Consider the following 57,671-nt stretch of genomic DNA (forward strand, 5'->3'; position numbering starts at 1 on the left):
AGTTCCACCGCCCGAACCAGGTACTCGAAGGTGTCCTCGTCGATAAAATAATTGAAATTCAAGCGTACCCAGCCCGGCCGTAACACCATATGACCTTGCACTAGCTGCGCTTCCAGTGCCTTGCTGTAGGCCATGTCCATGCGCAACAGATGGTGCCCGTAGGGACCCGCACAGGAGCAGCCGCCGCGGGCCTGGATACCAAAGAGGTCGTTGAGCAGCGCCGTCACAAATCCGTAGTGCAGGTCTTTGCCCCGATGCTTGAAACGCAGCGAGGCGATGGCGAGTCGGGGAGCGGTTGGATTACCCAGAATTTCGATATTGTCGCAGTGGGACCAGCGCGCCAGGGCGCGGCGGATAAAGTCTGTTTCGCGTTTTTCGATTTCGCCGGTGCCCACTTGCCGTTGCAGCTTGAAAACCAGCCCGGCGCGGATCGATTCGATAATGGCCGGGGTGCCGCCCTCCTCGCGGCGCTCGCTATCGTCCAGATAGCGGTGGTCCTGCGGCGTCACATAGAGCACTGTGCCGCCGCCGGGTAGCGCGGGAATAGTGTTTTTTAACAGTTTGTCGCGGACAATCAACAGGCCCGGCGTGCCCGGGCCGCCGATAAATTTATGCGGCGAAATAAATACCGCGTCCTTGCCGCTGTCGCCAGCGACATCCTGCTCACCGGTCATATCAATCGCCGTGTAGGGCGCCGCTGCGGCGTAGTCCCAGAAGGCGAGTGCGCCGTGGCGGTGCAGCAGCCGTGTTACCCTGTCCACATCCGTCTTTATGCCAGTGACATTGGAAGCGGCGGAGAAACTGCCGATCTTCAGCGGGCGGTCGGTGTGGGCGCGGAGCTCGGATTCCAGTGCGTCGAGATCGAGGGTGTCGTCCGGGTTCAGGGGGATGCGCACTACCTCGGCGATGCTCTCCCGCCACGGGAGCTCGTTTGAATGGTGTTCATAGGCGCCGACAAAGACCACAGGGCGCTCGCGGGGCGGTATTTGCTCGTGCAGTTTGTACTTCCGCATTAGGTCTGCCGGCAGGCGCAGGTTGAGTATATCGATCAGCTTGTGGACGGCGGCGGTAGCGCCGGCACCACAGAAGATTACCTTGTGTTCTGGTCCCGCATTGACCGCGCGCTTGATTTCCCTGCGCGCCTCTTCCCGAAGCCTTGTGGTATGTGCGCCGGTAAAGGAGGTCTCCGTGTGTGTATTGGCATAGAAGGGAAGCACCTGTGCGCGGATAAAATCCTCGATAAACCCCAGTGCGCGCCCGGAGGCGGTGTAGTCGGCATAGACAAGTGGTTTCAGGCCGAAAGGGGTCCGGATAGATGCCCGGCCGCCGATGATGGATTCACGGATGCGTTTTATCAGATGGTTCATGTTTCACTTTTCCGATTTGCCGTGCATGCGGACTCTACTCTGAAAAGGGAGGAACAATGTTTCCATCTGGTTTCATCAATGCCCTGTTTGCGATATTCCGTTTCATCTAAAATAAAAAAACGAAACGTTGGACCGATTTGTGGCCAACTTTGTGAACCTTAAGTGGAAATGGGCTATGGCGGGGCATAAATTGACCAGCTGCGATCGGCAGATTCTGGATTTGCTGCAGCGGAACGCGACGCTATCTGTCGGCGATATTGCCGAGCGGGTGGGGATTTCCAAATCCGCCTGCTGGCGGCGCATCCACAGGCTGGAAGAGGAGGGGGTGATCCGCGAGCGGGTGACGTTGCTGAACCAGGACAAAGTGAACCTGCCGTTGACGGTCTATATCGTAATCCGCACCAATCGGCACAACGATCAGTGGGCGGCGCAGTTCAATGAGGTGGTGCAGGGTATTGCGGAAATATTGGAAGTGCACCGTATGAGTGGCGATGTAGATTATCTGATTAAAGCGGTGGTGACAGACATGCCCGGTTACGACCGCCTTTATAAAGAATTGATCAAGGCGGATTTATTTGATGTGAGTTCCAGCTTTGTGATGGAAACCATGAAGCAGACCACCCGCTTGCCGCTGAACTATATCGCTTAGGGAACCTCTGATTAATTCGCGTGAACACTATGGTAGGTTCCGGGGCGCTCAGGCAATAGGCTGGCCATTTCGAAAATGCACGAGTACTTCCCTGTAGCTCCGACGGATACCTCCTTGTATCCGACGGTTTCGAAATGGCCAGCCTATCTCCTGAGCTTCTCATCTGGCTCCAAAGAGTTTATACGTCAGGAAGTGAATTAATCAGAGGTTCCTTAGGGGCTTCTTTTATGTGCGCTAGTGCGGCTTTGGAATCCATTACTTGTCAGTGATCGCGCTTGTTACGCAACCATTGGGCCAGTACCGCCTCGCCCAGTATGCGGTCGGATCCGGGTATCCGCAGACTGTTACGTATTTCGCTCCAGGCCCGGGAGTTTAGCCAGAGATTCAGTGCCAATACGATCAGCATGGCGATAATCGCTCCCATTCCCGCCAATAACATATCTTTCTGCGCGTCCCAGATATCCCCCTGGGAGCCGAGAAAAGCCAGGCCCAATTCTGGCGACACAGTATCGGCGGCCAGCCACTCAATAATTTCGTAGATGGAGGACAGCGCAAAGGTGACATCCACCGGGAAGAAATAGGCCCAGAAGCCCCGCAACCCGGCGAGGCGGATCAGTACTTCCCGCACCGGATAGGCGAGTAGAAGCCCGAAGCAGAAATGCACCAGGCGGTCGTACATATTGCGTTCCGCGCCGCTCCAGGCCCGCAGTGTCTCGCCAAAGGGCACTTCGGCATAGGTGTAGTGGGAGCCGATGACGTGCAGGCACATAAACAGCGTGATCAGGGTGTAGGAGACCTTGGACAGGCGGAAGGCGCGGGCGCTAATCAGAATTATCGGAACAAAAATAAAGACCAGATAATTTTCCAGCAGCCAGTCGTCCGGGTGTAAAGGCTCCCAGGCGGCCCAGCACCAAGTGAGCGCGAACAAACCCAAAAGAAACAGGTGGTAGCCGTTATAGCGGGGTTTTGTCATGGCCATCTCTCTTAGTGCAGTGCGGCGCGGTGTGGCAGAGCGGCGGTGATTTCCGCCTCGGCGTCGAGCAGTTGGTCGAGCCGTGAATCAACCTCGCTGCGCGGGAAATACTGCAGCGCCAGTTCTACAAACAATTCGTGATGACGGGCCTCACTCTCTGTAATGGTGCGGTAGAAAGTTTTCAATTGGCCCGAGGGGAGGGCATCCGCGACCAGACCGAAGCGTTCACATCCCCGGGCTTCGATAATACCGCCGGTCAAGAGCCGGTCCAGCAGGTAATGTTCGGGGCCGCGCCGGATGAGTTTGCGCAGGTTGTTGATATAGGGATCTTTTTCGTCCGGCGCCTGGTATATGCCGCGCTCGTGCATGATCTTGACCACCTGGCGGAAGTGGTTCATTTCCTCCAGGGCAAGATTGACCATCGACTCCACCAGCAGCGGCTTATCCGGGTAGTGGGAGAACATGGATACCGCCATGCCCGAGGCTTTTTTCTCGGCGGCGGCGTGATCCTGTAAAAAGCGGTCGAAGTCGGCCAGTACCGGCTCTGTCCAGGTGGTGGGCGTTGTGAACCTGAGTTGAAACATGGTTGGCGGCGGTTGCTTATAGAGAGATGATTATACCGCCGCCGCAATGAAGCCCAAGACATTATTATCCGAGCGCCCCGAAGCAACAGGAGCGCTTGTGCGGGGAATTCAGTGGGCGCTCAACTGGCCATCCGCTGTTCCCGCAGTTCCAGTTCGCGCTGTGTTGCCTGGTGTGCCTCTTCTAGTGTCATTCCCGCCTTCTTGTGTGGGGTGGGGTTTCCCTCTGCGTCCAGGGCTACGAAAACGATGCGTTCCACTTGCAGTATCAGGGCGCGGGTCTGTTTGTTGCGCACCTCGCAGCGTATGGTCAGAGAGGTGCGGCCTATATCCACCACTTCGAAGCCAAATTCCACCACGTCACCACAGAAGGCGGAGCTGACAAAGTCAATTTCCGACATCAGTTTGGTAACTACTATGGGGGTGCCCATCTGGCATCCGGCGAAGATGGCTGCCTCCTCATCTATCCACGCCAGTAACTGCCCGCCAAACAGTCTTTGTGCCGGGTTGAGATCACCGGGTTTTACGAAGTGACGTGAGTAGTATTTCATTGCGAACCTCGCTGTTGCCATTGGTTCCGGATTACGCCGCTTGTCCAAGCGGCCTCAACTTACAATTTGCATACAGCCAATCTGCATACAGCGTGCCAAGACGGAGTGGCCCGGCAGTGCCAATTTGGCGCCCATCGCTCCTTCCGTGCTGTACCGGGAGACCGCACTGGCCAAACCGCGCCCCCGAATAGGGCGGGGCGGAGGATCTGGCCGAGGAAATGGAGATTCTGGACAGCGCCGAGGGCCACCCGGGTGCTCGGCTATGGGACTCAACGCGCGATGCCATTAGAATGAGCGGCCAGTGTGACCGAACAACCACGATTCCCAGATCAGAGGGGGAACAGAAAGGCATGATCATTCAGCCGAAAGTACGCGGATTTATCTGTACCAACGCCCATCCGCAGGGCTGTGCCGCCAATGTGCGCGAGCAGATCGAGTATATTCAATCTCAACCGGCCATCTCCGGTGGCCCCAAGAATGTGCTGGTGGTGGGTGCCTCCACCGGTTACGGCCTGGCCTCCCGCATCACCGCGGCTTTCGGCTGCGGGGCCAAGACGCTAGGGGTTTTCTTCGAAAAACCGCCGACGGAAAAGCGCACGGCATCCGCGGGCTACTACAATGCCGCCGCTTTCGAGCAAGAGGCACACAAGGCGGGCCTCTACGCCAAGAGTATCAATGGCGACGCCTTCTCCGATGAGGTCAAGGCTCAGGCTATAGAGATGATTAAGGCCGATATGGGCCAGGTGGATCTGGTGATTTACAGTCTGGCTTCACCCCGCCGCAAGGACCCGAAAACCGGCGAGCTCTACAGCTCTGTGCTCAAGCCGATCGGCAAGCCCTACACGGCCAAGAACCTCAATACCGACAAGCTGGAAATCTCCGATATCACCTTGGAGCCCGCCAGTGAGGAAGAAACCGAGGCAACGGTTAAGGTCATGGGGGGCGAGGACTGGGAGTTGTGGATGAACGCTCTCAGCGAGGCCGGGGTGCTGGCGGATGGCTGCAAGACCGTCGCCTACACCTATATTGGCGAAAAGCTTACCTGGCCCATTTACGGTCACGCCACTATCGGCAAAGCAAAGGAAGATCTGGACCGCGCCGCCGGCGCCATTACCGCGAGCGGTGTTGCCGATGCCCATGTGGCCGTATTGAAGGCGCTGGTGACCCAATCCAGCTCCGCAATCCCCGTAATGCCCCTGTATATCTCTCTGGTATACAAGGTGATGAAGGAAGAGGGAACCCACGAGGGCTGTATTGAGCAGCTGTACCGCCTCTATACAGAAGGCCTCTACACCGACAGCCCGCGCCTGGATGAGGCAAATCGATACCGCATGGACGACAGGGAGTTGCGCCCGGAAATCCAGGCTGAGATCGAGAGGCTGTGGCCGGAGGTGACGGCGGAAAACCTGTTCGAGCTGACTGACTTCAAGGGCTACCAGGAAGACTTCCTGAAACTCTTTGGTTTCGGTATCGACGGTATTGATTACGACGCGGATATCAGCCCGATCGTCGAGGCGGATTTCCAGTAATTGAGCCGGTAAGTCCCGAGGCCCGGCGCGCAGGCCCCGCGGTTACAGGCCGCGGGGTGAAGCTGCGGGCGGGGCCGCTCAATGAGTATACTTTCCAGGAGCCTGCCAGCTTGCATGCGGTTCAGGGAGAGGGCCGCATTATCTATCCTTTGATATGCAGGAGCCTTCCATGAAGTACCGCCGGCTGGGCCAAACCGACCTCAAAGTCAGTCAGATTTGCCTGGGCACCATGACCTATGGTGAGCAGAACACCGAGGCCGAGGCATTTGAGCAACTGGATTACGCCCTGGATCAAGGGGTCAACTTTATAGACTGCGCCGAGATGTACCCGGTGCCTCCGCGCCCGGAGACCCAGGGGCGCACAGAGGAATACATCGGGAACTGGCTGGCGGCGCGGGGTAACCGCGACAAAGTCATACTGGCCACAAAAGTGGCCGGGCGGGGCGAAATCAATTCCGGTGTAAACCATATCCGGGGCGGTCCGCGTCTCAGCCGGGAACAGGTCCTCGAAGCTTGTGACGGCTCCCTAAAGCGCCTGCGCACCGATTACATCGACCTCTACCAGATACACTGGCCCGAGCGTCGCACAAATATTTTCGGCCGCCGCAGTTACGAGCACAGTTGTGACTATGGCATCGCCATTGCCGAAACCCTGGATGCCTTGGAAGCGCTGATCAAGGCGGGCAAGGTGCGCCATATCGGTATCTCCAATGAGACGCCCTGGGGCATGCATCACTATCTGTGGCTGGCAGCCCACGATGGCAAGCCGCGCATTGCCTCCATACAGAACCCGTATAATCTGCTCAACCGCATTTTTGAAATCGGCTGCGCGGAAATGGCAATACGCGAGCAGTGCGGCCTGCTCGCCTACTCACCCTTGGCGTTTGGTGTCCTCTCCGGTAAATACCTGGGCCGACGTTGGCCCGAGGGCGCGCGTTTGACGCTATTTCCGCGCTTCCAGCGCTATACCAACGAGCGCGCGCTGCAGGCTACCGAAACATATGTCAAGATAGCGCGGCAACACGGTCTGGACCCGGCCCAGATGGCTCTGGCTTTCGTTAATCAGCAGCCTTTTGTCACATCCAATATTATCGGCGCCACCACTATGGAGCAGCTGAAAAGCAACATCGCCAGTATTGACGTGCGGCTGAGTGATGATCTGCTGACGGCGATCGAGTCCGTCTATGCGATGAACCCCAACCCCGCGCCCTGACAGTGGTGACAGGTGGAGGGTATGGCTGTAATGATATTTATTGCCGCCCAAGGCGGCCCGTTCAAATCCAGGGAGTGAATATGGAAACCACTGGCTATCACAATCTAAAGGATCTTTTCGCTCAATTGGGCATGGACTCCGAGGACGCTGCCATTGAGGCTTTCCTGGAGCGCCACCGGTTGCGCGACCAGGAGCAGCTTTCCGATGCGCATTTCTGGTCGGAAGAGCAGCGACGCTTCCTGAAGGAGGCGATACTTGCTGATGCCGATTGGTGTGAGGCGGTGGACGAACTGGACACCCGCTTGCGCCGCTGAACGGCTGTTGACACCTACTCGTTGAGTCGCCCCGGTTCAAGCTTGCCTCAGATCCGGGGGTAGCGCTGCTCTGCCCGCCTATCCATAACAAGCCCCCTGCCGCTATAATGCGCCGCTTTCGACCTGCGGCGGACAGCCGCGCTCCAGAATAATCGTTCCGATGGAAAAACCCCGATTCCGCGCGGCGTTGCTGTATCCGCGCTACTGGCCCACTTGGCTATTGTTCGGCTTCTGGTTCCTCGTCGCCCAGTTACCCTACCGCTGGCAACTCGGGCTGGGGCGGGTGCTGGGGCGGCTGATGCTGCGCCTTGCCCCCGCACGCCGCACTATCGCCGAACGCAACCTGGCGCTCTGTTTGCCCGAATTGTCCGCCGCTGAGCGGGCGGACTTGTTGCGGCGCAACTTCGAGTCCAACGGTATTGCCCTGATGGAAACCGGTATGGCCTGGTTCCGCTCATCCAGGTGGCTGCGCAAGCGTTTCACTATCGAGGGATTGGAATATCTGCGCGAGCCCCAGTCCCGCGGCCAGGGAGTGGTGCTGATGGCGATGCATTTCACCACGCTGGAATTGGGTGCTGCGTTTATGGCCATGTGCCATAAAGTGGACGGTATGTACCGACCGCACAAGAACCCGGTCTACGATTATATGCAGCGCAAGGGGCGCGAGCGCCACGGAGAGGATTCCGAGGTCTATCAGCGCAAGGATGTACGCGGCATGCTGCGCGCGCTCAAACGCGGTCGCGCGGTATGGTACGCGCCGGATCAGGATTACGGTATTAAACAAGGCGTTTTCGCACCGCTGTTCGGGATTCCCGCAGCAACGGTGACGGGGACTTCGCGCTTTGCCCGTGTCGGCCGCGCCCTGGTGGTGCCCTATACGACCACACGGGTCGATGACGGCTGCGGGTACCGGGTCAAAATCTACCCGCCGATCGAGGAAATCCCCTCCGGCGACGAACTGAAGGATGCAATTCTGGTCAATCAGTTTGTCGAGGCGCGTATCCGGGAGAACCCGACGCAGTACATGTGGGTGCACCGGCGCTTCAAAACCCGCCCGGAGGGCGAGCCGAATGTTTATGAGGGTGTCCGCAAGAAGAAAAAAAAGCGCAGAAAGAATCGCCGCTGACAGGGGGCTTTACCCCATCGGCGACGCTGATCGCGGGGCGCGAATTGCCCCGCTCGAGCCAATTGAAGGGCGCTAGTGGCCGGGTGGCGAGGGCTGGTATCCACGGGGCGCCCTCAGTAACATACCGGTGTCATTTTTGGGCAGCCATCTCCCTAGGGGATGGGGATGTGAAATAAGGAGTTAGGATGTTTTCCGGCAGTATGGTGGCGTTGGCTACCCCAATGTATGCAGACGGCAGCCTGGACTGGGACAGCCTGCACAACTTGGTGGAATGGCATATTGAACAGGGCACCCGAGCCCTGGTTGCCGTGGGTACCACGGGAGAATCCGCGACCCTCGATGTGGGCGAGCACATAGAGGTGATCCGGCGCGTGGTGGATCAGGTGGCGGGACGCATCCCGGTAATTGCCGGCACCGGCGCCAACTCTACATCCGAAGCCATTGAACTCACGGAGGCGGCCGCCAAGTGCGGTGCCGATGCGTGCCTGCTGGTCACCCCCTACTACAACAAGCCCACGCAGGAGGGGCTTTTCCAACACTACAAAGCCATCGCCAAGGCGGTATCCATACCGCAAATTCTCTACAACGTGCCCGGACGCACCGCAGTGGATCTGCTGCCGGACACGGTCAGGCGCCTGGCGCCGATTGCCAATATCGTCGGCGTCAAGGAGGCGACCGGTGACCTCGAGCGGGCCCGCGAGCTACTGGATACACTGCCGATGAAATTTGCCGTCTATTCGGGGGACGATGCGACCGCGATGGAGCTGATGTTGATGGGCGGCCACGGCAATATCAGTGTTACCGCCAATGTTGCACCGGCGGCGGTGGCGCAGATGTGCGAGGCGGCAATGGCTGGCGACGCCGATACGGCCCGCGCCATCGATCAGCGTATCCGCATACTGCACGAAGTGCTGTTTTTGGAGTCCAACCCGATACCCGTGAAATGGGCGCTGCGGGAAATGGGACGAATCGATGGCGGTATCCGCCTGCCGCTTACCAGCCTCTCCCCGGAGCACCACGCGACAGTGCGCGAGGCGCTGCGCAGCGCGGGTGTTCTCTAGCCCGCGACACACAAAATCAGTTAGGAAACAGATAATGACAAGATTGACCGCCGGAGCCGTTCTCTGTATCGCCGGTTTCGCACTGACTGGCTGTGGCCTGTTCGGCAGCGAAGGGTATTTCCGCGACCGCAGTGACGACTATCAGCGCGCCGCCAGCCTGCCGCCGCTCCAACTGCCCGAGGGGGTCACAGCCAAACACCAGGAAGAGCTGTACGAGATACCACACATCGCCAGTGCCGAGCCCCTGCAGGGTGAATTCGAGGTGCCGCGTCCGCAACCCCTGTCATCCAATGTCGGCCTGGACCGGGTCAAGATACAGAAACTCGGTAACCGGCGCTGGGTACTGGTCTCGCTGCCACCTGCCGAGGTCTGGCCACAATTGCACTATTTCCTGCGCTCATCCGGCCTGCAACTTGAAGTGTCCGATGCCAGTGCCGGTATTCTGGAGACGGCCTGGCTGCAGTTCGAGAACAGTCCAGATACCAAGGACAAATACCGCTTGCAGGTGGAGTCCGGGGTACAGCCAGATACCACCGAGGTTCATGTACGCCACCTGTCGGTGCCTGCCGATGCTCCGGTTGGAGGCAGTGTCAACTGGCCTGAGCGCTCCACCAGTCCCGAGCGCGAAGGTTGGATGATCGATGAAATGTCTACCGCGCTGGCGACTGAGTCCACCGGTGCGGCCGCTTCCCTGGTGGCCCAGGCCATCGGTGGCACCACCGTCAAGGTTCAGCTCCAGGAGCCCGCCGGGCGCGAACCCTATATTTCCATGAACCTGGCCATGGACCGCGCCTGGGCGACTGTGGCCCACGCCCTCAGCTCCGGCGCCTACCGCTTGCACCAGGAGGACGCCGCCGTCGGTATCTTCTACGTTACCTACGACGAGGACCGCGAATTGTCCGATGAGGATGAAGGCGGCTGGTTTTCCTGGGGCAGCAAGGGCGAGGACAAACAGGCTGAAGCCGCAGAACAGGTGAGCCTGCAGCAGGTGCTGGCCAATATCGATCCGAACAGCGATGCCGAACCCGCACTGTTCGAGGGAATTGAAGGCCTCGGTGGCGCGCCGGCCGCCGAGTACCCCGGGTATCTTGTCGTGCTGCGGGGCGCTAATGAACAGATAGAAGTCCGGGTCCGCAATACCCGGGGGCAGCAGCTGTCCCGCGCCAAGGCGGCACAGCTGCTGATGGCCATCCGCCAGAACCTGATTTAATGAGCCTGCGTTTCGCTTCACTGGGAAGCGGCAGCAAGGGCAACGGCACCCTGGTCGCCAGTGGCGGCCACTGTCTGCTGGTGGACTGCGGCTTTACCATCAAGGAAACCGAGCGGCGCATGGCGCGGCTCGGGGTTTCTCCCGCGGACCTGTCCGCAATACTGGTGACCCACGAGCACAGCGATCATCTGTCCGGTGTGGCGCCGCTGGCGCGCAAGTATAAGTTACCCGTCTATTTGACCCCAGGAACCCTGCGTGCCCGCGATATCGGGGTGTTGCCCGAAGTACATTTGATTGAGGGCCACCAGCCGTTTGCCGTGGCAGATATCCAGGTCACTCCCGTGGCCGTTCCCCACGATGCCCGCGAGGCGGCGCAGTTTGTCTTCCGCTGCCGCGGCAGCAGTCTCGGGCTGTTGACGGACCTCGGCACTGTGACACCTCACGTCGAATCGCACTTTGGCGCCTGTGATGCCCTGGTGCTGGAAGCCAATCACGATCCCCGGATGTTGGCTCAAGGTCCCTATCCTCCATCTCTGAAGCGGCGTGTGGGCGGCGCCTATGGCCACCTGAGCAACCAACAGGCCGCCGGATTTCTTGAGCGCGTCGGCGCTGAGCAGCTGCAGTATCTGGTGGTGGCACATATCAGTGAAAAGAACAACACCTTGGAGCTGGCCCGAGAAGCCTTGGCCGAGGCTGCCGATAGCGTTGCCAACTGTCTCTTTGCTTGCCAGCAAAGGGGATTTGACTGGCTGCAGGTAGAACCGGACTGACCGGCGGCGTGGCCACCCCCTTTAATGCCCATCCGCTGCGCTTTATTACCGAAGGCCCGGTCTGGGCAACAGAAAGGAGCCCACAATGGAAACTCTATTGATCTACCTGATCGTTGGCGCCGTTGCCGGTACTATTGCCGGGCTTTTCGGCGTCGGCGGCGGTTTGATCATCGTGCCGGCACTGGTGCTCGTCTATACCGCCCTGGGAATCCCTGCTGAAATTCTCACTCATATGGCGGTGGCGACTTCACTGGCCACCATTGTTATCACCTCCCTCAGCTCCATTCGAACCCATCACCTCAAAGGCGCGGTGGACTGGCGTGTCTTTCTATCCATGACCCCGGGTATTCTCCTTGGCTCCTGGTTGGGCGGGGTGACTGCTCACTTGCTTCCAGGGGCTTGGCTTCAGCTGCTGATCGGCATTTTCGCGCTGGTGATTGCCGTCAGAATGTGGCGCGCTGGGCGGCGCCCCGCGACGCTGTTGGCAGATGGTGAAAAACTGCCGGGAGGCCCATTTCTGGCCGGTGTCGGCGGCGTGATCGGCTGGGCGTCCGCAATATTTGGTATTGGCGGCGGCTCCCTGACCGTGCCGTTCCTGACCCGCTGCCGTGTGCAGATGCAACGCGCTGTAGCCACTTCCGCCGCCTGTGGATTACCCATTGCTGTGGCCGGTGCCATCAGCTTTGCCGTACAGGGCTGGGGAGAGCCGCAACTGCCGGCCTGGAGCAGTGGCTATATCTACTGGCCCGCTTTTTTCGGCATAGTCGTTGCCAGCACTCCCTTTGCCCGCATTGGCGCTAATCTGGCGCACAGGATGTCGCCGCAACTGTTGAAGAACTGCTTCGCGGGGCTCTTGTGTGTGATTGGGGCTCGGTTTATTTGGTTGAATGCGGGCTTGGTACTCGGACATTGATCTTGTCGTCGATGGCGATGGAAAGAGGTGTGCCCGCGGTCAGGGATGGACTTGCCATTGGGGCAGGTCAGCGCCGATGAGGCCTTCTATTGCTCGTTTTCCATCATCGACTTCGGACCCGTCTTCAGCACCCTATATCGTTAGGGAACCTCTGATTAAGTCACTTTCTGGTGGCAGAGGCGCTTCGGGGGCGGATGTGAAGCTCAGGTGATAGGACGTACATTTCGAAACCGTCGGATACAGGGATGTATCCGTCGGAGCTACAGGGAAGTACTCGTGCGTTTTCGAAATGTACGTCCTATTGCCTGAGCGCCCCGGAAGCTACCAAAGTGTCCACGCGAATTAATCAGAGGTTCCTTAGTTTGATTCAAGTGTCTGCAAAGGGTAGCGCTAGAGATCAATTTCCACTTTTTTAGCCACACCGATAATACGGCAGTTATCGCTAATAGGAATTGGGGTATAGGCGGGATTCAAGGATTTTAAGTATTTGTTAGGGCCGTCGATGATCAGCTTCTTGAGCGTGGCTTCCACGGCATCGGCCAACTTGGCGACAACGATGGAGCCGTTACTATAGGAAGCGTCCGGGTCCACAATTACCACTGAGCCTTCAGGGATAGACAGGCCCGTCAGTGAGGTCATCGAGTCGCCCTGGACACACAACGCGAATGCGTGCGGGCCCACACGGGCGGTAGTGTCACGCCATTTCTCGGCATCGCCTAGCTGGAAGGTATCGGCGATCTCTTCCCATTCTCCCGCTTGGACCCAATTGATCACCGGCACTGAAGTCGAGAGGCGAGGCCTGGATTCCAGGCTGTTATTGAATTCTTCCATTACTTGCCAGGTGTGATGCGCCGAGGGATGGAATGGACGCATATTCCCTTTGCCGAGGCTGAGCCATTCAGGGTTCAAGTCAAGAGCTCGGCAAGCGCGAATCAGACTGGCATGCGAAAGCCCTTTTGATATGCCTAGTTCGACTTGGCTAATCGCAGACTTTGTCACCCCCATATGTTGGGCTAGTTGCTGCTGGGTCAGCTTCGCCTCTTTTCTCGCCAGTCTCAGGCGCTCACCAATCGTTTTCATGTTTAGGAATCTAAACTCTTTGGGGTAAACAATGCTTGATTTAAAGAGGTTTAGATTGCTAAACTCTCTGCATGGGGTTTTTAGCGAAACATCATTAAAAAAGAACTCTTGGATAGTCGTATGGAGCTCGCACCTCCTTTGTAAAGTCGCAAGAGAGCACTTTGCAGCCGCCTGACTTTGCTGTCGCCTGATAGTGGTTCGTAAAACTGCGTAGGCATGTTTTGTAATACCAGGCGTGCGCGAAATCCTTCCAGACAAGGGGGCCTGGGCTGTATGGAAAGGGGTACGCGGAGTCTGAGAAGGTTTTGGCAACAGGGGCTATGCCGGAAGAGTCATTTATCAATTCTAGTAGGGCGAGTTGGGATCGTCCGGGCCTATCCATGAATACACAATGCGGGTGCTAGATAAGCGGTACAAGCGCGTGCATTAGACACATATCTTCTCACAGGGTGATTAATGATGGCGCGCCAGTATGGGCGCCTCACTTTTTTAGGGAACCTCTGATTAATTCGCGTGAACGCTTTGGTTAGTTCCGTGGCGCTCAGGCAATAGGATGGCCATTTCGAAAACGCACGAGTACTTCCCTGTAGCTCCGACGGATACATCCCTATATCCGACGGTTTCGAAATGGCCATCCTATCACCTGAGCTTCTCATCTAGCTCCAAAGAATTTTTACCGTCAGGAAGCGAATTAATCAGAGGTTCCTTAGGCCTGGGAAACAGGTCACCATTTGGCAGAGGTGAGAGCGAAGGGTGCTGTCCGCGGCCGGGAACGGCCTGGGAATGGCGCCCCTGTTGAGCCCTAAACAAAAAGGCCGCTGTTTTCACAGCGGCCTTTGCGTTATGTGTTCGCTGTAATCAGCGGATACCGCACATGCCTTTTTTCAGCAGCGGTGACAGCAGGATCATCAGCGCGCCGACCCCAAGTCCCCACCACATCAGATACTCATACAGATTGGTGTAGGTGGCCAGAGTAGAGGCCAGGTCGCCGGTGCCATCCTGGTCGAGAGCCGCCATTTTGCCGATCCGGGTGGCCACGGTTTCCGACAGGGCGGTGGCCAGGAACCAGGTGCCCATGCTCACGCTGACCACCTTGCCGATTGACAGTTTGGTCACCGCGGACAGGCCCACCGGTGACAGACAAAGTTCCCCGGTAGTGTGCAGTAGATAGGCCAGCACCAGCCAGATCATGGCGACTTTGCCCGCCTCGGTGGGGAAGGCCGCACCGAGAACCAGAGCGCCGAAGCCCAGGCCCGCCTGGATAATACCTAGGCCGAACTTGACCGGTGTGCTGGGCTCCCAGCCGCGCTTGCCCAGCCATACCCACAAAGTGGCGAAGGGAATCGCCAGCAGCATGATAAAGCCCGCGTTGAGAGAACCGAACATGGATGCGCGGATTTCGCTATTGCCCACAGAGCGGTCCAGGACCCTGTCTGCATAAAGGGTCATGGAGCCGGCAGATTGTTCAAACAGCGCCCAGAAGACGATAGTGGAAGTAATCAGCACCATCAGCACCACAGTGCGGGAAAATTCTTCGCTGTAGTGGCGCCTGAAACCGTAGACGATAAAGGCCACCAGCCCCAGCAGCATGGCGCCCAGCCAGATGTCGACATCGGTAAACGCCCATACCAGTCCCAGCGCCGCCGTGAGTACCGCGAGGCCGATGGCGAGCATGTCTTTACCCTTGCTGTCGTTGTACAGCATGGAGTACAAGATCAGGCCAACGATCGCGACAATCAGCAGGCTGTTTTGCGCCAAGTGGACCACCGGCTCACTCTGCACCAGGAACCATACCAGTGCCAGGGAGGCAATACCGCCCAGGTAGACGGCCCACTCCTTGTTGATCGGCCCCAGGGCTTTTTGTTTCAGCACTTCCGGACGGCTCGGCTCCGCCAGGCCATTCAGATATTTCTGGCCCCAGATAAAAGTAATCAGCCCGAAAAGCATGCCGATACCCGCGAGCCCAAAGCCGTATCCCCAGCCGTAAGTCTCGCCCAGCCAACCACACAGCAGAGTAGCGACAAAGGAGCCGATATTAATGCCCATATAGAAAATGGTGAAACCCGCATCGCGGCGTGGGTCATTTTTCGCATAAAGCTGACCGACGATGGTGGAGATATTCGGCTTCAGGAAACCCACGCCTACGGTGATTAGCGCCAAAGCCATAAAGAACACTTTCAGCGCCACAACATCCTGTATGACCACATCGTTGGCAAGGGTGGTGCCAGCGGCGATTACGGTACCGTCATTTAGGGTTATGGCCTCACTGAGTACAGTCCCGGCTGCATAGGAGACCGCTTGGTGCCCCTCAACGGCCATCAGCAAATGTCCCAGGCACAGCAGTATGCCGCCGAAAAGCACCGCTTTGCGCATTCCCAAATAGCGGTCTGCCAACAGGCCACCTATGAGTGGCAGGGCGTAGACCAGGCCCGCGTAGGCACCGAGTACATCGTAGCCGGCACTGTCGGTGAACAGGTGGTACTTGGTGAGATAAAGGAGGAGCAGGTACTTCATACCGTAGAAGGAGAAGCGCTCCCACAGCTCGGTGGCAAAGCAGATATAGAGCCCTTTCGGGTGGCCGAGCAGCTCGCCCGAACCGGCAGTGGTGGCCGCCGAAGTGGCGTCCGCGACATTCGAAGACATTAGCAGACCCTCTGTCTGTAATTGTTATATGAACCTCTGGAGCAGAGTTTTCACCACAAAGCTAGCGAGTGTAACAGTTGGTCGCTAAACGTGCGAATGGTTACAGGTGAAACAGGGATAGGAGCGGGGGTGACTGCTTGCTTAACTCGGGTATCGAGAGGAGATGGCTCCGCTCGTATATTTCCTCCCTCGGTCTGCGGACGTCGCTTATTTGCGGGATGCTTTCGTATGCACGTTGTAATTGATCCCGGCGCGCTCGGCGACGGATACGGTTTACAGGACACAGCGATCGCGGTAAAAAAGTGCTTATAAAGTAAGCAGCAGGGGAGAATAATCATGAAAGCCCTGTCTTTGTTGGCGTTGGTACTACTTCTGGCCGCTTGCGCTGCCGCTCCCAGCCGTCAGCATGACCCAATCGACACCCGCGCGGCTCTGAGTGGCACAGCGATTCTCGGTGAGCCTGTGGACATCGCACAATTGCCCGAGCATGACCTATTGACGCTGGCCCCTGAGATACGCGAATACCTGGCCACCATAGCGCCCGGTGCCAGTCCGCGGCAGCGGCTCCTCGCACTGATCCAAGCCTTCGAATCTCGTGAATTTCGCGTGGAATACGATGCGGACAGTACGCTCAGTGCCACAGAGACCTATCGTCAGCAGCGCGGCAACTGCCTGGCTTTCACGCTTATGATGGTGGCCATGGCGCGGGAGCTGGGAGCAGAAGCCTACTTCAATCAGGTGGATGTGCCGCCAGTGTGGAGCCACGATGAGGCACAGACGTTCGTCGTATACCGCCATATCAATATGGTTTCGGAGAGTGCCCGCGGCCGAAGGGTGGTGGATTTCAATTTGGATGCCTACGACCCTCTCTACGACCAGCGCAAGCTGTCGGATACCGATGCCTTTGCTCAGTTTTACAGCAACCGCGGCATAGAATTGATGAAGCGGAATGAGCGCGAAGAGGCCTTCCGCTATTTGCGCAAGGCACTGCAGCTGCGCCCGGAGGACAGCAGCTTGTGGTCCAACCTGGGGGCTCTATACAGTCGTTATGGTTATTATGATGAAGCGGAACAGAGCTACCGCAAAGCGCTGGCGTTGCGCCCGAACAACCTGGTTGCCATCAGCAACCTAGAGCGCCTATACCGCCACAACGGCCGCAAGGAACTGGCTGACTATTATGCCCAGCGCGCTCGCTACCACCGTGAACACAATCCCTATTACCTTTTCTATCAGGCAAGAAATGCCTACGAACATGGAGAGTACCGCCGCGCCAAGCAACAGCTGCGTCGCGCCTTGTGGCAGTACGAAGACGACCACCGGTTTCATTTTTTGATGGGGTTGACGAACTACCGGCTGGGTGCACTTGAAGCGTCAAAAGAGAGCTTCAGGGAGGCTTTTTCTCTGGCAAATAACCCGGCAACCGTCAACGCATATGCGCGGAAGCTGGATTATCTGAGGCGTGTACAGCAGTGAAAATTGCTAATGCTTATATATGAAAAAGCAGGGGCGCTGAGGCGCCCCTGCTTATTAGTGACTTCTTACGAAGCGGCTGCTTAGAACTGGTAGCTGATACCAGCCCAGGCGTAGCGGCCCATGAAGTCGTAGGCACTGTTCCAGTAGGAAGTGCTTGTAGTTGTGGCCGGCTCGCGATCCGTCAGATTGTCCACGCCCGCGGTGAGGCTCACTGCATCGTTCAGATCCCAACCCGCCCGGAGGTTCAGGTATGTGTGAGAGGGGATCGGGCGGTAGGAGCTTTCACCTTTGCCCAGGTATTGCGCTTCGAGGCCCAGACTCCAGTCGGAACCATACCAAGTAGCGCTGGCGAGGCCCCGCCACTTGACGTACAACCCACTGTTTGTGCCGACGTAGCCAACCCAATCGCTGGTCTGTCCACTTTGCTCGTTGTACTCATCGTACTCGAGCAAGCGTGAAGCCTGCAGGCGCAGAGCCAGCTGGCCAGCATCGTAGTGCAGGTTGTTGATAATATCCAGATCGATGCCGCGGGTGCTGATTTCACCAATATTCATCTTGGCGCCTTCCAGGGCGATGATCTGGCCGCCGGCACCGCGGGTAATGGCGCTACAGGCACTGGTGATGCCCGAGCGGAAACACTCGTCCAGAATGAGTTGAAGGTCTGGAGACGTAATCGCGTTTTCAACCTGGATATCGTAGTAGTCCAAGGTAATGGACAGGTCTTCGATGAAGGCCGGAGTCCATACGATACCAAAGGTATAAGACTCGGCCTCTTCAGGTTCCAGTTCATCGTTGCCGCCAATATTCGTGGGAACTTGGCTACTGTCTTGAGTGAAACCAGGGGCAACGGTCAAGTCGCTACCGATAACGGCGGCATTTCTACAGAATTCGCCCTGCCCTTTCGTGTTTTTAGCGCTGGTGTCACAGGGGTCGATCAAATACTCCTGGCTCTGTGCGACGCCGCTAAAGAGTTCGTAGATACCTGGGGCGCGGAAAGAGGTGGAAGCACTGGCGCGGAAACGCAGATCTTCCACTGGCGCGTAAACAAAGCCGACCTTACCGGTGGTCTCACCGCCGAAGGTGTCGAAATCGGAGTAACGTACGGCTAAGTCTACGCTCAGTTCTTCTGCGTATTTGACACTAGACAAAATCGGCAGATTGAATTCGGCAAACAGTTCAGTGGCGGAGTACTCGCCCTCTGTTGCGTCCTGCGGGTTGCCGAAGGTAGTGCCGGCCTGGGTTTCAACGCTGGGGTTAAACTCACCGGACTCTTCCCGGTACTCGATACCTGTGGCAAATCCGAGCGCACCACCCTGGAACTGGATAGCTTCGATATCGCCAGTCAAGGAGAGGGCTGCGTTCAACAGCTCATACTCGTTGTCTTCGCGATCGTCGTAGCGCATGTAATTAATAACTTCGTCACTCCAACCGCCGGCGAATACCGGGTCGATTCCCGCTGAACCATCCAGGATTTGCTCTAGCTTGGACTTGCTATAGTAGTTGGTGACGACGTTTTCACCTTCGTTTTTGCTGTAGCTTACGAAGCTGTCCCAGCTCCAGCCGTTTGCCAGGTCCCCGCGCAGGCCGCCTAGAAAACGATAGGTATCGGTTTCCTGTTCATATTCACGGTTGCCGCCCGCCACTGGGCGGATATTCAGGCTGCTGAAGCCTTCAGTCCAGCTTGCTCCGGGGTAAGGGTTGACTTCGTCATCCATATTAGAACCTGCGGCGACCCAGGCATCATATGCGTCTTGCCAGGCTTGCTGCAGTTGGGATTGGATTTCCGGCTGGAGGTGCTGTGCCGGATCGAGGGTGAAGCCGATGCCAGCATATAATGGTTGTGCCGCCAGCTGTTGGTTCGTAGTTTTGTTGGTATAGGCTGCTTCGCCATAGATCTCTAAGGCATCGGTGATAGAGTAATTGCCTGACAAAGTAAGGCTGGTGCGCTCCATAGCACCCGCAAGCCACATGTACTGGCCAATATCATGGCTAGTTGCGCCTTCAGTCAGGGTGAGATCTTCACCGACTGTAAAGTCTCCGTAGGCAGTGCTGATGTTGCCGTTGGGAGTATAGGAACTGGTGAGGTGTGCCCAGTCGCGATCATTGTAAGTAATTTCATCCCGAACGCTGTGGCTGATATTGCCCACAAAGCTGCCGCGCTCGCCTTCATTGCCGAAAGTAATAGACAGCTCGCCGTTTTCACCACCGCCCTCTTCTGTTGCGCCGCCGCGAGCACTGATCTTCACGCCGTCGAAGGAATCCTTCATTACGACATTGATAACGCCGGCAACAGCGTCGGAGCCGTAAACTGCAGAGGCGCCATCGGTGAGTACTTCGATACGGTCAATCATGTCGACAGGGATATTGTTCATATCCACAGCGGAGCTGACGCCTGAGCTGGAAGACACAAAGCGTCGGCCGTTGACCAGAACCAAAGTACGTGCGGAACCCAGGTTGCGCAGGTCTACGAACGCCAGGCCGTTACCGCCATTGTTGTCGTTGGCGTTAATACCCGCGTTACCCATGGAAGGCAGTTGAAGAAGCAGTTCATCGATGGTGCCCACGCCGGAGCGTTGAATTGCCTCGGAGTCAACAATAGTGATAGGTCCTGTAGTGGACAGAGGGTCCCGGGCAATGCGAGAGCCTGTGACAATCACCTCTTCAACATCCGGCCCGGGCATAAAGTCCTGGCCCACAACACCAGAGCTGGCAATGGTGCCGAGAGCTGCGATAGCTACGCTCAATTTAGTTTTGATCATAGTGCATCCTTTTACGTACTCAAGGTACTTATCATTGGATTATTTGCTTATAGCAATTCATGCGCGAGCTGACTTTAATGTATTAAATAAAATTATGGAACTATTGTGACAATACGAAAATTATGCTCAGTTTGAGATCTGTTTAAGAAGTGGACTTTATGTAGATTTTTTGATCTTTGGTGGGTTTTTATATCTTAATAAAAAGGTTTTTTATGAAATTATTTTGCTATTTTTTAATTTTTTTTGGGATAACTTGGCAAAATGTGAGATATGTGATTGAGTCGACTAGATCGGAAATTGTTCGGTAGGTAAGGGAGCGGGATTTATCTCCTGCTCGAGATCAGCCGCTAAGCCGTTGACGGTTTGCGTATGTCCACCTGGTCTCAGTAGAGATAAGCTCTGGAGTAGTGCTTTGAGGGCCGGATCGCAATGTCGCCTTCAGAGCTAGGGGCAGACAGCAATGCGTGGCTGGCCGCCGGAATCCGCAGGGGGCCGTTGGGCCGCATAATTTCGCAGGTGTAGTCGTAACAGCCGTCCCGACAGACTCAATACGGATAAAGCGTAGACATCACTCCCGGAATCAGGCCTCGCGTGCGCAGCAGACATCCCAGCTGCGGAAGCGCTTGGCGCCCTGTTGGTGCTCGCGTGCATAGGTGCCAAAAGGCTTGCCATAGGATTTTGCGGTTTTGTAGTGATCCAGCCAGTATTTTTTGCTTTTCGGTGATTTGGCATTACTGATCCTACGTTTTACGGGATTGAAGGCGGGATGATGGGGGATTGGGGAGGTGTGGTGTTAAGCTGTGGAAGAATTACCGCTTACAATTAATCAGAGTTTCCTTAGTGTGAGCAGTTCCTAATTCGAATCGCATTTTTTGAAGTCAAAAAGCCAGCCAATAAGGTTTTCGTTTTCAAGGAAAGGTCTGCTAGATATTTTTTTTAATTTATTTCTCATAAATAAAGATTCAATTTTCTGCACTGATCCTTTTGTTAGGGTGGCCTTCAGCTGATCTTCAGTTCGCTGCATTGCACATATTAACTCTTTTGCAAACGTTATCGCAAAGTGGTTTTTCTGATCCATTCCAGACACAAGACTGTTTGCAAAGAAGTAATTTATGGATTTGCTGATAAATTCTGCAGGGGATGATTGTGGAAATTTTTCTAAAAGTTTATTGGTGCTCTCAATTAGAATTTTGAGTTTGTTGAGAGCGCTTTTTTGATTTAGTTTGAGTTCAAGTTCTGCTATGGATGTTATGGATCCGATTTCTTTGAGTGTAGATTTTACAAGGGTAGTAATGTGTAATTGATATTCAGCAAATTTATATGCTTCGAGATCTTCTTTACATTTAAGGTGCGTTTCAGACTCTGAAAAGTGGCAAATAGCTTTAAAATGCCCACCCTTTTTCAGGGATGAGGAAATTGATGTAATCGATTTCTCTATATTTGAGTATTCAAATCCGAATTGTGATGAGATTAGTTCAAAGCTATTTTTTTTGAACGGTAGTTGTTCTATTTCAACATTAGGATGAAAGGTTATTTCTGATAATATTTGGGTTAATTTTGGGTTTTTATTTGTCTTTTGGGGCGATATGCTGGCTAGATCTGCTGCGTGCACATCTACTTGTTTTTCTTGTTTTCTTGCTTCATCAGCGATGATAATTGCTATGGCGCCATTACCTGAAGCTATATCTAGTACCCTAGAATTGTCATCTAGTGATTTTGCTGTTTCTCTCCAAAATTCTTCTATAGCGCCCTTATAGCTATTAGGGAGCTCTTTGGCGAATGAAGTCGGGAAACCTTGCTGCCAAAATTGAGACCATGAGGTGTTGGAATTCATAGAAAAGGCCTCCATATAGGAGGCCTTATCGTGCCAAGTAAAAGTTGAATAATCAACCTAGTTTGACAGCTTATAGGTCGACAGAGTACTCGGCAAAGTAGACTCGACCAAAGTTGTTGTACAAGTCATAGTGATCGCGAGAGAACTCCCCATTCTTATCGAGTACGGGGTCTTCATCAAGCAGGTTGCGTACACCTACCCGGAAATTATGGTCATTATTGAAGGTATAGTTATACGCAACATTGTGCACCAGCCAGCTATCGAGCTCGCCTTCCGGCTTTAATGGCGGCAGTAGAGAGCCATCTTCATCAATAAGATTCTCTGCTGCATGAGAGCCTGTGTAGGACATATACCAGTCGACACGGTGATTGCCCTGAGTCCAATTTAGCCCCAAGGTTCCTTTCCACTCTGGGTACAGGTTCCAGCCCGCATGGTCTTGTACTTCTGCACCAAAGTAGGCTTGCTGACTGTATTCTATTAGATGGCTGAATAAAACATTGAAGCCAAATTCGCCAAACTCAGTCGCATAGGAGCCTTTCGCGCTAAAGTCGAGAGTTTGCAGCTCAAAACCTGGACCATTTACCGTGCCTGCACGGATCTCATCGATTTGACCGTTACCAAGACGTGTGACGGTATGCGACAAACCGGCCAGCTCTGCAAAAATCATGTCTTGAGCGCCGACTGTTTGGATCACGTTATCGACAGACAGATTAAAGTACTCAATGCCTAGGGTGATCATGTCATTTACGTCGTAGATCACGCCGGCAGTGTATGCCTCGGATTCCTCTGCGTCTAAGTCTGGGTTAGACCCAAAGTAGGTATCGAATTGTTCCTCAATGCAGCTATCAGAGGGGATACCGTTGGCCGCACAGTAGACGTAGTCGGTGGCGTCCTCTGCGGAGAAGGAGGTCACACCATACAAATCAGATAGAGCGGGCGCTTTGAAGCCTTGTCCCCAGGATGCCTTTAATGTCAGGTTATCCAGTGGGCGATAGTTGATTCCTACTTTAGGCGATGTTGCGCTGCCGAAATCGGAATAATCGTCGTAGCGTACAGCCAAGTTAACTTCAATGCTATCGGTTACAGGCAGCAAGAATTCAGTAAAGATAGCATCCAAGTCGCGACTGCCTTGGGCGCTATTGCCTGCGCTGCCACCAATCCAGCCTGCTTCTGATTGTGCGTCCACTAAGGAAGAGTACTCAATTTCCATATGCTCCAGGCCGATATAAGCCGAAGCTGTACCCCCAGGCATTTCCATAAAGTCGATTTGCGATCCCGCAAAAAGTTTGCGAGTGTCCATCTGCTCATCTGTTACAGTGGTCGCACGCAGGTTGGCGATAGCCTCTTCGCTATCCATGATCAGGTCACCATACCACTCATTGTTAATGGCGAGACCGCCATAGCTGAGATAGTTGCTGCCGATGCCTGTTGAAACGTATTTTCCGTACTGAGCGTAAACCTCGAGAGAAACAGCGTCGTTGATTTGACCCGTGATACCGACGGTACCATCCATCATCAGGTCTTCAATTGTGTTATCTCGCGGTCCTAAGGTATCCCAACGCCATGTTGCGTATGTATCTTCACCTGTGGGGTTGTCGGGGTGGTTTGCTGGCATTGGGTCAAAGACAGCAGCAGGTGGTGCGTAGCGGCCGAAGGACTCTACGCGAGAGAAGAGAACATCTGTATAGGCTTTCCAGTTGTCATCGATATTGAATTCTGCACTGGTAAAGCTGTTTGCGCGTTTGAGAGATGCGCGGTTGGCAGAGATGAGGGCGTGTGCATAGCCGCAGACGTTGCCGCCTTTGTATTGCGCATTAATAAAGCCTTCACCAATGCTCTCACAGTCGGCGCCTTCCCATAATTCTGTAGTAGGATTCCAAGTGCTACCCGGGGCTGCCCAGGTGTTGTGTACCGGGTCCCAGATAGCGCGAGCGTAACGGCTTACACCTACAGTTTCGGTATCGATATCAATATAACCGTCACCATTCTCATCTGCCCAGCGGGCGGCAGTGTAGTCACGGTCTGCATCGTAAATTTCGTCACGTGAGTTAAACTCTAGCGCAGATGTTACGGAAACGCGATCGCCGGTGGCTCCGAAAACAAAACTAACGCTTTCTTCATCCCCACCTTCTTGGGATGGACGTCCAACGCGGGACTTGAATGAAACCCCTTCGAAGTTCTTGCGCATAATCAGGTTAACAACACCTGCAATAGCGTCAGAACCGTAAGTAGATGAAGCTCCATCTGCAAGGATTTCGATTCGCTCGACGGCATCCATCGGAATCATGTTTAAGTTGACGGAACCACCGCCCCCCAGGGATGGAGAGCCTGTCACACGGCGTCCATTAATGAGTACCAAGGTACGATCTGAGCCTGCACCACGCAAGTTTACGGTTGCGTTCGATTGGGCTGAGCTACCCGAGCGCTCGCTAAATGAGCCTAGAGCATTTAAGGATGTTTCACGAAGCACGTCCGCGACAGACATGTTTCCAGAAATATCGATATCTGAGCGGTCAATGGTGACTGTTTGGCCTGCAGTGTTCAGTGTTTCACGTTTAATGCGTGAGCCGGTAACAACCACCTCTTCTACAAGCGCCGCATCGTCTTGTGCAAATGCAGGTGTAGTCGGAACCATTATTGCAGCCGCAGTCAGGCCCAAAGCCCCTTTTACAGCTACGGACAGGAGGTTCTTTTTCATTGTAAATCCTCTCTTGATCGTTGGATTTAAGTCTTTGCCTTGAATGGCGATAGTTGAAAGCGGCTACCCCCAAGTGGCCGCTTCCCTCCCAACACAGATAATGACGACTGGGCGCGGAAGTCCCTCAAAAAAAACACGATTTTTTCTGTTTCTTCGTAATGTCAGGTTTGGGAGGGGTGGGTATGATCAAAAAATAATCTGATTTTGGTTATAAATTGAACGATCTGTCGCCTCACACCTATTGATGCCTTGACTTTTACTTGGGGCCTTAGTGTCTCGTGTTGCCAGTCGGATTGCCTGGCTCTCAATTAAAGAGGTGTCACCTTCGTTCAGGTGCCGGGTTTGCAGGTTTCGCCGAGCAAACAAAAATGGGGCCCTTAAGGCCCCATCCCTAGCATGTGCTAGTAAGTTTTAGAAGGTGACGGTAAAGCCTGTAAATACACGACGACCGATCACGTCATACATGCCCGGCTCGGTATTGGCGTTAAAGGCGCTATGGAATCGCGGGGCGTCTTCATCAGTAACGTTGTTGATCCCAAGAGAAAAGTTGATGTTCTGCCATGTGTAACTACCAATAAGGTCGTGATAGATAATATCTTCGGCAACAGCGTCGTCGGTGATAGAGGCAGGGCGCAGAGCATCAACAGTTTCGTCAATGTAGCGCATATCCCAATCCAGGGTCCAATTATCACCAAAGATGCCTACGTTAGTGCTCCAGCGCCACTCAGGGAAAACTTCGAAGCCGTTTGCAGTACCAACCAGCTCACGGCTACCCGCCAGCGGGAACTCGCGTTCATAGCTTTCTACCAAAGTGCCAGTCCAGCTGAGCGTGTAGCCTTGAATGGGTCCTACACTCAGTTCTCCCTGGTACTTGGCTGCAAAATCGAAGCCGTCGGTGCGTAGGGTGCCCAAGTTACCAAAGGCACCAGATGCATCGTTGGGATACGGCATATAGCCCAGGGATGGATCGCTACTGTCTACTGGCACATCCAGGTATGGGTTTCCGCCAATGAACGCAGTGCAGGCGATAGAACTCAAATCTACGGAGTTCATGCACGCCGCATGTAGGTCGTTGATATCCTCAGCACCGATAACATTGTCGATTTCAATGTTCCAGTAGTCCACACTGAATGACAGGTTTTCCATAAAGGAGGGCGTGTATACAAAGCCCAAGTTGAAGGACTCAGATTCTTCTGGCTCCAGCGGTTTTTCTGGTGCCGAAGTTTCGTAATAGGATTGCCACGCGAAACCAAGTTCACCCGCATCCGTAGTGTTGATACCCAAAGCCTTACAGTTATCGTAAGCAACTTGTGAGATATCTCCGGCAGCGAGTCGGCGGTCGGCAAATTCACAGATAGGCTCTACAATTGGGAATCCACCAGATGCCCCTTGGTTTAGCTCGGAAATATTCGGTGCGCGAAAGCCTGTAGAAATGCCTGCCCTTACCCGCAGGTCATTGATAGGCTGATAGTCCATTCCCACTTTGAATGTGGTGGCTGATCCTGCGGATGTGTCGTAATCAGAGTAGCGTGTAGAGGCGTTAAAGCTCAGGTTGTCGAGAACTGGTAGAAAGATTTCTCCGTACACTTCTGAGACGGAAAAATCACCTTCTTGCGGGTCCCCGGCACCACCGGTTGTGAGACCACCAGATATGAATTCATCAGGAACATAGGATCCCTGTTCGTGACGGTGTTCTAAGCCCAATGCCCAGCCGGCGGTACCGCCAGGCATGCTGAACATATCACCACTGAAGTTAAGGGCTGCCATTTCCAGGCGGCCTTTATATACATCCTTCAAAGAGCCTGCAGTTAGATAATCCATTTGCTCTTGAGTGATACTGCGATAGTCACCAAATGGGTTTAGAACCCCGGCTTCCGCACACACAGGATCAGCTGCACATGCGTCTGGGTCTACTGCGATAGCCCAGCGATCAAAGCGACCATAATTGGTGGTTTCATCTGTAGTTTGGTTTTCAGCGAATGTATAGCTAAAATCCCAGTCAACGATGCCACCAAAATCACCTCTGATACCTGCTACCATCCTGTATGTATCCGCAGTCTGAGTAAACAGGCGACCACCGGACTCTTCGAAGCGGCGATTAACCCTCACGTCTTGTCCAGATATTCCTAAATCATTTGCAGGGTTATCGCCAAAAGGATTGTATGGGTTGCTTGCAGGTACGAAATCGTTCATTTGCTCTCCATTGTTAGGAGTTTGAACTGTCGTTACTGCAAAGGAAGCATCAGGAGCCAACCGCTGATGCGAAGTTCGACGAGTATATAAAGCTTCGAAATACCCCTCTGTTTCATCAGTTATTTCGACATTGCCAATAGCGCCAAACTGCCAGCGTTTGTTCGGAGTGATCAGGGCATTAACAGGCGCATAATTGTATACATCCTCAGTTGTGAATGGGCGTGCTTTACCAAGCTCTTCGTCGTAAATAAAGGTACCTACACCCGGTACTGTGATTTTACGGCTATTCGAAGAACCAGAACCTACCGCTTTAAATGTGCCGTCTTCTTGCAGTTGCGGATATAGAGCCTCTGTAGCCCAGGGACGCTCTGCTTGGTACATCTCATCTTGCTGAGAGTAACTTAATGACATCAGCATGTGGCCCCGGTCACTTCCCAGGCCGGCCAGCATAGAGAAGCCACTATTTTGTGCTTGGCCGTCTTCGGTGCCTTGCCCAAAGTTGCCTTTTAGCTCAAAGCCTTCGAAATCATCTTTTAATACAAAGTTGACAACGCCAGCCAGTGCATCGGATCCGTAAATGGTGGAGGCGCCATCTTTCAACACTTCTACGCGCTCTATCATGGCTTCCGGTACAGTATTGATGTCTACAGCACCATCGCCATTTACGTCGCCAATGGTACGCCGGCCATTAATCAGTACCAGGGTTCGGTTAAAACCCAGTCCGCGCATATCGATTTTTTTTTGACCTTGGTCGCTCCCATTGTTTGTGGATGTGCCCATTTGGTAGCCGGTGAAGGCCGGGTCTTCTTTCAGGAATTCATCAATACTGGCTAAACCAGCTTTATCCAAATCTTCTGAGCCATAAGTGGAAATGGGACTAGAGGAACTAAAGTCGTCTCGGGCTATGCGAGAGCCAGTAACAATAACTTCTTCTACTGTTGTCGCATTTTCTTGTGCAATGGTAGGCATAGCGGGAATCAAGACTGCAGCCGCAGTCAGGCCCAAAGCCCCTTTTACAGCTACGGACAGGAGGTTCTTTTTCATTGTAAATCCTCTTTTGATCGTTGGATTTAAGTCTTTGTCATGAATGGCAATAGTTGAAAGCGGCTACCCCCCAAGTGGCCGCTTCTCTCCCAACAAAGACGAAGACGAATAGGCGAGTATTTCCCTCAAAAGAAGCGCAATTTATTATGTTTTTTCGTATTGTCAGGTTTTGAATGTTGTTCAGGTAAAAACTAATTTTTCAATTAATAAAAAATGATTGATTTTTTGTGAATGACCTTATATATGGGAGTTATATTATGCATGAGAGTTTTGTTATATATGGGTGGTTGTTTGTAAAATATATTTTGCCAATTGGTCGCTTCGTGACTGAATTTTTTAACAGTAAGACCTTGGATCTTGTTTTTTGTATGTTGTTGCGTGACTGCTAAGGAACCTATGATTAATTCATTTCCTGGTGGCAGATGTTCTTCGGGGGCGGATGTGAAGCTCAGGTGATAGAGCGGATATTTCGAAACCGTCGGATACAAGGAGGTATCCGGCGGAGCTACAGGGAAGTACTCGTGCGTTTTCTAAATATCCGCCCTATTGCCTGAGTGCCCCGATAGCTAACATTGTGTTCACGCGAATTAATCAGAGGTTCCCTAATTTCACTGGGGAAACTAAAACGATTAGCTTTTAGTGCAGACCTATTTGCTATTACCTTGATCTGCATTGAGGGTTTCCTGTGCCATCTTAGATCTTATTTTGCTTCGTTTTTTCTAATCCGTATCAAGCTTCCTTATGAGGCATGTCCCAGACATCTCTCCCTTGGGTGCCAGCCAATAGCGGAGACGAAAAACTAACATCTTATCCGGCCCCGCTGTCGCCAGCAGGGCCGGACTCCAGCTAGCTTAGAGCCGTATTTTGTCGCGATTTTTGTCCAGAGTGGCCTGGCCGATTCCTTTGATTTCCAGCAATTGCTCCAGCGAGGTGAAAGGGCCGTGCTGGTCGCGGAACTGGATGATCAGTTCCGCTTTGCTTTGGCCGATGCCGTCCAGTTTTTCAGCGAGTTCCTCTGCCGTGGCGGTATTGATGTTGACGGAGACGACATCATGTTCATCGGCGGCGAGGGTGGCGGCGGGGGCGCAGAGCAGGTATAGGGCTGCGAAGATGGCGGTGCAGTAGGCACGGATGGTTTTCATTGTATTTCCTCCCTGTTGGTTGTTTTGCTTCCGGAACAGTCCCATTTCTCCGGAAGTGAAAACTCTACCAGCTCACCGAGATCTTGAAAGCAGTTTCCGATTACACGTTATTACACGGAGGAGAGGGCCCCACCCGGAAGGGTGGGGCTGAAGGTCAGAAGGATAGGGTGATGCTGCCGTAGAAGAAACGGCCGATAGTGTCGTAGTTCAGTGGCAGGGTATTCATATCATCGTAGTTGGTGACGTAGGGTGGCTGTTGGTTCCAGACATTGCGGATGCCGCCGGAGATTTTCACGTCTTCCCAGCAGAAGTAGGCGGCGCGGATGTCCTGGTACCAGGTGGCGTCCACCTGGGTGGCTAGGTCTGCGGTATTGGGAGATATGTCATCGACGCTTCCTTCCATTCGGACAGTGGTGCCCACGCTCCAGTAATCCGCCTCGTAGTCCGCGCTCATATAGAGCTTCCAGCGCGGGAAAGCGGCGATACGGGTGGTCACCGGGTCTGCGCCAAATTTGCCGGCGAGGTTGATTTCAGGGTCGAACGCACTGGCTTGGAACTTGTAATCGTGCAGGTAGGTGGCGAGGCCTTGCACGGCGATATTACCTTCCCAGAAATCCCAGTTGTAAAAGGCCCCCAGATCCACGCCATCTGTTTCAAAAGTGGAGATGTTTTGAGTAATGAGTGCTTGCCCGGCGATAGTGGCGTTGGCGGCGCGCCGGGGGCCAAACGCACCTGTTTGCTGGCCTACGGCTGTCGGGCCGAGGATCAGGTTGCAGAAGTCGTTGTTGGGGAAGCTGGCACTTGCGTAACAGTTGTCCACTATCTGGTCGGTGGTGAAGGTGCCAATAGCGTCTTCAACATCGATGCGCCAGTAGTCCAAGGTAAAGCTGAGGTCCTCTACAAAGGTGGGTGTCCAGACAGCGCCCAGTGTCCAACTTTCAGACGTTTCCTTGTCGAGGTCGGGGTTACCGGCGAAGAATCCGGTGGCCTGCGGGCCGCCGGAGATCTGCGGTGAATTGATGAGGGAAGGACTGTCGGCGTTGCAGTTGGCAATAACCGTTGGATCTGTCGCCTCGAAGCAGGGGTCGGAGTAGCGTTCGGCGGAGAGTTCTGCGGGGCTGAACAAGTCGTCTAGGCCGGGTGCGCGGAAGCCCTCGTTATAGCTGCCTCGGAACCGCAGTTCTTCGAAGGGGGCGTATTCGACAATTGCGGCGAAGGTGGTGTCGTCGCCGATGGTATCGTAGTCGGAGTAGCGCGCGGAGACTTCGAAAGCGAGCAGATCAGCCCAGCGCTGCCCTTCCAATACCGGGGCGCGAACTTCCACGTAGCCCTCGTCCACACTGTAGCTGCCGCTCCAGGGAGTTCCCTGGACGAAGTAAATTTGCCCCAGCTGGGCGGCGCCGTCCACAGTGACTTCGACGGACTCTGAGCGGTGCTCATACCCAGCCGCCCAGGCCCAGGCTTCACTGGTGAGTGCGAAGCCGCCGAAGTCGCCGGTTACGTTGATCTGGAAGCTGCGCAGGGTTTCCTTTTCCACCGGTGAGTTGGTGACAAGCCCGAACTCGATCATATCTTCGGTCAAGGTGTCGGGATCGAAGGGGTTCCAAATACCGCAGTTGGGGTCTTCCGGGCAGTCTGCTGAGGCGAACTCTTCACCGATGATGTTGCCTTCGTCATCGCGGATAAAGTTGACTGAAGCGAGGAGCGTGTCCATATTCGTCTGATTAGCTCTGCCCCTGTCTATCTGGGGGTCTACCCAGCGGGCATAAGTGTAGGAAATATCCCAGAGCCAGTCGTTGCACCACTCTCCGTTGAAACCGATCACACCTCGCCAGGTGCTGAGATCTTGAGTGAAGGAGCGGCCTCCCGCTTCCGTTAGGCGCCGGGTGACGAACACCGGTTCGCCGATGGGATTGAAGGGGTTGTCCGCCGCAATTCCCGGTCCCCAGAAGGTGCCCTCGGGGGCGAGTAGTTGATCGGACTGCCGGTTGGTATATAGCAGTTCCGAAAAGGCGTTGATGGTGGTCAGGTTTTTGATATCCCAAAGTTCATGTTCGCCGTAGCCGTAAATACTGAACACTTCCTGCGGAGTGATCAGGTAGCTGAACTCGGCGAAATTGAAGCCGTCCGACGCTTGGAAGGGGCGCACTTGTCCGGTGGTCGGGTCCACGATAAAACCGGGGTCGTCCGGGTTGTCAGTGAAAAATTGTGCGGGTGTCGTGGTGCCACTGCCGAAGCAGAAAACCTGTCCTCCACCTTCAGCCAGCGGGCACTGTGAAAATTTGCGATCGCCCTGAAAAATGTCGTCGCGTTTGGTGTATTCAACATTCAGCATGACATGACCTTTTTCGGTTTCGGCGCCAAAGGTCATGGAGGCGAGCCACTGTTCGCCATCGCTTTCGTCGGTAATGCCATAGTCGGCGCGGATCTGGGCACCTTCAAAATCTTTTTTGGTGATGATGTTGACGACCCCGGCGATGGCGTCGGAACCATAAATAGAGGATGCGCCGCTTTTTAAAATCTCCACTCGATCAATGATGGAGATGGGGATGGTGTTCAAATCGACAGTTCCCGTCAGAGTTCCGGCGGATACCAGTCTGCGGCCATTGAGCAGTACCAGGCTGCGCGAAGAGCCCAGGCCGCGCAGGGATACCGTCGCCAAGCCAGGGTTGCCGTTATTGACGGATGAGCCGAACTGGCCGCCCGTCATGGAGGGTAGTTCCTGTAGGAAATCTTCGAGCGTGGTTTCACCGGAGTTTTCCAGAGCCGCGGCATCGAATACGGTGATGGGAACAGTGCTGGTGGCGTCAGTTGCGCGTTGGATACGCGTACCGGTAACGACGACTTCTTCCACTTCCTGAGCAAAGGACAAAGTGGCAAAACTGGCGGATACGGTGGCGGTTGCGATAGCGCCCTTAATTGCCCGGGATAGATGGGATCTGTCCATGGTATACCTCTCCTGATACCGGATCTAAACGCCGAATATGGCAGTGCCCTCCATGACAACTGCAAACTTCTATCAACAGAGGCTTGCTAAAACACTAGAACATTTTTGTTGTAGGGGGAGTTTCCACCGAGCATTAATGCGCCGTTGGCGACTATTGTCGGTTTTTTTAGGTGTCAATGGTTTTTTTGGCTGTCAAAAAACGGAAAGTGGAGGAAAAAAGCGAGGCGTTTGATCGAAGGTTGTCCGAGTGGACTGCGGCTGCTGGCTATTGCTGGAGGAATGCCGCAACTAAAGAGAATACGCCAAAGTGGTGTACCAATAGCGGCCGCTCAGGTCGTAGGTACGTCCGTCAAAGTTATCGTTGAAGGCTGTGGCGGCGAAAGGTGGTTCCCGGTCGAACAGGTTGTCGATACCGACGGCAATGCGCAGGCCGCCGGGCAGTGCGTAGGCAACTTGCAGATCGTGTGTCGTCCAGCTGTCTATTTCGCGGGTGATACGGGTGTTGTCGAGTGTGAAAGACTCCTCCAATGCACTGACAAAATGCACGGTATAGCCACCTTCCCAGGGGCCTTTTTTCCAGTAGATTCCGGTGTTGGCCTTCCATTTTGGCAGGGAACCGGCGCCGCCACTGGCGGCATCCACGAAGGTTCCCACCAAGTCTTCGGTTGCTTCACCGGGTGCCGCCTGATTTAGGTAGCGCTGGATGTGGCTCGCGTTAAACGACCAGCGCAGCTGCCCCAGCATGTCTGAATTGTGCTCGTAGCGCATGGCTAGGTCTGCACCTCGTACTTCTCGGGCTCCGATATTGAGGCGCGTGGCGAGGATGGTAATGATTTCGCCCTGTTCATCCCGCTGCACACGGTCGGAGAAGAGGGCGTAAGAGGCGTTTTGGTCGATAAGGTATTGTGGGCTGGTATCGATGACATCGTTCTGGCGAATTTCGAAGAGGTCCAAGGTGGCGCTGAAGCCCTTTAATTTTGCCGGGGTCCACACGATCCCCAGGGACCTGTTATCAGAGGTTTCCGGCTGCAGATCCGGATTGCCGCCATACTCTGTCAAATATTGGATGCGAGCACCGTCCGCCTGGCCGCGGCAACCGGGCAGGGTGATGGCATCTCTACCGGTGCAAGGATCGAACAGGTATTCCTGGCTTTGATAACCACTCTGATTCATGTCGATTAGAGTCGGTGCTTTGAAGCCTGTGGCGTAGCTGGCGCGCAGCATCAGAGACGGAAGAGCCCGGAACCGCAGGGCGACTTTGGGGTTGGCGGTGCTGCCGAAATCGCTGTAATTGGAGTAACGCAACGCGCCGTCCAGCCAAAAACGGTCCGCAACCAAGGGGAGTGAAATCTCGCCGAAAGTTTCGCTAATTATGCGATGACCTTGTGCCGACCCGGCGGTGACCCCGCCAATATAGGAGAGGCCCATGGCGTCGTTGGAGCGAAAGTCGATGGCTTCGCGGCGGATTTCCATTCCGAATGCGGCGAGGATATCGCCGGCACCACTGGTGCCAAGTGTGCCATTGGCGATATAAGTTAAAGATGTCATTCGGGTGATTCCGTCCACCAAACTTTCGGCGCGAATGTAATCGAGCTGTTCTGCATCGATACTGCCGCTGGGTCCCAGTAAATTAATGGGGATGCAGTCGCTCTCGGAATTGCAGATATCCGGGCCTTTGAGCCCGAGCGACAGGGCAAGGGGATCAATCAGGCTGCTGAGGCTTTCCGACGCGTGCGTATAGTGTTGCGCCGCGGTCAGCTCCCACTGCCAGCTGTTCAACATTCCAGTGAGCCCCAAATTGAGGCGCCAAGTCTCTGTGTCGTTGTTTTGTACACGCGGCCCCAATTCCAATACCCGCTTGCGGACATCGGTGATTTCCTGCCCGAAAGGGTTGTAAATATTGTCCGCGGAAATTGTCAGGTCACCGTTGTCAAATCGCGTAAATACTGGTGTCGGTGCCAAAGTAGTCTCGGCCGAGGTCCTGATTCCCATAAGTTCTATAAACAGTTGGGAGTTGTCTCCCAGGTCCAGGTTACCTTCCAGGTAGGCCGATTGCCGCTCGGATGGTACCAGTGCGGTTGTGTATTCGCTGTAGTCGTAGCGGTCCTCTTGGGTCCAGGGGCGGTAGCTGCCGTCAGCGTTGGCGGTCAGGACGATGTCATCGCTCAAGGCGATATAGCTGGAAGGCGATGCGGAGGAGCGATTGTCCGTGCCTCCGCGGCTGCGGTTGTCCGCAGTGGCAGAGATTTCCCTGTCGCGGCTCATCAGCGCATCCTGGCGGTAATGGGCAAGGCTCAGCATCAAATGGCCGCGTTCGCCGTTCTTGCCCCAAGTCAGGTGATGGGATCCTGTCTGTTGATCGCCGCGCTGCGCTTCGCCGTAGTAACTGTTGACTGATAGGCCCTCGAAGTCCCGGCGCAGGATGATGTTGACCACTCCGGCAATGGCGTCGGAGCCGTAGACTGCCGATGCGCCGTCTTTGAGTATCTCTATACGGTCCACAGCGGACAGTGGAATGGTATTCAAGTCCGCCGCCTCGCCGCCGAAGCCATTATTGACGATACGCCGGCCGTTGATTAATACCAGTGTGTTGCTGGCGGGAAGGCCGCGCAAGGTGACAGTTGCAGTGCCATCGCCCCCATTAGTGACTGAGGTACTGGTGGAATTGCCGGAGACGGCGGGCAGGAATTTGAGCAGCTCGGAAACAGTCTGAGCACCTGTGATCTCCAGCTCCGGCTGGGCCAGAATGTCGATGGGCGCATAACTGTCCAACTGAGGGTGACGCAGGTGGCTACCTGTCAGCATGCGGCCGGTAACGCTGATCTCTTCGGTATGTCCCTGCGAGAGCGCGCCCTGTTCTTCCGGCTCGGGCTTCCGGGGAACTACGGCTACCGCGCTCGGGCCAAGGAGCTCGTAGGTAAAAGGCAAATCTTGCAGCAGCTGACGCAATATCGGCTCAATATCGCCGTCATTAGTATTGAGTTGCTGCTTGGGCAGGGCGTAACTGGCCGCGGATGAGGCCTGTACAAGAACGGAGACTTGGCACTGACGACCGAGGGATATCAGAGCGCGGGACAGATTGCCCGCCGGGAGAGTGACACCGGATGTAGGGCAGGCGGCGATTGCCCCTTCGCAGAGCAACAACAGGATCGCCAGCGACAGTGTGGCCCGGTGCCGTAGATTCAATGAGGTGCCCGCCTAGGTTTTGGTAGTGCTGCCCTGGCGCTGGGCCGGGCAACTTATTTTGTGGTTTTCGAGTGTTGTGGGCGGGTGAGACCGAGTTTATGCAATAAACAACCGCCCAGCGGGGTTTTATAACCTAGATATGTTGAGGGGACAAGAGAGTCAGTTTAGGGTCGCTGTCATCCTGATACAGGTCCAGTGCCGCGGCGATGGCCTTCAGCGTGTTGTCCGGGTCAGACAGCTCGAAGGTGCCGGATACCAAGCGGTCGCGCACGCGCGGATCCGCGGCAGCGGGAACTTTCAAGTAGCGGTTTAATTCTTCCAGTACCTCGGCAAGGGGGGTGTGTTCAAATACCAGCACACCGCGGGTCCAGTCCAGTGCTTCCTCCGCGGAGGTGCGGCCCACTTCGCTCAGTCCCCCGCTGGAAACGCTGATTTTCTGGTTTTTGGTCAATTTGACGGATTCGGGGTGGAGGCCTGAGCTACTTTCCGCTTCACTGACTGCCACCACGCCATCGGTTACGGATACGCGCGTATTTTCCGGGTTGCGCTCCACATTGAACTCGGTGCCGAGTACCCGGATGTTGGCCTTGCCCGCGGCCACTGTGAAGGGGCGCGCGGTCTGACGGACCACGTCGAAATAGGCCTCGCCGCGCAACAGGCGAGTGTGCCGCTCTTCCCGGCTGTAGGCCACGCGCAACTCAGTATTGGTATTGAGTTGTACCAGGGTGCCGTCGGCCAGGGTGACGGTGCGGGTCTCGCCAACCTGAGTGACATAAGTTTGTTCACGCAGGCCGCCGAAACTCCACGGGTTGCCCAGCCAAAGTGCAATCGCCAGACAGGCTGCGACCAGCCCTCCACTAATCGTCCACCGGGAAATAAAGCGTCGGCTGTCGGTGGCCGCGGTGCGGGCGTTCTTTTGCTGTTCAGAGGCGGGTTTTGGCGACGGCCGGCTTTCGGGGAACAGCTGGTCGATTGGCAGGTGGGCCAGGGCGCCCAGATCACCCCACAGCTCCGCCATCTGGTCGAAAGCACGGCGGTTTGCCGCGGACACAGAGAGCCATTTCGCGAATTCTCGGCGGTCGGTACTACTGACTTTATCGGAGCGCAGACGTGCGATCCAGGCGCATGCCTGGTCCAGCTGCTCGTCGTTTGGTGCTTCTTGTACGCTCGCTGTAGTCACCGCTCTATACCCTGTTTAGTCCGTGGTTGTCCTGTCTATTCTGTCTCTCGGTTAAATCCGTACTTCGCTCGTTTGTGGTGCATTTTATTCAAAGCTGCCGTTATGACGCGATTTTTTTCGTGCACATGACTTGCTGCGCAATTACTTTTTCTTTTTGTGCGTCAAGTTGAACTTTTATATTTTCTTTCGCCAGTTTTTTGCGCTTGGATGTCTCACCCTGATGTTAAGACGACCGGCAGTCCAAGTCCCTCAAGTAAATTTGTCGAAATATCAAAGTTGGCTTGCACAAAGCTTGTGCGCTGGCTCTCAATTCTGCAAATCCTTTGCGATAGAGCGGGGGAAAAATACGTCCAAGCAGTCAGCGTTTCACGCTGTTTGATTAGCTAATGACCAATCCGTTCCCCGGATGCCTGTCAGTTCATATCGACACGGCGGCGGCATACCTTGAGAGCCTGCAGTATGTACTTCTCCACACTGCTTACCGAGGTGTTCATTTCCTGGGCGATTTCACTGTAGGACAGGCCTCGGGTGCGGTGTAAAAGAAAGGCTTGGCGGCATTTGAGGGGGAGACTGTCCATGGCGTCGTAGATGGATTGCAATTGCTGCCGGGCCGCCAGTACCCGTTCCGGGGACTGGTGGTCGGCTTGGTCGTCGCCGGGCAGCGTTTCCTCCTCGGCGGGCAGCTGCTGGTTGATGTACTCCATATGCAGCTTGCCGCGGCGCAGCTGATCCACGGCGAGATTGTTGGCGATCTGGTAGAGGTAGGCGCGCGGATTCTCCAGTTCCTTCTCGTCACTGAGCTTCTGCAGGCGAAGGTAAGCGTGCTGGGCTATGTCTTCGGCATCGTCGGTGTTGCGGACAATGCGGACCACGAAGCGCACCAGTGCCTGGCCGTGTTCGGCAAACAGCTTTTCCAGAAGCGTTTTCCGCGCTTTATTCATTGATTGGAGGTGCCCCCTACTACGTGCGGCTTCGGCGATTATCACTTGTTGTTTTGATCGCGAGCTGGCGCACAGTTATAACACAGGCGCCGTGCGCCCGACGAGAGGTGGATGAGGCGGAGTGAATGTCCGCTGTGACTTGGCGCCTATGCCGGTATAATGGCGCCCGCGCCACCGGCGCTCGGATTGAATACAGAGAATGGCGCCGTCGGGCGCTGGAGAGTGGATGAGCTATCAAGTACTGGCGCGCAAGTGGCGGCCGCGGCTGTTTCGGGAGATGGTGGGGCAGGAGCATGTGCTCCAGGCGCTGATCAATGCTCTGGACAACGGTCGCCTGCACCACGCTTACCTGTTTGCCGGTACCCGCGGCGTAGGTAAGACCACGATCGCGCGCATCCTGGCCAAATGCCTGAACTGTGAGAGTGGTGTCAGCTCCGAGCCCTGTGGCCAGTGTCTGGCCTGTACGGAGATCGCCGAGGGGCGCTTTGTTGACCTGATCGAAGTGGACGCCGCCTCCCGCACCAAGGTGGAGGACACGCGTGAACTGCTGGAAAATGTCCAGTATGCGCCGACCAAGGGGCGCTATAAGGTCTACCTGATCGACGAAGTCCATATGCTCTCCAACAGCTCCTTCAACGCGCTGTTGAAGACCCTTGAAGAGCCGCCACCCCACGTCAAATTCCTGCTCGCCACCACCGACCCGCAAAAGCTGCCGGTCACGGTGCTTTCCCGTTGTCTTCAGTTCAATCTGAAAAACATGAGCCCGGAACGGGTGGTGGAGCACCTGCGTTTTGTGCTGGAGCAGGAAATGGTTCCCTTCGAGGAGGGAGCCCTATGGCTCCTGGGACGGGCCGCCGACGGCAGTATGCGCGATGCCATGAGCCTCACCGACCAGGCGATCGCCTTTGGCGGAGGCAAAATCAGCGAGTCGGAAGTGCGGGCCATGCTCGGCAGCATCGATACCGGATTGGTGTGGAAGCTGTTGCAGGCCTTGGCGGAGGAAAGCGCACCGGCCCTGTTTGCCGCCGTTGAGGAATTGGCGCAGCAGGCACCGGATTACAGTGCCGCACTGGCAGAACTGGCCAACAATCTGCACCGTATCGCCGTGGCTCAAGTGCTGCCGCAGTCTGCGGACAATGCTCTGGGCGACGGAGAGCGGCTTCGCGATCTGGCCGGGCGCCTGGCCCCGGAAAACGTTCAACTCTACTACCAAATGGCGCTGCTCGCGCGCCGCGACCTGCCCCTGGCGCCCGATCCGCGCAGCGGCTTTGAGATGGCGCTTCTGCGCATGCTCGCCTTCCGCCCCCAGGGGGTGGCGGATGTGCCGCGAGCACGCCTGCAGGCAGACAGCGGGGGCGAGGTGGCAGCGCGGGAAAGCGCCGCTCAGGAGATGAACTCCACAAGAGCGGAGAGTCCTGAAGGAAAAAGGCCGCAACCTGATTTGACACCGGCTGAGCCGACAGCCGAGCCTATTCCTTCTCCGGCACTGGCACCCGCACCGGTAGCGCCGCTGGAACAAGCCCCCGCGAGTGCTTCGGGACCCGCCGAGCCGCCGCAGCCAACGGGCAGCCAGCCCCCGGCCCCTGGCAGCGATGATCGACCGGCTGATCCTGTACACACTGCACCAGAGCCTGAGCCCCCCGCCCAGGCGGCGGGAGACAAGGCCGCTTTACGCGAACAGCTGCGCCGACAGGTTGCCGAGGTTGAGGCGGGCCCGGCGCCAGCGCCAGAGGCTTCGCAGCCCGACAAGAGCACCCCGTCAGCCGAGAAACCGAAGGCGCGCCTCGACGCGCTGACACCCGGCAGCTGGCCCGCGCTTTACAGCCAGCTGGGCGTCAGCGGCATACTCCATTCCATCGCCTTCCATCTGGAGCTGGTGGGAAGGCGGGACAATATACTGTCCTTTATCCTGGATGAGTCCTATAGCAGCTTGTATGACGAGGTGCACCAGCGCCGTTTGGCAGATCTGCTCGGTGACTTTTTTCAGCAACCGGTTACTGTTCATATCCAGGTGGGCCAAGTACAGGGGCAGACGCCTGCACACTTGGCCGCGGCCACCAGGGAAGAACGCCTGGCCGCCGCGCGGGAAGCCTTGTCCAGCGACCCGCTGGTGCGGGAACTGCAGCAGGAGCTGGGTGCCGAACTGCTGCCGGATTCCGTGGAATCCTTGGTGGAAACCGAATAACTAGCTATGCGGGAGCATTCGCCAAAGATTGCCGCCGCGCCGCAATTGAGACGGCAGGCGCCCGCAGCGAATCAATAGAAGAGGTTCATCATGAAAGGTTTGGGCGATTTGATGCAGCAGGCCCAGAAGATGCAGGCCGAGATGCAGGAGAAAATGCAGAAGATACAGCAGGAGCTCGACGCTCTGCGTGTCTGCGGGGAGTCCGGTGCCGGAATGGTCAAGGTCACCATGAACGGTCGCCACGATGTCACATCGGTGGAAATCGATCCGGACCTGCTCGGTGAAGACAAGGAAATGCTTGAGGACCTGCTGGCCGCCGCAGTGAATGACGCGGTGCGTCGCGTTGAAGAAAAAACACAGGCGCTGCAGAAACAGCGGCTGGGTGATCTTGCCTCCGGTATCAGCCTGCCCGAAGGCTTTAAATTCCCTTTTTGAGCCGACCGCGGCGCTGAATCCCAGAATCTATGTTTAGTCCCCTGATTGAAGATCTCATCCGCGCCCTGCGCTGTCTGCCGGGCGTGGGGCCAAAGTCCGCTCAGCGCATGGCGATGTACCTGTTGGAAAAGGACCGGGACGCGGCGAGCGCACTGGTGCGCGCTCTGGAGCAGGCGGTGGAAAAAGTCGGGCGTTGCAGCCAGTGCCGTACCCTGACGGAACAAGAGGTCTGCGCTCTGTGTAACAACCGTCATCGCGATCAGAAACTGCTGTGCGTTGTGGAGACTCCGGCGGATATTCTGGCGATAGAACAGGCGGGCAACTATCACGGCCGCTACTTTGTCCTGCACGGCCACCTGTCGCCGATCGACGGTGTGGGCCCGGCAAATCTGGGTATCGATCTGCTGGAGCAGCGCCTGGCCAGTGAACCGCTGGAGGAGCTGATTATCGCCACTAACCCCACGGTCGAGGGTGAGGCCACGGCGCAATTTATCGCCGAGCGCGCCAGGGCCCGCGGCATTGCCGTGAGCCGTATCGCCCACGGCGTTCCCATTGGCGGCGAGTTGGAATATATCGACGGGGGCACCCTGGCACACGCCTTTAACAGCCGAACCGCATTTTAAGAAAACGCATGGTGAAAGTAGATACCACCCCCATCTGGATTGACAGCGGTGAACAGCTGGCCGAACTCTGTCAGCGCTGGCGTCGTCAGCAGGCGTTGGCACTGGATACAGAGTTTATGCGCAGCCGCACCTTCTATCCCCGGCCCGCCCTGGTGCAGGTGGGCGACGGTGAGCGCTGCTATCTGATCGACAACCTGGCCATTGACAATCTCGATCCCTTGCGTGAACTGCTGCTGGACACCCGCGTTACCAAGATCATGCACAGCTGCAGTGAAGATCTGGAAACACTGGAGCGGCTGTTGGGGGCCATCCCCGAGCCGGTCTTCGATACCCAGATCGCTGCCGCCCTGACCGGTATGGGTGCGGGTCTCGGATATGCCGCAGCGGTGAAGGAGCTGCTCAATATAGAGCTGCCAAAGAGCGAGACCCGCTCCGACTGGTTGCAGCGCCCGCTTTCCGAAGCGCAGAAAAAATACGCCGCGCTGGACGTGGCTTGGTTACCGCTGATGTACGGTGTGCTGATCAAACGCCTGCGCGAGCGCGGGCGCCTGGAATGGCTGCAGGAAGACTGCGCGGCGTTGGTGTCCGCGGCCCGCAATCCGCAACCACCGGAACTTTACTACCGCAAGGTAAAAGGCGCCTGGCGCTTGCGCGGCGCGCAGCTGGCGGCGTTGCAGGACCTGTGTGCCTGGCGCGAACGGGAGGCGCGCCTGCGCGACCTGCCCCGCAACCACCTGCTGAAGGAAAATGTTTGTATGAATCTTGCCCAGCGGCTGCCAAAGCACGTGGCTGCGCTGGCACAGCCGGGGTTTGAAGGGCGAGCGTTGCGTGAATACGGCGAGACACTGCTACAGATTATCCGGCGCGCGGCCGAACGCCAGGACCCGCCGCCGCCTCTGCCCCAGCCCCTCAATCGCCGCGAGGGAGAATGGCTGAAACTACTGCGCCAGTGCGTCAGCACCGTCGCCGAGCAGGAAGGGCTGCCTGCGGAAATACTGGTGCGCAAGAAGGAGTTGGAGACATTGATACAGTCGCCCCGCCCCGAGTTGCAGGGGCGCCTGCGCGGCTGGCGTGCTCCAGTCATTGGCGAGCGGCTACTCAAAGTATTGAATGAGCTGCGCAAAGAGGAACCGAAGTGAAAAGCCTGTGCGATATTTACCGCAGTCCGCGCAAGGACGAAATGTATCTCTACGTGGACAAACGCGAAGGCACAGCCAAGGTGCCTGAAAAACTATTGCAACTGTTCGGCAAGCCGCAGCATGTAACCACACTGCTGCTGACGCCGGATAAGCGCCTGGCCCGCGCGGATGCGAACAAAGTCCTGAATGAAATCCGCGAGCACGGCTACTATTTGCAGATGCCTCCGGCAGTCGATTCAGAGATGAGCGCCATCGCCGCTAAAAACTGCAAGCTGCAGCGCTGAGCGGGCGGCCGTGATGGAAAAAAATTTCTGGCAGAGCAAATCCCTTGGGCAGATGAGTGACGCAGAGTGGGAAGCGCTCTGCGACCGCTGTGGCCGCTGCTGTCTACACCGGCTGGAGGATGAGGAAAGCGGTGAGATCTACAGCACCAACGTCGCCTGCCGGCTGCTGGACACTCACTCCTGCCGCTGTCGCGATTACGCCCAGCGCAAAAGAGAAGTGCCGGACTGCATTCAGTTGCGTGCGGTAAGCGGCGGGGGCTTCAGCTGGCTGCCGGCGACATGCGCCTACCGGACCCTGGCCGAGGGGCGCCAGCTGGCGGCGTGGCATCCATTGGTTTCGGGCCGCGCGGAATCAGTGCACGAGGCGGGCATCTCGGTGCGCGGCCGTGTGATTAGTGAAGAACTGGTGCATCCGGACGACTTTGAGGAGCATATCGTCCGCTGGGTAAGTGGCGAATGCTAAATCTGTTTACAGGGCGGGTACTATGTCCGTCCTTGTTGGAAGTAAAGAAATACCATGGCTGAAGAATACCGCATTGCCTGGACCATCTACACCGCTGCCACCCTGGTGCTGTTACTGGCTGGCTGGTGGTTCACGCGCACCTGGAGCTGGGCTTGGCTGCGCCGTCTGCTGCTGATCACCTTTGCCGCGGTGCTGCTGATGCCCGCGCGCCCTATGGCGCCCGATGCGGTGGCGGTCCCCGTGTTGCCCTTGTTTGTTTACCAGATGCTGTTTGAGGAGGAGGGCGCAGCGCCGGAAGTGACCGCCAACTTGGTGTTTGCCGCTGGCGGCGCCTTGACGCTGATGGCCCTGTGGGGGCTCGCCGTCCTCTACCTGGGCTACCGCCGCGAAAAGCGCCAGCGCTTCCAGGAAGATCCCTATTTCGACGAGCAGTGACGGAGCATCCGATCAAAGGCGCCTTTTTCTCCCTCCTCCTCCACCGCAGGGGGCCGCAACTGCTATATCTATAAGGCTGGCCCTGCCATCGACGTGGATTCAAACAGAAAAATACCGGCGCTTCCTTGCCGGCAGAGGGACAGGGATGCTCGACCATCTACTAATCCTGACGGCCGTAATGCTGGTCTCGGGTATTCTCGGCGGCCTGGTGAACTACTACCAGATGCTGTTTACCGAGGAGGACCCGGCGGGTCTGGCGCGTTGCCTGATTATGGGGCTGTGCGGCGCGCTGATGGTGCCGATTTTCCTCAAATTCACCCAGAGCGATCTGTTGATAGAGATTCAGGGGGACCCCTCGCGTCTGCTGATCTTCACCGGCTATTGCCTGCTCGCCGCCATCGCCTCGCGCATGTTCGTATTCAACGCCGCACGCCGGCAACTGCGCGACGCCAGCATCGCCCGCGCCCGGGTGGAGCACTTGGAGCAAGAGCTGCGCGCAATGCAGTTAGAGATGCTGCCCTTGCTGGAGCACGAGATAGAGGGCGACCCGGAACAGGGGCCGACGCTGGACTTCAACCAGATCCGCAAGCTGGACGACAATGCACTGCAGGTGCTCAAACTGCTCAACAACAGCGACTGTGTCTTCCGAGCTCTGTCAGGCATGGTGCAGGAGGCGGGAATGGAAACCAACTCTGTCGCTCGCGCGCTGAACAACCTGCTGGTACTGGAGATGGTGGGCAAGATCCACAGCCATCTGGGCATCCGCTGGTATATCACCGACAAGGGCCGCCAAGTGGTCCACCGCCGGAGCACTCAGGCCGCCTGAGCCGGTTCGCCGGTCGGGTACGCCTGTAGCTCACAAGTCGTCAATGACATTGAGCACTCCCGTCTTCCATCCCTTTTGGCCGATCAATTAATATGCGCTTCTCACAGTAACCTGCGCGGAACCTGAGTGGAGCGACAATGAAATTTACCGGCACTGAAAGCTATGTAGCCAGCGAAGACCTGCAGATGGCGGTGAACGCGGCGGTCACCCTGCAGCGGCCGTTGCTGATCAAGGGTGAGCCGGGCACAGGCAAGACACTGCTGGCCGAAGAGGTGGCCCGCAGCCTGGGTCTCCGCTTGATACAGTGGCATATCAAATCCACCACCAAGGCGCAGCAGGGGCTGTACGAATACGATGCCGTATCCCGCCTGCGGGATTCCCAGTTGGGGGTGGACAAGGTCCACGATATCCGCAATTACATCAAGCGGGGTAAGCTGTGGGAGGCTTTTGAGTCCGAGGAGCGGGTGGTGCTCCTGATTGATGAAATCGACAAGGCGGATATCGAGTTTCCCAACGATTTGCTGGTAGAGCTCGACCGCATGGAATTCTTCGTCTACGAAACCGGCGAGACGGTCAAGGCCAAACAGCGCCCCATTGTTATCATCACTTCCAACAATGAGAAGGAGCTGCCGGACGCTTTTTTGCGCCGCTGTTTCTTCCACTACATCAGTTTTCCGGATCGGGAGACGATGCACAAAATCGTCGAAGTGCACTTCCCCGGTATCAAGCGCCAATTAGTGGCGGAGGCAATGGATATTTTCTTCCAGCTGCGCGAAGTGCCGGGTTTGAAGAAAAAGCCTTCCACTTCCGAATTAATCGATTGGTTGAAACTCCTGCTGGCGGACGATATTCCCGAGGAGGTACTGAGAAGCCGTGACAGCAGCAGTGCGATTCCGCCTTTGTACGGCGCTCTGCTGAAAAACGAGCAGGACGTGCATATGCTCGAGCGGTTGGCCTTTATGGCTCGCCGGGAAAAGCGTTAGCCACTGTCGGCGACCCGGCTTTCACCCCGCGATAGAGGCGCAATATGCTGATCGGTTTTTTCCTGAGTCTGCGCCGGCATAAACTGCCGGTTTCCATTACTGAGCTGTTGTCTCTGCTGGAAGCCCTGCAGCAGCACTTGGTTTTTGCAGATATGGAAGCCTTTTATTTTCTCGCCCGCACCTGCCTGGTCAAGGATGAAAAGCATTTCGACAAGTTCGACCGGGCATTCGAGGCTTATTTTAAAGATTTGCAAACACTGGACGACATTCTCGAACAGTTGATTCCCGAGGACTGGCTGCGCTCTGAATTCATCAGGCAGCTCTCGGAAGAGGAAAAAGCCAAAATCGACAGCCTCGGCGGCCTTGAAAAGCTGCTGGAAGAATTCCAAAAGCGCCTGCAGGAGCAGAAAAAGCGCCACAGCGGCGGCAATCGTTGGATAGGCACCGGTGGCACAAGTCCCTTCGGCAACAGCGGCTATCACCCGGAAGGCATCCGCGTGGGGGGGAGCAGCCGCAACCGTTCTGCAGTCAAGGTGTGGCAGAAGCGGCAGTTCCGCAACCTGGACGACAGTGTCGCACTGGGCACACGCAATATTCAGATGGCGCTGCGCAAACTGCGCAAATTCGCCCGCGCCGGCGCTGCCGAGGAACTGGACTTGGACGGCACCATTGCATCGACAGCGCGCAACGCCGGCCTGCTGGATATCAAAATGGTGCCGGAGCGACACAATGCAGTAAAAGTGCTGATTTTCTTCGATGTGGGCGGTTCCATGGACATGCATGTGCGTGTGTGTGAAGAACTCTTCTCCGCCTGCCGCTCGGAGTTTAAGCACCTGGAATATTTTTATTTCCACAACTGCGTTTACGAACATGTGTGGAAGGACAACCAGCGCCGCTATGGGGAAACCACTCCCTTGCTGGAAGTGCTGCGCACCTATGGCAAAGACTACAAAATCATATTCGTAGGCGATGCCTCCATGGCGCCTTACGAGATCACCAGCCGCTACGGTAGTGTCGAGCATATGAACGAAGAGCCGGGGGCAATGTGGTTGCAGCGGGTAGTGGATAACTACGACAGCCTGGTGTGGCTGAACCCGGTCGACGAAGCTCACTGGCAATACACATCCAGCATCGGCCTGATTGAACGCCTGGTTGGTGGGCATATGTATCCCATGACCTTGGAGGGACTGGACCGGGCCATTGCCTACCTGGTGAAGGGGCGCTGACCGAGTATCCGGAGGTTTCGAAATATCCATCCCATCGTCTGAGTGCCTCATCCAGCTTCGAGGAAGCTTTACCGTCAAGAGGTGAATGCATCAGTGGTGCCCTAGTTGCCACGAAGCAAGCTCATCCGAGTTTCCTCGAGCACAGATTCCCAAGCGCTTTTACTGCGGCGCCGCTGACTGTGCCGATGCGGAGAGACGGGTATAATTGCCGGTTTGCAGTGGCAAAGCGAACCCATGAAACACCCTGAGACCGCAACCTCCCCCACCGCTGTGGAAAGCCGCATCGCCCAGTGTATGGGGCGCGATCGCTACCGCCTGCGTAAGTCTCTCAGTAACGCGCGCAGGCGAATCAAGGCGGGCAAACCGGCCGACCGCATGCTTGCGCAAATCAAGGAACAGCTCGAGACGTCTCTGGCACTGGTGGAGGCGCGCCGGCAGAAAGTGCCGGAAATACGCTGGCCGGAAGGGCTTCCAGTGGTGGCCCGGCGCGATGAAATCGCCGAGCTGATCGCCAAACACCAAGTGGTTGTTGTCGCCGGGGAAACCGGATCGGGAAAAACTACCCAGTTGCCGAAAATCTGCCTGCAACTTGGCCGCGGTATCACCGGCCAGATCGGCCATACCCAGCCGCGCCGTATCGCCGCGCGCACCGTTGCCAATCGCATTGCCGAGGAGTTGGGGCAGCCGTTGGGGGAATCCGTCGGCTACCAGGTGCGCTTTACCGACCACAGCAGCGAGCACACCCATATCAAGTTGATGACCGACGGCATACTGCTGGCGGAAATCCAGCGCGATCCGTTGCTGAATCAATACGACACTCTGATTGTGGACGAAGCCCATGAGCGCAGTCTGAATATCGATTTCCTGCTGGGCTATTTGAAAACCCTGCTGCCGAAGCGTCCGGATCTTAAACTGATCATCACATCAGCTACCATCGACCTGGAAAAATTTTCCCAGCACTTCGACGGTGCACCGATCATTGAGGTCTCCGGGCGCACCTACCCGGTAGAGATCCGCTATCGCCCGCCGCTCGACAGTGACCAGGATTTGAACGAGCAGGTTGTCGCCGCGGTGGAGGAGCTTCTGGAGGGGGAAAAATCCAGCGGCAGGCGCGGCGGCGATATCCTGGTATTTATGAGTGGTGAGCGCGAAATCCGCGAATGTCACAAAGCGCTGCGCGATGCGCAGTTGGCGAATATTGAGATACTCCCGCTCTATGCGCGCCTCAGTCTGGCGGAGCAGGCCAAGGTTTTTCACGGTCACAAGGGCCGCAGGATAGTCCTCGCCACTAACGTGGCGGAGACCTCGATTACCGTGCCCGGGATTCGCTATGTGATCGATCCCGGCACAGCGCGAATCAGCCGCTACAGTTACCGCAGCAAAATTCAACGGCTGCCGGTGGAACCCATTTCCCAGGCCAGCGCCAATCAGCGCGCCGGCCGCTGTGGCCGCGTCAGTGCCGGTATCTGTGTGCGGCTCTACGACGAAAAGGACTTCGAGCAGCGGGCACAATTTACCGATGCGGAGATACTGCGCACCAATCTGGCTGCGGTTATTCTGCAAATGTTGCAGCTCAGAATTGGTGATATCCGCGACTTTCCGTTTGTTGATCCGCCGGACCAACGCCTGATTAACGACGGTTACAAATTGTTACAGGAATTGCAGGCGCTGGACGCGCGCGGCAAGGTGACGCCGCTCGGGCGCACTCTGTCGCGCCTGCCACTGGACCCGCGTCTCGGTCGTATGCTGGCGGCCGCCGCGGCGCGCGGCAGCCTGCGGGAAATACTGATTATTGTCAGTGCGCTTGCGGTGCAAGACCCACGCGAGCGCCCGGCGGAAAAGCGGCAGGCAGCGGATGAAAAGCACAGGCAGTGGCAGCACCAGGAATCGGATTTTCTCTCCTATGTGCAGCTGTGGGAGGCTTTTGAAGCACAGCGCCAGGCCCTGAGCCAGAACCAGCTGCGCAAATGGTGTCAGAGAAACTTTCTGTCCTGGTTGCGTATGCGCGAGTGGCGGGATATACACCACCAACTGCGCCTGGCCTGTCGTGAGTTGAAACTGAAGGAAAATGCTGAGGCGGCGGATTACGCTGCGGTGCACGCGGCCATTGTGCCCGGCTTGCTGGGCAATATCGGTGTGCGGGATGAAAATAAAGAATTTCTCGGTTGTCGCAACCGGCGTTTCCATATTTTTCCCGGATCAGGCCAATTCAAAAAACCTCCGCGTTGGGTTGTCGCCGCGCAGTTGCTGGAAACCAGCCGGCTATTCGCGCACACCGTGGCAAAAATCGAGCCGGACTGGGTGCTTGCGGCGGCGGAGCACCTCGTCAAGCGCAACTATTCCGAACCCCACTACGATACCCGTTCCGGCCGGGTGATGGCGTTTGAAAAAATCTCCCTCTACGGTCTGGTGCTGGTGGAAAAACGCCGCGTCCACTTTGGAAAACTGGACCCGAAAATATCCCGTGAGGTCTTTATTCGCCAGGCACTGGTGGAGCAGCGCTACCGGGGCAAGGGCGGATTTTTCGAACACTACCGGGAGCTGCTGGCGGAATTGGAGGATTTGGAGGCCAAGTCCCGCCGCCGCGATATCCTGGTAGATGACGAAGTGATTTTCCGCTTTTTCGACGAGCGAGTGCCTGGGGACATCATAAACCTGGCCGGTTTTGAGCACTGGCGCAAGCGGGCGGAGGAAAAGGAGCCGCATCTGCTCTACGTCCCCCGTGAACTTTTGATGCAGCACACCGCATCCAATATCGGTGAGGCTCAATTCCCCGATGAACTGTCCACCGGCGGCATGGTGTTTCCGCTCGCCTACCACTTCGAGCCTGGAGCGGAAGATGACGGTGTCAGTGTTCAGGTGCCCGTGGGCGCACTGCACCAAGTCCCTGCGGCGCGGCTTACCTGGCTGGTACCAGGGCTGTTGCGCGACAAATGCATAGCGCTGATCAAGGCACTGCCCAAACAATGGCGCAAATATTTTGTGCCTGTGCCCGCGGCGGTGGACAAGGCGTTGCCCCGCCTACAGCCGGACCAGTTGCCCTTGTGGCAGGCGTTGGCGCAGGAACTCAAACGTCAAACCGCGCAGGAAGTGCCGGATTCCGCCTGGGAAGCGGCGGAAGCATCTCTCGAAGATTTTTACCGTTTCAATATCCAGGTGCTGGACGAGGAGGGTGAACTGCTCGATCAGGGGCGGAATCTGCCTGAGTTGCAGGCGCGCTACAAGGACCGGGTACAAAAGGAACTGGCCACTGCCGGCGATGACTTCGAGCGCGAAGGGATCACCCACTGGGATTTCGGCGATCTGCCCGAAATCCACATATTGCAACAGGGTGCCTTGAAAGTACGCGCCTATCCAACCTTGATAGAGGCGCAAGACAGCGTTTCCCTCAAGCTGTTGGATAATCCCTATGAAGCGCAACGGCAGAGTCGCGCGGGTATCTGTCGTCTGGCGCTACTCCACCTGCCCGAGCCGGTCAAATACCTGCGCAAAGAGTTGTTGCGCGGCAAGGAATTGGGGCTTTCCGCTGCGGACCTGGGTAAGCGGGAAGACGTGGCGGACGACATTCTGCTGGCCGCCGCACGCGAGCTTTTCTGGCCGGACGAACAATGGCCGCGCACTGAGGCGGATTTTCTCTCCGCATTGGAAAAGAGTGGGGAACTGGTATCGGTGGCTCAGGAGATCGCCGACCTGCTGGTAAAAGCGCTGGCTCAGTTGGTACCACTGCGCAAGCTGATCAAACAGCAGAAAAATCTGGCCCTGGCCATGGCGGTGGGGGATATCCAGCAGCAACTGGCGGGACTCTTTTACCGCGGCTTTTTGTTCGATACTCCACTGGAGTGGCTGCGCCAATACAGCCGTTATCTTAAAGGGATCTCTCTGCGTCTGGAAAAGGCGGCTCTGGACCCAAACCGCGACCGCCGTTTGCAGGCAGAGCTTCACGGGACCGCAGAACCTTATCTCGCCTTGGCGGAGCGCCATACCCCGAGATCGCTGGCCGCGGATACTCAGCTGGCACAGTACCGTTGGATGTTGGAAGAATTCCGCGTCTCACTCTTTGCCCAGACTTTAAAAACTCTGAGGCCGGTATCCGCCAAGCGCCTGCGCAAGCTGTGGGAGGAAATAGAACCCGCCGTTTGCCGTTTCTGAAAAAATCCCGCCGTAGGTGTAATAAACCCCGCCAAACAGCGACCAACCATTCGAGAACGGGGTCACGGTTTGGACATTATTCCGCTGGAGAGTGGAAATTTCGTTCTTCGATCCTGTCTCAGTGCGCGACTGTTTTGCAGTTGGTGGCACTATACTCCTCCTGGAAAACTGTCGCGCTGTGGCGTTTGTTTTCCATTACTCAGGATTTTTATCAGGAGATCCGTTATGTCCAAGAAGAATCTTTCCCCGGTAGCAGCTGCGGTTGGCGCGGCTTTTCTGGCCTCTGCGGCGATAAATGTTTCCGCGTCTGTCGGCAATGCCAATCCCTTTGCCGCCGAGGAGCTCTCCTCCGGCTATAACCTTGCCATGCAGCAGGGAGAGGACAAGAAAAAGGAAGGCAAATGCGGCGAGGGTAAATGCGGCGAAGGCAAGAAGAAAGAAGGCAAGTGCGGCGAGGGTAAATGCGGAGAAGGTAAGAAAAAGGAAGGTAAATGCGGCGAGGGTAAATGCGGCGGATAATTCGCTATTTCCCTCGCGGGAATCGGCCCTGTCGTTTTTGCATGGAACCGCTGCCAGGGCCGATATCCGCAAAAGTCAAGAAGCCGTGGGGACACGGATGCATTCCCCCTGAGCGCAGAAAGGTTCCAGGTGCGCTCGAGATCCGTCATCCGCTGGTTTCGAAATCCTTCAGCTCATCAATTGCGCTTCCCGTCTATAGTGGCACATTTCTATAAGCCCGGGAGCGGGTGATACAGAGGTTTCTCACAGAATGCAGGAAGATACCTTTTATCCGGTTAACGGTGCCGGCCTGGGGTTGCGGCGCTCTATGATGGGGGAGGAACTTCCCGATGAGTCTGTGGATTTTCTCGAAGTGGCGCCGGAAAACTGGATAGGTGTTGGCGGGCGCTTCGGGCGTTGGTTCCGCAGCTATACTGAAAGGTTTCCCTTCGTTACCCACGGCCTGTCCCTGTCGATCGGTTCGCCCGCTCCCCTGGATCTGGAACTGGTCAAATCCATCAAAAAGTTTATTCGCGATCACGAAATCCGCTGTTATAGCGAGCATCTGAGCTACTGTTCCGACCACGGCCACCTCTACGACCTGTTGCCGATCCCCTTCACCGCTGAAGCGGTCACCTACGTGGCGGGGCGGATACGCACAGTGCAGGATATTCTCGAACAGCGAATCGCCATGGAAAATGTGTCTTACTATGCCGCGCCGGGCCAGGAGATGACGGAGCTGGAATTCCTCAATGCGGTGCTCGAAGAGGCGGACTGTGACCTGCTGCTGGACGTGAACAACGTCTACGTCAATTCCGTAAACCACAATTACGATCCGCTGCACTTTCTGCAGGGGCTGCCCAACACACGCATCCGCTACGTCCATGTGGCCGGGCACTACGATGAGGCCGAGGACTTAAAAGTGGATACGCACGGCGCGCCGGTAATCGACCCGGTATGGCAGTTGCTGGAACGGGCTTATGAAATTCACGGCAGAATGCCGACCTTACTGGAGCGGGACTTCAATATACCGCCGCTGCCCGAATTGTTGTGCGAGGTGGCGCGGATCAGATCTATCCAGGCCGCTTACACAGCGGGGGAGGTGCATCATGCCTTCAGTCACGGGTAACCCCAGGCACTTTCAAAGTCTGCAGCGGGCATTTGCCGCACATTTGCGCGCGCCAGACGCCTGTGTGGCGCCCGAAGGGATTGAAGATCGCCGTATGGGCATCTACCGGGATCTGATTTACAGCAATATCGAGTCTTTTATTGCCGATGGCTTTCCGGTGTTGCGCAGTGTATACCGCGAAGGTGGCGGCGCTGTGGGAGACGAGCACTGGCACGCCATGGTGCGCGATTTTGTCCGGCATCACGCGTCCCGCAGCCCGTACTTTTTACAAATCAGCGAGGAGTTTTTGCACTATCTGCAGCACGAGCGGGGACTGCGCGCCGACGATCCGCCTTTCCTGCTGGAGCTGGCCCACTATGAATGGGTGGAATTGGCCTTGGACGTCAATGAGGCGGAGTTTCCGCAGGCGTTGATGCAAACAGGGGATGTGCTGGTGCAGGTGCCGGTGGTTTCTCCCCTGGTGTGGTCCCTCAATTACCGCTATCCGGTGCATCGGATCGGACCGGCCTACCAGCCGCAGGAGCCGCCGCCGGAACCGACGTTCCTTCTGGTCTATCGCGACCGCAGTGACCGGGTTCGCTTTATGGAAATCAATGCAGTGACTGCGCGCTTGCTACAGTTGCTACAAGAGGGAGAGCGGAACGGGGGGCAGGTGTTGGAAATTCTGGCAGAGGAAATTGGGCAGGTGGACCAGAAGTCAATGTTGGTATTCGGGCGCGAGCTGTTGGAAAAACTGCTGCGCATCGGTGTCATCGCCGGGCTAAAGCCCTGACACTTGCCGGAATCTCTTCAATTCTTGACTAAAACCGCCCAGTCCCCAGCTGCTATGCTGCCCAGGGTGGTTTACCTACTGTGGGGGCGTTAAAATCCTCGCAATTGTAACTATGACGAAGAGGAGCAGGGTTTTGCTGGGACGCAGTTTCATTTCCCCCTGGATGTTTGCAACCATGCTTTGCGCCGCTTCTGCGCTGGCACAGGAGCCTTTTGCAGAGCCGGAACAAGAGGTCGTTGCGCCCCAGACAACATCCGGCGAGCAAGACATACAGCCTTCTGCAGAGAGCGAAGACCCCTTTGCCGCAGATGGAAACGATGCTGAAAGCGAGGCTGAGGCCTCGACGCTGGAAGATGAATACGGTTTCGATCCGGCGGAGGAGTTCGCCAGCGAGGAGGAACCGGCTCAGCGTGACCCCTGGGAGGGCTTCAACCGCGCCGTATTCCGCTTTAACGATACCGCTGACCGATGGGTGCTGAAGCCGGTTGCCACCAGTTACCGCCAGATCACCCCAATATTTATGCAAACCGGTATCAGCAACTTTTTCGGGAACTTGCGCGAGATCACAAACTCCTTCAACAGCCTTTTGCAGGGAAAGTGGGGGCAGGCGGGTAACGACGCAGGGCGCTTCCTGGTTAATAGTACCGTAGGCGTGGCAGGCCTTTTTGATGTGGCCAAGCACGTGGGCCTGGAATCCGGTGAAGGGGAAGACTTCGGCCAGACGCTGGCGGTTTGGGGCATGCCCTCCGGGCCCTATGTGGTGCTGCCCTTTATGGGACCCTCCACCCTGCGGGATGCCCCCGGAGGGGTGGTAGACTGGTATACCAACCCGCTTACCTACATCAATCACGATCAGACCAGCTATGCATTTAAGTTCACCGATTTGGTTCAGACACGTGCCGGTCTGCTGCAGGCGGAAACCCTGTTGCACGGTGACCGCTATATCCTATTGCGGGATGCCTATCTGCAGCGGCGCGACTATCTGATTCGAGACGGTGAATTGGAGGATGATTTCGGCAGCGATTCCGATGAAGAGTTTGACTTCTGATTGTTCCCCAGCCGCCGCCGGGTGTCGGCGAGTCGCGCCATGGCTGACCGCAGAAATGTACTGCTGATCGAAAGTGAGCTGCGTTCCCGCGACTATGTGCGCGGCGCATTGTCGCGTCTCGGCTACGAGGTCGTGGTGGCGGAGAGTGGCGTCGAGGGCATCGGTCGCTTCACCCCGCGGATTTTCCATTTGGTGATTGTCGACCTCAATTTGCCGGACATGGATGGCCTGGAGGTGCTGCGCAAGATCAAGCGCTTGTCCTCGGAAACCGCAGTGATTGTGCTCTCGTCTAATAGCGACGTCGGCGACGCAGTGAAGGCGCTGCGCCTCGGTGCTGCAGACTACCTGCTCAAACCCCTCGAAGATACGGCGGTCATTGACCACGCCATCTGCCGCATTGCCAATGCCGAAACTCTGGAGACCCAAAACCGCGAGTACCGCGAAGAACTGGAGCGGCGCAACCGCGAATTGCGCGATCACGTGGAACTCTTGCAGCAGGACCACCAGGCCGGGCGCCTGTTGCAGCAGCACCTGTTGCCCCGTACCCCCTATCGCTACCCCGGCGGTATAGAAGCCGCTTACCGCCTGGTTCCCTCCCTTTACCTCAGTGGCGACTTTGTCGACTATGGCCTATTCGGAGGGCGCTTTGTCGCCTTCTATCTGACGGATGTGTCCGGGCACGGTGTCTCCTCGGCGCTGGTGACGGCGCTGATCAAGAACAGCATCATGCACGAATTGCGCGAGCGGTCGCTGTTTGTGCAGCAGGAGAGGCTGGGCACTGATCTGCTCGATATTCTCAGCATGATCAATCGGGAGCTGCTTTCCACACGCCTGGAAAAGCATGCCAGTATGTTCGTCGGGGTGGTGGATACCAAAACGGACCAGCTGCACTATGCCGTTGCGGGGCAGGTGCCCATGCCGGCACTGCTGACTGACGAGGGCGCCGAATGGCTGCCCGGTAAGGGACGGCCTCTGGGGCTCTTTGAGCAGGGGGACTGGTCGGTGCTGTGTGCCAAATTGCCGGCTAAATGGTGTCTGGTCACTTGCTCCGACGGTGTGCTGGAGCTTTTGCGGGGAGACCTGTTAAAGCGGGAAGAGCAGCTACTGCAGGCAATCCAACGCAGCTGCGGTGACCTGGATGCCCTCTGTGCCGAGCTGCATGTGGACACGTCCGACGCGTTGCCGGACGACGTCACTATACTCACATTGAGGCAGGGCTGATATAACCGGCATAGCGGTTTGCCGGTAGCTCGGCGCTAGGCGTGGGTGGCGGTTGCCGGCCTGACCCAACAAAGGTGGATACCGGTCTGGGATGGACTTTTCGCCGCTTGGCATACTGGAATAATGCCAGCAATGACCGGAGAGTCCATTCGATCGATTTTGGTACCCTTGCCACTGCCGGTGCGCAGGAGTAAGCTCCGCCCACTTTACGCACAAACCGCTTGATCTGCGCTATCTGACAATCAACGGTTGTGCTCTCTGTAAGTGAACTATCGCCATCTGCCCGCGCGCAATAGCTGCCGCAGCGTGGATGTGCCAGGGGTTGTTATGCAGTCCGGGCAAATTATGGTTGGAGCCCACGAGGGTGTGTACGTCATCAAAATGGTGGGTGATGTGCGCCTCAATTTGTGTGCTTCCTTCGATGACTTTATCGACAGCATGTTTAAGCGCGATGATTTCACCGACGTAGTATTCGACCTGCACGGCGCTGAATGTGTGGACAGTACCACTTTGGGGTTGATGGCTAAGATTGCCATTCGCGCCCTGGAGCGGGGCCGCCCAAAACCGCTCGCCCTGTCCGCTGATGAGGGTATCCGCCACTTGCTGGATGCGATGGGTTTTGAGTCGCTCATCGAAGTCAGCGATGAGCGCCGCGACTTGGCCGAGACCGAGGCCCTCAAGTGCGAGTCTCCGGATGAATACGCGGCGCGGGAGAAGGTGCTGGAGGCCCACCGCGTGTTAATGAGCATGAATGCGCGCAACGAGGAGGCCTTCCGCGATCTGGTTCACTCCCTGGAGCTGGAGTGCGATCCAATTGGCAAGCCTTCCGCGCGGATGCACTGATGATGCATACGCGCTTTGCGGCTTTGCCGTGTTAGCCGGCAAGGCTATCTTTCCTTTCCCATTCCTTTGGGGTCATCCCTTTGCTCCCGTTGGCGCAGCTCTCTCGCCTCTGCCCGAGCTCGCGTAAAGCGTCCGTGGGGCAGGTGGATCAGCTCCGCCACCCGACGGATCAGGTGCTCTTCGAAGGGTTCTATGACATTGTCGGAAAAAGCCACCTGCCACATCTGTAACACCAGCGCGTATTTTTCCCTGTCGCTGAACTGTGCATTCACCGTCTGGGTGAATTCGTACAGGGATGTGGCCCGGTCGCGGTGAGCCAGGGCTTCAGTGACCAGCGTCTCTGCGGCGCTGGAATCCAGCTGGTAGTGGCTTTGCAGCAGGCGGGTCAGGGTGGCTCGCTCGCGCTGGTCCAGCTTCTGATCGACGGTGGCGACTTCCGCCAGCAAAGCGGCACTGATCATACGCACGTCTTTGTCAACGCTGACTTCGACATCGGCGCCGCGGCCTATTTGCTCGAACAGCTTACGGATTTGTTGCAGCATTTGTTTCCGTGCGCCCTATCAAATGTGTCTGCAGAAGAAGCTCCAGCCGCTCCTGATCCTGTACAAAATTGCGGATACCCTCGGCCAGCTTTTCAGTGGCCATAGCATCACTGTTAAGTTGGTAACGGAACTCGGCTTCGCCCAGAGCTCGGTTTGGGCGCGCCAGGGGTTCCGTTTGCTCGGGCAGCCCCCCGGTCAGGTTGCCGTCATCCTCCTCCAGGGCTTGCAATAGCTGTGGGCTGATGGTCAGGCGGTCACAGCCGGCCAGGGCTTCAATTTCACCAGTGTTGCGAAAACTGGCGGCCATAACCACCGTGTCGTAACCGCGGGACTTGTAGTAATGGTAGATGTTGCGCACCGACAGTACGCCGGGATCCTCCTCGGCGGTAAAATCTTCGCGGCCGCTGTGTGCTTTATGCCAGTCGAGAATGCGGCCCACAAAAGGGGAAATCAGCGTAACGCCCGCTTCGGCGCAGGCCACTGCCTGGCAGAAGCTGAACAGCAGCGTCAGATTGCAGTGGATGCCCTCCCGCTCGAGGACCGATGCCGCCGTTATCCCTTCCCAGGTGGAAGCGATCTTGATCAGCACCCGTTCCCGCGGCACGCCAGCCTGTTCGTAGAGCGAGATCAGACGGCGCGCGTAGTCGATGGTGGCGCGGGTGTCGAAGGAGAGGCGCGCGTCCACCTCGGTAGAGACCACGCCCGGTACCAACTGCAGTATCTCCGCACCTATGGCCACGGCCAGTTTGATCGCCGCCTGCCCGGGGATGGACGCATCGTCGTGGCAATGGCGCTTAGCCCAATCCAGGGACTCGCCGATCAGTGCCTGGTACTGAGGCAACTGCGCGGCCTTGAACAGTAGTGACGGGTTGGTGGTGGCGTCCTGGGGGTGATAGCGTTGAATCGCCGCTATGTCTCCGGTGTCCGCAACCACCTGGCTGCGCGCCTTTAATTGTTCGAGCTTGTTCATTTCAGTCCCTCGATTTACTGAATTGGTTCTTGAGTAGCGCATGCCCGCCCCAGTAGCCGAGCGCTCTTGGATCGGAATCGCGCCCGGGAGGCTGCACCCCTAGGCGGCTTGAGTCACTTGCGCCAAGGCTTGCTCAACCACTTCCGGACCGGCCCCATCGCGGTGCGCATTTTCGCTCAAGTGGCGGCGGAAGCGGCGCGCACCCGGAAGCCCTTGAAAGAGCCCCAGCATATGGCGGGTAATATGGTTCAGGCGTGCCCCCAGTGCCAGCTGGCGCTCGATGTAGGGCAGCATCTGTTCAACCACCCGGGCGGCGCCGGGTCCCGGTTCACCGCTGAACAGTTCACTGTCCACTTGCGCGAGCAGCGCCGGGGTCTGGTAGGCGGCGCGACCGAGCATAACGCCGTCCACATGGCGCAGATGTCGCCGACAGGCCTCGATGGAGTCGATACCACCGTTGATGACAATCTCCAGCTGCGGATAGTCCCTTTTCAACTGGTAGACCATATCGTAGTTGAGTGGT

At 56.4% G+C, this 57,671-nt stretch carries 45 protein-coding genes (2 of these 45 only partly in view); 27 read left to right on the top strand and 18 right to left on the bottom strand.

What is annotated here, in order from left to right; all coding sequences use genetic code 11:
• Window positions 1–1,367 carry the 5' portion of an aminotransferase class V-fold PLP-dependent enzyme gene (locus tag BM155_RS09975; protein ID WP_074902885.1) on the bottom strand. Its footprint begins 298 nt before the window's first position, so 1,367 of the gene's 1,665 nt are visible here — the first part of the coding sequence; its start codon is at window positions 1,365–1,367; its stop codon lies off the left edge, out of view.
• Between the two features lie 175 nt (window positions 1,368–1,542).
• On the opposite strand from BM155_RS09975, the gene BM155_RS09980 reads away from it, so the two are divergent.
• Window positions 1,543–2,016 (top strand): Lrp/AsnC family transcriptional regulator, encoded by a 474-nt coding sequence (locus BM155_RS09980; protein WP_067155073.1) that lies wholly within the window; start codon window positions 1,543–1,545, stop codon window positions 2,014–2,016.
• 262 nt (window positions 2,017–2,278) lie between these two features.
• Here BM155_RS09980 and BM155_RS09985 read toward each other — a convergent pair whose 3' ends face one another.
• The 3 genes from BM155_RS09985 to BM155_RS09995 all read right to left on the bottom strand — a co-directional run bounded on the left by BM155_RS09985 (window position 2,279) and on the right by BM155_RS09995 (window position 4,121).
• The gene (locus BM155_RS09985) at window positions 2,279–2,989 is read right to left on the bottom strand and encodes a DUF2238 domain-containing protein (RefSeq protein WP_067155070.1); all 711 of its coding nucleotides are present in this window, start codon (window positions 2,987–2,989) and stop codon (window positions 2,279–2,281) included.
• A gap of 11 nt (window positions 2,990–3,000) precedes the next feature.
• Window positions 3,001–3,573, bottom strand: a complete 573-nt coding sequence (locus tag BM155_RS09990; RefSeq protein WP_074902889.1) for a MiaE family protein — start codon at window positions 3,571–3,573, stop codon at window positions 3,001–3,003.
• 119 nt (window positions 3,574–3,692) lie between these two features.
• Entirely contained in the window at window positions 3,693–4,121 is a 429-nt protein-coding gene (locus BM155_RS09995) for an acyl-CoA thioesterase (protein WP_067155064.1), read from the bottom strand.
• A 350-nt stretch (window positions 4,122–4,471) separates the two neighbouring features.
• On the opposite strand from BM155_RS09995, the gene fabV reads away from it, so the two are divergent.
• From fabV to BM155_RS10035, 8 genes are all read left to right on the top strand, one after another.
• Entirely contained in the window at window positions 4,472–5,650 is a 1,179-nt protein-coding gene (gene fabV, locus BM155_RS10000; protein WP_074902891.1) for an enoyl-ACP reductase FabV, read from the top strand.
• 169 nt (window positions 5,651–5,819) lie between these two features.
• Window positions 5,820–6,863 (top strand): NADP(H)-dependent aldo-keto reductase, encoded by a 1,044-nt coding sequence (locus tag BM155_RS10005; RefSeq protein ID WP_074902893.1) that lies wholly within the window; start codon window positions 5,820–5,822, stop codon window positions 6,861–6,863.
• Window positions 6,864–6,943: 80 nt separating this feature from the next.
• Window positions 6,944–7,177, top strand: coding sequence for a DUF2789 domain-containing protein (locus tag BM155_RS10010; protein ID WP_067155055.1), 234 nt, complete (start codon window positions 6,944–6,946; stop codon window positions 7,175–7,177).
• Window positions 7,178–7,337: 160 nt separating this feature from the next.
• Window positions 7,338–8,303, top strand: coding sequence for an LpxL/LpxP family Kdo(2)-lipid IV(A) lauroyl/palmitoleoyl acyltransferase (lpxL, locus tag BM155_RS10015; protein WP_074902895.1), 966 nt, complete (start codon window positions 7,338–7,340; stop codon window positions 8,301–8,303).
• 185 nt (window positions 8,304–8,488) lie between these two features.
• Window positions 8,489–9,364, top strand: coding sequence for a 4-hydroxy-tetrahydrodipicolinate synthase (dapA, locus tag BM155_RS10020; protein ID WP_074902897.1), 876 nt, complete (start codon window positions 8,489–8,491; stop codon window positions 9,362–9,364).
• Between the two features lie 34 nt (window positions 9,365–9,398).
• Window positions 9,399–10,574, top strand: a complete 1,176-nt coding sequence (locus tag BM155_RS10025; protein WP_067155046.1) for an NlpB/DapX family lipoprotein — start codon at window positions 9,399–9,401, stop codon at window positions 10,572–10,574.
• A complete protein-coding gene (locus tag BM155_RS10030; RefSeq protein ID WP_074902899.1) occupies window positions 10,574–11,344 on the top strand; it encodes an MBL fold metallo-hydrolase in 771 nt (256 codons plus the stop codon). Before BM155_RS10025 ends, BM155_RS10030 begins: the two co-directional genes overlap by 1 nt.
• 85 nt (window positions 11,345–11,429) lie before the next feature.
• Window positions 11,430–12,257 (top strand): sulfite exporter TauE/SafE family protein, encoded by an 828-nt coding sequence (locus BM155_RS10035; RefSeq protein WP_067155039.1) that lies wholly within the window; start codon window positions 11,430–11,432, stop codon window positions 12,255–12,257.
• Between the two features lie 390 nt (window positions 12,258–12,647).
• Here BM155_RS10035 and BM155_RS10040 read toward each other — a convergent pair whose 3' ends face one another.
• Together BM155_RS10040 and BM155_RS10045 are read right to left on the bottom strand one after the other, a co-directional pair.
• Window positions 12,648–13,337: a LexA family protein gene (locus BM155_RS10040; RefSeq protein ID WP_074902901.1), complete on the bottom strand. Its 690-nt coding sequence runs from the start codon at window positions 13,335–13,337 to the stop codon at window positions 12,648–12,650.
• A gap of 858 nt (window positions 13,338–14,195) precedes the next feature.
• Window positions 14,196–15,980: a peptide MFS transporter gene (locus BM155_RS10045; protein WP_074902903.1), complete on the bottom strand. Its 1,785-nt coding sequence runs from the start codon at window positions 15,978–15,980 to the stop codon at window positions 14,196–14,198.
• 336 nt (window positions 15,981–16,316) lie between these two features.
• Here BM155_RS10045 and BM155_RS10050 point away from each other — a divergent pair, with 336 nt between their 5' ends.
• The gene (locus BM155_RS10050; RefSeq protein ID WP_074902905.1) at window positions 16,317–17,453 is read left to right on the top strand and encodes a tetratricopeptide repeat protein; all 1,137 of its coding nucleotides are present in this window, start codon (window positions 16,317–16,319) and stop codon (window positions 17,451–17,453) included.
• An 80-nt stretch (window positions 17,454–17,533) separates the two neighbouring features.
• On the opposite strand, the gene BM155_RS10055 is transcribed toward BM155_RS10050, so the two are convergent.
• The 9 genes from BM155_RS10055 to BM155_RS10095 all read right to left on the bottom strand — a co-directional run bounded on the left by BM155_RS10055 (window position 17,534) and on the right by BM155_RS10095 (window position 37,377).
• Window positions 17,534–20,212 carry a TonB-dependent receptor plug domain-containing protein gene (locus BM155_RS10055; RefSeq protein ID WP_074902907.1) on the bottom strand — a complete coding sequence of 893 codons (2,679 nt, stop codon included), beginning with the start codon at window positions 20,210–20,212 and terminating at the stop codon, window positions 17,534–17,536.
• A gap of 853 nt (window positions 20,213–21,065) precedes the next feature.
• Window positions 21,066–22,046, bottom strand: coding sequence for a class I SAM-dependent methyltransferase (locus BM155_RS10060; protein ID WP_175487779.1), 981 nt, complete (start codon window positions 22,044–22,046; stop codon window positions 21,066–21,068).
• Between the two features lie 70 nt (window positions 22,047–22,116).
• Window positions 22,117–24,744, bottom strand: a complete 2,628-nt coding sequence (locus BM155_RS10065) for a TonB-dependent receptor plug domain-containing protein (RefSeq protein WP_074902909.1) — start codon at window positions 24,742–24,744, stop codon at window positions 22,117–22,119.
• A gap of 411 nt (window positions 24,745–25,155) precedes the next feature.
• The gene (locus tag BM155_RS10070; RefSeq protein ID WP_074902911.1) at window positions 25,156–27,981 is read right to left on the bottom strand and encodes a TonB-dependent receptor plug domain-containing protein; all 2,826 of its coding nucleotides are present in this window, start codon (window positions 27,979–27,981) and stop codon (window positions 25,156–25,158) included.
• A gap of 851 nt (window positions 27,982–28,832) precedes the next feature.
• Window positions 28,833–29,123, bottom strand: a complete 291-nt coding sequence (locus tag BM155_RS10075; protein WP_067155015.1) for a ComEA family DNA-binding protein — start codon at window positions 29,121–29,123, stop codon at window positions 28,833–28,835.
• Window positions 29,124–29,277: 154 nt separating this feature from the next.
• Window positions 29,278–32,070: a TonB-dependent receptor plug domain-containing protein gene (locus tag BM155_RS10080; RefSeq protein WP_067155012.1), complete on the bottom strand. Its 2,793-nt coding sequence runs from the start codon at window positions 32,068–32,070 to the stop codon at window positions 29,278–29,280.
• Window positions 32,071–32,358: 288 nt separating this feature from the next.
• Window positions 32,359–35,256, bottom strand: a complete 2,898-nt coding sequence (locus BM155_RS10085) for a TonB-dependent receptor (protein ID WP_231902378.1) — start codon at window positions 35,254–35,256, stop codon at window positions 32,359–32,361.
• A 133-nt stretch (window positions 35,257–35,389) separates the two neighbouring features.
• Complete coding sequence (locus tag BM155_RS10090; protein ID WP_067155009.1) at window positions 35,390–36,436, bottom strand: FecR family protein; 1,047 nt, start codon at window positions 36,434–36,436, stop codon at window positions 35,390–35,392.
• Between the two features lie 413 nt (window positions 36,437–36,849).
• Window positions 36,850–37,377 (bottom strand): RNA polymerase sigma factor, encoded by a 528-nt coding sequence (locus BM155_RS10095; RefSeq protein WP_074902914.1) that lies wholly within the window; start codon window positions 37,375–37,377, stop codon window positions 36,850–36,852.
• A 226-nt stretch (window positions 37,378–37,603) separates the two neighbouring features.
• Here BM155_RS10095 and dnaX point away from each other — a divergent pair, with 226 nt between their 5' ends.
• The 17 genes from dnaX to BM155_RS10180 all read left to right on the top strand — a co-directional run bounded on the left by dnaX (window position 37,604) and on the right by BM155_RS10180 (window position 55,636).
• Complete coding sequence (gene dnaX, locus BM155_RS10100; protein WP_074902917.1) at window positions 37,604–39,562, top strand: DNA polymerase III subunit gamma/tau; 1,959 nt, start codon at window positions 37,604–37,606, stop codon at window positions 39,560–39,562.
• A 90-nt stretch (window positions 39,563–39,652) separates the two neighbouring features.
• Window positions 39,653–39,997, top strand: a complete 345-nt coding sequence (locus tag BM155_RS10105) for a YbaB/EbfC family nucleoid-associated protein (RefSeq protein WP_067155001.1) — start codon at window positions 39,653–39,655, stop codon at window positions 39,995–39,997.
• Between the two features lie 29 nt (window positions 39,998–40,026).
• On the top strand, window positions 40,027–40,620 hold the full coding sequence (gene recR, locus BM155_RS10110; protein ID WP_074902919.1) for a recombination mediator RecR: 594 nt from the start codon (window positions 40,027–40,029) through the stop codon (window positions 40,618–40,620).
• A gap of 8 nt (window positions 40,621–40,628) precedes the next feature.
• Window positions 40,629–41,759 carry a ribonuclease D gene (gene rnd, locus BM155_RS10115; RefSeq protein WP_067154996.1) on the top strand — a complete coding sequence of 377 codons (1,131 nt, stop codon included), beginning with the start codon at window positions 40,629–40,631 and terminating at the stop codon, window positions 41,757–41,759.
• Entirely contained in the window at window positions 41,756–42,043 is a 288-nt protein-coding gene (locus BM155_RS10120; protein WP_067154994.1) for a YcgL domain-containing protein, read from the top strand. The genes rnd and BM155_RS10120 overlap by 4 nt, the downstream gene beginning before the upstream one ends.
• 13 nt (window positions 42,044–42,056) lie before the next feature.
• Window positions 42,057–42,506, top strand: a complete 450-nt coding sequence (locus tag BM155_RS10125) for a YcgN family cysteine cluster protein (RefSeq protein ID WP_067154990.1) — start codon at window positions 42,057–42,059, stop codon at window positions 42,504–42,506.
• A 54-nt stretch (window positions 42,507–42,560) separates the two neighbouring features.
• Window positions 42,561–42,941, top strand: coding sequence for a hypothetical protein (locus tag BM155_RS10130; RefSeq protein WP_067154987.1), 381 nt, complete (start codon window positions 42,561–42,563; stop codon window positions 42,939–42,941).
• A gap of 145 nt (window positions 42,942–43,086) precedes the next feature.
• The gene (locus BM155_RS10135) at window positions 43,087–43,767 is read left to right on the top strand and encodes a YEATS-associated helix-containing protein (protein ID WP_067154985.1); all 681 of its coding nucleotides are present in this window, start codon (window positions 43,087–43,089) and stop codon (window positions 43,765–43,767) included.
• Window positions 43,768–43,904: 137 nt separating this feature from the next.
• On the top strand, window positions 43,905–44,750 hold the full coding sequence (locus tag BM155_RS10140) for an AAA family ATPase (protein ID WP_074902921.1): 846 nt from the start codon (window positions 43,905–43,907) through the stop codon (window positions 44,748–44,750).
• 44 nt (window positions 44,751–44,794) lie between these two features.
• A complete protein-coding gene (locus BM155_RS10145) occupies window positions 44,795–45,976 on the top strand; it encodes a vWA domain-containing protein (protein WP_074902923.1) in 1,182 nt (393 codons plus the stop codon).
• A 234-nt stretch (window positions 45,977–46,210) separates the two neighbouring features.
• Entirely contained in the window at window positions 46,211–50,125 is a 3,915-nt protein-coding gene (gene hrpA / locus BM155_RS10150) for an ATP-dependent RNA helicase HrpA (protein ID WP_074902925.1), read from the top strand.
• A gap of 225 nt (window positions 50,126–50,350) precedes the next feature.
• The gene (locus BM155_RS10155) at window positions 50,351–50,644 is read left to right on the top strand and encodes an HvfA family oxazolone/thioamide-modified RiPP metallophore (RefSeq protein ID WP_067154973.1); all 294 of its coding nucleotides are present in this window, start codon (window positions 50,351–50,353) and stop codon (window positions 50,642–50,644) included.
• Window positions 50,645–50,894: 250 nt separating this feature from the next.
• Window positions 50,895–51,752, top strand: coding sequence for an HvfB family MNIO-type RiPP peptide maturase (locus BM155_RS10160; protein ID WP_074902927.1), 858 nt, complete (start codon window positions 50,895–50,897; stop codon window positions 51,750–51,752).
• The gene (locus tag BM155_RS10165) at window positions 51,733–52,524 is read left to right on the top strand and encodes an HvfC family RiPP maturation protein (protein WP_074902928.1); all 792 of its coding nucleotides are present in this window, start codon (window positions 51,733–51,735) and stop codon (window positions 52,522–52,524) included. Before BM155_RS10160 ends, BM155_RS10165 begins: the two co-directional genes overlap by 20 nt.
• A gap of 133 nt (window positions 52,525–52,657) precedes the next feature.
• Window positions 52,658–53,572 carry an MlaA family lipoprotein gene (locus tag BM155_RS10170; RefSeq protein WP_254773168.1) on the top strand — a complete coding sequence of 305 codons (915 nt, stop codon included), beginning with the start codon at window positions 52,658–52,660 and terminating at the stop codon, window positions 53,570–53,572.
• Between the two features lie 39 nt (window positions 53,573–53,611).
• Window positions 53,612–54,793 (top strand): PP2C family protein-serine/threonine phosphatase, encoded by a 1,182-nt coding sequence (locus tag BM155_RS10175; RefSeq protein WP_067157935.1) that lies wholly within the window; start codon window positions 53,612–53,614, stop codon window positions 54,791–54,793.
• Between the two features lie 327 nt (window positions 54,794–55,120).
• Complete coding sequence (locus BM155_RS10180; RefSeq protein WP_067154964.1) at window positions 55,121–55,636, top strand: STAS domain-containing protein; 516 nt, start codon at window positions 55,121–55,123, stop codon at window positions 55,634–55,636.
• Between the two features lie 44 nt (window positions 55,637–55,680).
• On the opposite strand, the gene BM155_RS10185 is transcribed toward BM155_RS10180, so the two are convergent.
• The 3 genes from BM155_RS10185 to dusA all read right to left on the bottom strand — a co-directional run.
• On the bottom strand, window positions 55,681–56,178 hold the full coding sequence (locus tag BM155_RS10185; RefSeq protein WP_067154962.1) for a tellurite resistance TerB family protein: 498 nt from the start codon (window positions 56,176–56,178) through the stop codon (window positions 55,681–55,683).
• The gene (gene tal / locus BM155_RS10190; protein ID WP_067154959.1) at window positions 56,159–57,148 is read right to left on the bottom strand and encodes a transaldolase; all 990 of its coding nucleotides are present in this window, start codon (window positions 57,146–57,148) and stop codon (window positions 56,159–56,161) included. The genes BM155_RS10185 and tal overlap by 20 nt, the downstream gene beginning before the upstream one ends.
• Before the next feature lie 99 nt (window positions 57,149–57,247).
• Window positions 57,248–57,671: the 3' portion of a tRNA dihydrouridine(20/20a) synthase DusA gene (gene dusA, locus BM155_RS10195; protein ID WP_067154955.1), read on the bottom strand. The gene runs 554 nt beyond the window's last position; the window shows 424 of its 978 coding nt (coding positions 555–978); its start codon lies beyond the right edge, outside the window; its stop codon occupies window positions 57,248–57,250.

It is taken from the genome of Microbulbifer thermotolerans, assembly GCF_900112305.1.
GTDB classification, from domain to species: domain Bacteria; phylum Pseudomonadota; class Gammaproteobacteria; order Pseudomonadales; family Cellvibrionaceae; genus Microbulbifer; species Microbulbifer thermotolerans.

Coding starts and splice junctions, on each gene's coding strand:
- BM155_RS09980 (WP_067155073.1), top strand. CDS start 1,543: ATGGCGGGGCATAAATTGACCAGCTGCGATCGGCAGATTCTGGATTTG.
- BM155_RS09985 (WP_067155070.1), bottom strand. CDS start 2,989: ATGACAAAACCCCGCTATAACGGCTACCACCTGTTTCTTTTGGGTTTG.
- BM155_RS09990 (WP_074902889.1), bottom strand. CDS start 3,573: ATGTTTCAACTCAGGTTCACAACGCCCACCACCTGGACAGAGCCGGTA.
- BM155_RS09995 (WP_067155064.1), bottom strand. CDS start 4,121: ATGAAATACTACTCACGTCACTTCGTAAAACCCGGTGATCTCAACCCG.
- fabV (WP_074902891.1), top strand. CDS start 4,472: ATGATCATTCAGCCGAAAGTACGCGGATTTATCTGTACCAACGCCCAT.
- BM155_RS10005 (WP_074902893.1), top strand. CDS start 5,820: ATGAAGTACCGCCGGCTGGGCCAAACCGACCTCAAAGTCAGTCAGATT.
- BM155_RS10010 (WP_067155055.1), top strand. CDS start 6,944: ATGGAAACCACTGGCTATCACAATCTAAAGGATCTTTTCGCTCAATTG.
- lpxL (WP_074902895.1), top strand. CDS start 7,338: ATGGAAAAACCCCGATTCCGCGCGGCGTTGCTGTATCCGCGCTACTGG.
- dapA (WP_074902897.1), top strand. CDS start 8,489: ATGTTTTCCGGCAGTATGGTGGCGTTGGCTACCCCAATGTATGCAGAC.
- BM155_RS10025 (WP_067155046.1), top strand. CDS start 9,399: ATGACAAGATTGACCGCCGGAGCCGTTCTCTGTATCGCCGGTTTCGCA.
- BM155_RS10030 (WP_074902899.1), top strand. CDS start 10,574: ATGAGCCTGCGTTTCGCTTCACTGGGAAGCGGCAGCAAGGGCAACGGC.
- BM155_RS10035 (WP_067155039.1), top strand. CDS start 11,430: ATGGAAACTCTATTGATCTACCTGATCGTTGGCGCCGTTGCCGGTACT.
- BM155_RS10040 (WP_074902901.1), bottom strand. CDS start 13,337: ATGAAAACGATTGGTGAGCGCCTGAGACTGGCGAGAAAAGAGGCGAAG.
- BM155_RS10045 (WP_074902903.1), bottom strand. CDS start 15,980: ATGTCTTCGAATGTCGCGGACGCCACTTCGGCGGCCACCACTGCCGGT.
- BM155_RS10050 (WP_074902905.1), top strand. CDS start 16,317: ATGAAAGCCCTGTCTTTGTTGGCGTTGGTACTACTTCTGGCCGCTTGC.
- BM155_RS10055 (WP_074902907.1), bottom strand. CDS start 20,212: ATGATCAAAACTAAATTGAGCGTAGCTATCGCAGCTCTCGGCACCATT.
- BM155_RS10060 (WP_175487779.1), bottom strand. CDS start 22,046: ATGAATTCCAACACCTCATGGTCTCAATTTTGGCAGCAAGGTTTCCCG.
- BM155_RS10065 (WP_074902909.1), bottom strand. CDS start 24,744: ATGAAAAAGAACCTCCTGTCCGTAGCTGTAAAAGGGGCTTTGGGCCTG.
- BM155_RS10070 (WP_074902911.1), bottom strand. CDS start 27,981: ATGAAAAAGAACCTCCTGTCCGTAGCTGTAAAAGGGGCTTTGGGCCTG.
- BM155_RS10075 (WP_067155015.1), bottom strand. CDS start 29,123: ATGAAAACCATCCGTGCCTACTGCACCGCCATCTTCGCAGCCCTATAC.
- BM155_RS10080 (WP_067155012.1), bottom strand. CDS start 32,070: ATGGACAGATCCCATCTATCCCGGGCAATTAAGGGCGCTATCGCAACC.
- BM155_RS10095 (WP_074902914.1), bottom strand. CDS start 37,377: ATGAATAAAGCGCGGAAAACGCTTCTGGAAAAGCTGTTTGCCGAACAC.
- dnaX (WP_074902917.1), top strand. CDS start 37,604: ATGAGCTATCAAGTACTGGCGCGCAAGTGGCGGCCGCGGCTGTTTCGG.
- BM155_RS10105 (WP_067155001.1), top strand. CDS start 39,653: ATGAAAGGTTTGGGCGATTTGATGCAGCAGGCCCAGAAGATGCAGGCC.
- recR (WP_074902919.1), top strand. CDS start 40,027: ATGTTTAGTCCCCTGATTGAAGATCTCATCCGCGCCCTGCGCTGTCTG.
- rnd (WP_067154996.1), top strand. CDS start 40,629: ATGGTGAAAGTAGATACCACCCCCATCTGGATTGACAGCGGTGAACAG.
- BM155_RS10125 (WP_067154990.1), top strand. CDS start 42,057: ATGGAAAAAAATTTCTGGCAGAGCAAATCCCTTGGGCAGATGAGTGAC.
- BM155_RS10130 (WP_067154987.1), top strand. CDS start 42,561: ATGGCTGAAGAATACCGCATTGCCTGGACCATCTACACCGCTGCCACC.
- BM155_RS10135 (WP_067154985.1), top strand. CDS start 43,087: ATGCTCGACCATCTACTAATCCTGACGGCCGTAATGCTGGTCTCGGGT.
- BM155_RS10140 (WP_074902921.1), top strand. CDS start 43,905: ATGAAATTTACCGGCACTGAAAGCTATGTAGCCAGCGAAGACCTGCAG.
- BM155_RS10145 (WP_074902923.1), top strand. CDS start 44,795: ATGCTGATCGGTTTTTTCCTGAGTCTGCGCCGGCATAAACTGCCGGTT.
- hrpA (WP_074902925.1), top strand. CDS start 46,211: ATGAAACACCCTGAGACCGCAACCTCCCCCACCGCTGTGGAAAGCCGC.
- BM155_RS10155 (WP_067154973.1), top strand. CDS start 50,351: ATGTCCAAGAAGAATCTTTCCCCGGTAGCAGCTGCGGTTGGCGCGGCT.
- BM155_RS10160 (WP_074902927.1), top strand. CDS start 50,895: ATGCAGGAAGATACCTTTTATCCGGTTAACGGTGCCGGCCTGGGGTTG.
- BM155_RS10165 (WP_074902928.1), top strand. CDS start 51,733: ATGCCTTCAGTCACGGGTAACCCCAGGCACTTTCAAAGTCTGCAGCGG.
- BM155_RS10175 (WP_067157935.1), top strand. CDS start 53,612: ATGGCTGACCGCAGAAATGTACTGCTGATCGAAAGTGAGCTGCGTTCC.
- BM155_RS10180 (WP_067154964.1), top strand. CDS start 55,121: ATGCAGTCCGGGCAAATTATGGTTGGAGCCCACGAGGGTGTGTACGTC.
- BM155_RS10185 (WP_067154962.1), bottom strand. CDS start 56,178: ATGCTGCAACAAATCCGTAAGCTGTTCGAGCAAATAGGCCGCGGCGCC.
- tal (WP_067154959.1), bottom strand. CDS start 57,148: ATGAACAAGCTCGAACAATTAAAGGCGCGCAGCCAGGTGGTTGCGGAC.